We start from the raw sequence: 57,671 nt of genomic DNA, 5'->3' as shown, positions 1-57,671 counted from the left end.
TTACCTTGTTTAGCTAACAAATCAGCTAATATTTGATGATTATTTTGTTGATGTTGCAAAACAGTGAGTGATTGCTTAGCTCGTGTCAGAGCCACATATAAAGGTCTAACCGTATCTTGACTATTTTCGTGATTTTGCTTGTAGCTACCTATTTGGTCAATGACATAAATATGGTCAAATTCCATGCCCTTAGCACTATGGTAACTGAGCAAGTAAACCGCTTTTTCACTATCATATTGGGTTATTTCAAGCCGTTGTAATACTTGTTCATAGGTAACATCAGCTAAGTCTTCGACATTACCTAAGATAGCTTGCCACGCCTTATCTAAAGCGGTTAAATGTTGTTGTTGTCGCCAATTTTCTAAAAACGTGGTCACTTGTCCATCAATTATCGTCAGGCGTTCATTATCCAAAAACTGGTACAAAGCCTGTCCGATAAAGCTATTTAATGGAATTAACTGCTCGCTTTCATTATAGCGTTGGCTGTTAATGCCTAAAATTTCTAGATAATGCTGTATTGCATCAAAGTCTCGCCATTGTGGGGCTAAAATGGCGATGCTAGGTTTATGCTCTAAACTTTCGAATTCAGCCAGTTTGGCTTGAATATCTTGAGCAACCCAACTCGCCATATCAATACCTTTTGGCTGATGAAATGTGCCATAGCGAATCGGCGAATCTGGGTGAATATGAGTAGGCTTGATGCTATTATCAGCATCTTTTAACCGTTCTTCATTGGGTAGTGACTGGCTGATAAAGTTATTGGCAAGATTGACGATATTATCGGCACTGCGATAATTATTGAGCAGATAATATTTCTGTGAAACGTCAATATGATAGTTTTGTTCAAACTGCTGAATAAACTTGATACTTGCCCCACGAAAAGCATATAAATTCTGGTCATCATCACCCACAACCATTAGATAACCACGTTGTTCATAGTTGCCTGACGATTGATTGTCAGTGGTATCTTCTTCGGTTTCCGCTTCTTGCAAGTCAGCTAATAACCCAATCAACTCGTATTGATACTCATCAATATCTTGGAATTCATCGACCATGATGTACTGAAAATACTGGGGGGATTCTTTAAGCTGGGCAATCGCTTGCTCAATCAGCCATTGGTAGCGGGTATTGTTCCGGCGTTTATCGTCATTTTTTTCTTCATTTAGATGAGCAATCCGAGAACAAATTTCAACCAATTGTTCATTGGTGGCATCTTTTTCTGACAGTCCTGTGATTTGTCTAGCCAAAGCATGGAAAGTCAAAATCGTCACGCCATTAGCATTATTTCCTACTAGAGCTTTTAGGCGGTCTCGTAATTCACACACTGCTAAACGGTTATAAGCCAAAATCAGAATTTTCTCAGGCTTAATCTCTTCAATCATCAACAAATGGGCAACCCGATGTACAACCACTGTGGTTTTTCCTGAACCAGGTCCTGCCAAAATCATCGATGCACGGCTTTTATCTTCAATGATTTGTTTTTGTATATCACTTAAATGGTTGGGTAAAATCAGTTTTTTATAATCTTTGAGGTAAGGGCGAGTGACATCGGTTTCTTTGGGGATATATTGCTCAATCACGTCGGTTAATGGCTTTCTAAAGTAGTCTTCCATCAGTGAGCGTTTAGTGTCTATGTCGCTACCCAGCCAATGATTTAACACATGAATCCGCATACAACGGTCTTCATAATGTTGTTGTAAGTAGCGATAAGCGACGGCGTTATATGGCTTTTTGGTTTTATTCGCACCAATAAAGAAAATCGCATTGGCATCATCGTCAAGCCGTGATAGCTCAATAATGCCCAGTTTTTGAAGTTGTTCAAGTTGGTGCAAAATAATTATTGGTGAAAGGTTAAACTGCTCGGCAATATCGTCCAACGAGAAATTTTCGCCGACTTCTTTCCCCTTCCCATCAAGTTTGGCAAAAATATACTCATCCAGCAATGGGGCAAGCTGATTCAGTTGCTGTTCAGCAAGAGTTAGCCAATTGTGCCAGTTATCACTAAGTTGCTCAATCCCTAGTTGCTCTTTGGTTTCGGCGGTCGAGCTGACAGTAAAATACTGGCGTGAATGATGGCGTGTAGCAATGATATTTAGCGCTCGCAACATTGGGAAAATTTCTTTAGCCGTGCGGAACTGATACTGATGAGACACAAGCCAATTATCTAGGGCTCTGCTATCAAAACGCTCAAACCCATCCACACTATCCATCTCTTGATAATGTGTTTGAAAAAAATTGCTAGCAATAAAAGCTTTTAAGGCATCAAGCATACGCTTTTTTTTATTAAACTCACTTTTTAGATGTCTGACCGTATAGTTTAAGCGAATATTGACCACGATTTCCCATTGAGCAAATCCCAGTTTGACCAATTGACGAAGTAGGTTAAGTAACTGCTTGACCGAATAGCCTAACGCTACCGCAAGCTCGGGTAGATGATAACGAGTGGGCTGTTTTTCAGTGATTTTATAAATACTGGTTTGGGTCGGTAGGTTATCGTTAATTTGCTGTAATTGATTGTACAGTTTAAGCAGTTTACCATTATGCTCCTCTGTGGGACTTTGCAATAGTTTAATCGTAATGAAAGCAGGTTGTTGTTCTTTTTCAATCAACAAGCCATAGCGCTCTAAAGCCAATAGAGCTACACGAATTTGGGTATTAAGCTGCTCCGCATCATCGTCAATGCCCAAAATCGGCAACAGTAAATTGCCTGCAAACCATTGGTCACTAGGCTGTCTGCTCAGAATTGGTCTGATTTGTTCCCAACAGTTTTTTAAGGTGTCGGTATTGGGGATACGAGAATTACGTTCTTGTTGGAATTGATTTTCGATGTCGCTATTGTCCCACAGCATAAAAGCGTGGGCGTGTTCATGGGATTTTCTTGCCCCACGCCCGATTTCTTGCACATAGGATTCAAGATTGTTTGGCACACCACTATGGATGACGGTATGAATCCCTGCTTTATCAATACCCATACCAAAAGCATTGGTACAAACAACCACGTCCAATTCATTATTTTTAAACTGTTGTAAGATTTGCTTTTTCTGCGATTCATCAAGTTTGCCATGATAAGCAACTGCTTTGAGATTTTGTTCGGCAAAGTGTTTGGCGTACTCTTCGCAGGCTTTGCGGTTTCTCAGGTATACAAGGGCAATACCTTGCTCTGGATGTTCAGGATGGTTTTGTTCATAACAGGCATGACGTTCACGCAAGATTTGATAAATTCTCGTCATGCGGTTTTCTTTTGGCACTTGTTCAAAGTGTGGCGTGATATTCTCTCGCCAAATTTTTAGGCTTTCAACAGGTGTACCATACTGCACCAAAGGCTTATTATCGGTTAAAGCTATCAGTTTATTGACCAATTCTTTATCCAAATCTTCTTTGACACGGCTCGATGCAGTAGCGGTCACTAGGCTGACTTTTGGGGCAATGAAATCATAATCTCTAGCAGGCTCATCAACGGTTTTGGGCGTATCTTCTGCCAGCAAATCAAATTGACTGTCATGTTTACTAGGCTTTTTCGCTATTGCTTCAATGCTTGACTTTACTTTTTGAGCGATATCTGGGCTATAACAAGCGATAATATGGTCAGCAATGCGCAAAAAGTCAGGGCGAAAATCGGTGCCCCATTGGCTTAAGGTATGAGCTTCATCCAGTACCCAAAATGCAGGCGGGCGATTTTTAAGCAATTGACGAATACTATGAGTTCGCAAGCGTTCTGGGCTTAAATACAGGATGTCAATATCGCCTTGCCATACCCCTGTGATAATGCTTTTTTGCGTTTCGGGGGTTTGTCCTGATGTTAGGTAAGCGATACGACTTTCATAGTTGGGCAGTTGGGTATGTAGATTAATGACTTGATCTTCGATTAAGGCTTTAAGCGGTGAAATAACAACCGTAAGTTGGCGTTGATACTTACTAAAAATCAATGCAGGTAATTGGAAAGTTAAACTCTTTCCGCCTCCTGTTGGTAAAATTCCCAGTGGGATATCTTGATTGGCAAGGGTAGCTTTGACAATTTGCATTTGACCATCACGCAATTTATCAAAGCCAAAAAACGCTTTGCATTGGCTGTTAATCCAATCTTCATTAGGCTCATGAATTTGCCAAAAAATTGATTCGGCCTGCTGAAAGCTGACTTTATACAAAGGGTGTTTGCTAATCCATACAGGACGGCGAGCTTGCGGTTTGGCAAAATAGCGAAGCCAGTTAACAAAACACGCTAAACCCAGATATTGCCAAGGATTGGTGTTCTCTTTCGGTGTGATTTTTTGCTGTTTGAGTGTATCATAAGCTTGCTTTAGCAAGGCAATAAGCTCATATTGATTGCCTTCGGGCATTTCGCTCGTGATTTTATCCCAGTCAAAGATACAGTCATTATCGACATAAAAATACGATTTACTGGATAATTGCTCAAGATTGGGCAATAGTTGATGGTATAAAAACTGGCTATCCAAGGATAAATTATCCCATGCTGTTAGACACAGCTGAAATATTATCCGACTTTCGATACAGTCGAGCACAGGATTGTTATAAGCGGTATTGGCTTTATAGAGTTTGGCTAACGCATGGGTCGGCTGATGTGGAATCAACAGGCAACTAAGGATAAGCGTATCCCATGTTTTGGCTTGCCAATCAGCCAACGTGTCATCAGCAATATTCAACTGCTCAATACCGCTAAAAAAGTCTACTAATCTTGGCAAATCAAACTCAATTAAATTATGCCCGCCTAAATAGTGAGCCGTCTGAAAAATCTCAAAAAGCTGGCTTGCATTGTTATTAAACAACGTTTTATCAAATTGCCAATATAAACCATTAGCGATAACTGCTCCGTCAAGCAGTTTTTGAGTATCTGGGTCAATTTCTAAGTCAAGCCACATGATAGTATCTGGCTTTAACTTAACTTGGTCTAAAATCGCTTGGATGTCGTCTACTGCGGTTAGGCTTTCAAAATAGTCGCTCAGATTGGATTGTAGGTATTCACCTAGCCCTGCAATGGGATTAGGTTCTTTAGGGGGTTGTGAAATAGGTTCGATAAATTCTAAATCAGTCGTCATGGGCTTCATTTATTTGAAGTATTGAATATTAAACTTATATCTGCTATTTATAGCATAGCAGATATAATGCTAGATATTTTAATAATTATTGGTTGTAATGAATTGTTATTGATAACTTTTTAATTATTGGTCATAAGGAAATATCATGAAGTTTGTGTTGCATGAAGCACATGGCCCATTATCTGATATGGAAGAGATGAGAGCGTTATATGAAAATCTGGTTTATTCTGACTTTCTACTCTATCAGTATCGAGAAGGCAACTTTACGCTTGATACACTTATAGACATGATAGCTCTACCAAATATAGCAATCACGGAAGAAGCGATTGACCAATTTAGTAAAAATAGTATTCAGGTAAACAATCTATTTAAAAATTGGTTTTTACAACTTGGCTTTTTTGAAGATGAAAAACTTTATCAACGAATTAATAGTCTCGATAAAATCATATTAAGTGCTAAGTATGGTAAGCCTTTTGCTTATCGCTATGAAAGCCTTGTACCAATTGAAAATTTGGTGCTTAATAGTAAAAGAAATTTTTGGCAACATTTTTACGGCATTGTCGGGTCATATCATCATAAAGAAAGCTTGGAGCGAAGAGATCATACTAAGAGAAAATTGGTTGAAGAAAAACGAGCTGAAGCCAAAGAAATTGAGCCAATTCACTCATATAACAAATTTATTGAGTTTCTCTGTCCTGAATTGAATGGACGGATTTTATTTTGGGGAGAATATAATAAGGCTCTTCACAACGCTGAACCCGAAGAACTAGCTACTTTTTTTAATTGGATAAATTTCTATCGAGAATTCATAAGCAATTCTCCAAAAATAGACTTTGAAAATATTGCTCAACATGAAAAATTGGTTTTAGCTTTATTAAAAGAATACGCTCAATCCTACTTTTCACTTTTATCATCCAAGCATTGGAAAGTTATTCTTGAATTCTTAAGAAAATATTCATCAAATGAAAGAAAGATTATCGAAATTGCAGGAGTATTTCAGAATGAGACTAAAAATAATGAAGCAGTCAGAGATTTTGAACGACTGGCTATGTTTTTCGATGCCGATAAATATATGCTTTATACCACATATAATGGTCACTTATCTTATGATTTGAGCGTTGTGCACAGAAGAACATATGAGAAATGGGAATTGGAGAATGATAACTATTTAGATTATTTCGCAAAAGTCATAGCTTTGGCTGAAGAATCTCGTAATACCCATAAGGTTATAAATATTAAGACTTTAGAAAATACTTTCTCTGAAAGGTTACGCCATAATTTTTATCCTGTAAGCAAAAGCCTGGTCGATGAATGGATTGAAAAAAGATTGAATTACGAGCGTTACCTAAATGCAGAATATATAATCAAGGAAATTTCTCAATTTATCTTTGACAATGAGAGTTTCCTAAAAACTCATTCAGATAACATATAATCACTATTAATGTTATTAAATATTATAAGAGTTATCAGCAGGCTTTGTGCATTGAGAATACTTGCTTTAGAGCCTAGTAAATGTACAACTTGTTGAAGTTAGATGTACAAATTATTGAAAATAGATGTACGGATTATTGAATTAAGATGTACAGATTATTGGTATAGATGTACAAATTATTGAATTGAAAACTTGGTTAACTTTTGTAACCGATGTCACTTAAGGTCACTTACGATTTCATGCTTTTTTTGTCCATTCTTATAATTAAGCGAAATGCTTAATAACGAGTGGTATGATGGCAGAGGCAAATTTTTACTGTAAAAGTAGTGATACAATCATGATTACCAAATCCAATACCTTAGTCGAAGCTGGCTATGACTTGACGATGGCAGAACATGATTTAATGACGCTTGCTATCAACAAAATCCATAAACTACAATCGGGTGGTAAGCAAGTGATGATTACTGCCAAGGAGTTCGCTGCCGCTAATCAAGTCAGTGACATTTACGCTTATAAAACGCTTAAAGATACCGCAAAAACACTGGGTGAAAAAAAACTAAAATTCACGCTTTATCGTGACCTTTCAATCATATCTGACAAAGAAGAAGATAAATTATCAGTGCTTAAACCGCCTCATAATAACTTTACAACACTTCGTGCGGAGTACAATTGGCTACAGGGTATCTCCTACCAAGACCAACAGGGATATCTGTTACTGCATTTTTCTGACCCATTGGCGTTTTTGATTGAACATACGGGTAAAGCATACACCAAATATGACTATGTCAAAACCGTAGCTTTCACAGGAGCAAGTAGTAAAAGAATATATGAGTTAATCACCAAATGGCAAAAACTGGGTAGTACCCCTGAGATGTCCATCTTTGAGTGGAAAGATTTATTTGGCGTGGCTGACAAGTACCCGAAGGTCGCTGAATTCAGACGGCGAGTACTAGACCCTGCTATTGAGCAAATTAACAAGCAAGGTGATTTTAAACTTGAGATCGCCCCAATCAAGGCAGGTCGCAACATCACTCACTTTCGTATCGATATTAGCGTTAAAAAGAAAACCGATACAGCGGAAATTAGCGAGTCGAGTGTCAAAATGCTTCATCTTCTAACAGCTTCACAAGCCAGTACCTTTGCAGTCAAGCTTGCCAATGATACAAATTTTGGCAGTAAATTTGCTCGATCTGGCGAAGCGATGACGGCATTTATTAGTCGAGTTTCTCATGAGTTACAACGTGACCATGACAAGGTGACGTTATACATGCCGTACTTGTCAAAGCTTGGATTTAAATGCTAACCCATGTTTTAAACTTTACTTTGAAGCCTGTTCATCAGGCATGTATTCAAAAATTTCCCCCATTGTCACGCCCAAAAAATCACACAATTTATCTATCGTATCAAAATCAATTTGTGTTGATTCGTCTTTATAAATCTTATGCAACGTGGTTTTGCTAATGCCCGTTTGCCTTACCACATCTGCTACACGCAATTTTCTTTCAGCCAATAATAACGGCAAGCGATTATTTATCATCATGCACCTCTGGCTCTTTTAGAGCATCTTCTGCGTCATTCGGAATATGGTCAAACAGTTCATCAACAGTCACTTCTAAAAACGCACATAGCTTATCAATCGTCTCAAATTCTATTCGCGTTGATTGTTCATTATAAATTTTATGCAAGGTCGTTTTGCTAATGCCTGTTTCTCGGACAGCATCTGCGACTTTAAGCCTTCTTTCAGCTAATAAAAGTGGTAATTTACATTTAATCATAAAAAAGTACCATAAGAGTTGTAAAAAGTACTTGCTCAATTATAAAATTGTGGTAAAGTATATCTCAGATAGAAAAAGTCCTATCTCAATTATACTTTTTACAAGGAGTCTATTATGACAACACAAACGTATCTTACCACAGAAGAGCTTGCTGAGCGTATCAAATACAATCCCCGCACGATTCGTACTCGCTTAAAAGACAGTGTACTTATCGAAAATATTCACTACATCCGCCCCTTTGGTGGTCGCAAAATTCTATATGTTTGGGAGCGGATTGAAGAAGATATGTGCAAACCTGCCATGAGCCTAATCAACGGCATGGCACTACAATAAGGAGTGATGAAATGGCATCAATAAGAGCTAGACATGGCGTGTTGGTTGTGGATTTTCGCTACCACAATATTCGCTGCCGTGAAAAAACCAACTTAACCGATACCCCTGCCAACCGCAAAGCCTTGGCAAAGATCGTCGAAAAAATGGAAGCAGAAATCACCTTGGGGATTTTTGATTATGGGGCATACTTTCCCAAAAGTGACAAAATTGAGCAAATGAAACAGCTTGATGACCGAGTCGAAACGTGTGTCAGTCGCAAACCCATGTTTGGACAGTTTAGCCAGACTTGGTTTGATGAAAAGCAAGTCGAATGGCGACAAAGCTATCAACAGAAAATGCGAATTATGCTGGATAACTACCTTTTGCCATATTTTAAAACAAAGCCATTACATACCATTAAAAAGGCAGACTTGCTTGATTTCCGTAGCTCCCTGGCCAAAGTTCGTTACGGTAAAGACAATCAAACAAGTCTGTCGGTAGCACGAATTAATCAAATTATGATACCTCTGCGTATGATACTACAGGAAGCCAGTGACCGCTATGGCTTTGAAACACCTTTTAAAAATATCAAAAATTTAAAAGAAGAAAAGCCTGATGTTCATCCATTTACGCTCAGTGAAGTATGGCTTTTTCTAAATAAAGTGCGAGCCGATTACAAACCCTATTATACCACTCGTTTTTTTACAGGTATGCGAAGCAGTGAGATAGATGGTTTGAAATGGGAGAATGTCGATTTTGACCGCCGAGAAATTAAAATTCGTTCTGCGATTGTTGACGGCATTGAAGGTCCGACCAAGACTTACGGCTCAAACCGTGAAATTGCCATGTCACAGCTTGTATATGACGCATTAATAGAGCAAAGATACCATACTTATGGAAAATCAGACTATGTGTTCTGCAATTCACAAGGTAAGCCATTGGAGCATCGCAACGTCAATCGACGTATTTGGACACCCACGTTAAAGCTATTGGGGCTCAAACATCGCAGAGCGTATCAGACTCGGCATACCGCTGCTACCCTTTGGCTTGCAGCAGGGGAAAATCCTGAATGGATCGCCAAGCAAATGGGACATAGTAGTACCGAAATGTTATTTCGTGTGTACAGCCGTTATGTGCCTGATATGACTCGTCAAGATGGCTCAGCAATGGACAGCCTGCTATTGGCAAGCAAACAACTCGCTTCTGAAAGAAACAACAATCAACAAGATAATGCTAAAAAGGACAATAACTAATGAACAATACAAATCAACTATTGCAGCAACTACTTGGACAAAAAAATGATTATGTGAGTGCTGAAGCATTACAGCTAGGAAATGAATTGATCAAAGAGTTCGATATCATGCCAACCAAAGAGTTAGCAGAGTTTTTGGAGATTGAGTTAGATGTAAATGACCAAAAGGCGGTGCGCATTTGGACACAGCGTCAATTACATCGCATTGACCCAGATGAAACGGATAATGAGCGTTATCGGCAGTTACGCTATCTTTTTGATAAGCAGTTTCCAGAGTCAATGTTAGGAGGCTATGATGAGTAATAGAGAGCTAACAAGCTACAACATAATCTACGATTCAATATTGACGCCAGAGCAGGTTAAGGCGTGTAATTTTTACCTTACTCCAAATTTCGATGAGGAAAGCAAACCCACTCACATCGTTTTTATGAATATGGCCTGTGAGATTTATGGCATGACTTCTGATGAGTTGGCTTGGGCATTGAGTAAATTGCGGTTATATAGCAACGATATTTTATGTATTCACTGTGGTATAAAATATCTGCTGAATGAGCCGATACAATATCATCAAATGCCTAGCGATTGGGAAAATTGGGAATGCGATACGTGTCTTGCATTTTTAGGGCAATCCATGCAATTTAACCAAATGATTGATTTATACCCTGTCAATAATAATGATTGGGAACGAGATGATGATAGTGACGATGTGCCACCTTTCTAAAGATCCACTAAATGACACCGACCTGACAAAAAAGCCACTAAGTTTTTAGTGGCTTTTTTTCTGTAACATCGCATGTTAACCCCTATAAGCTTACCTAGAATAATTTCAGCTAAAATATAGGTCGGGGTATGCTATAGTAAATCAAAAGCCTACCGCATGGATGTCACATGAATTTTGTCGATGTTGAACCCACCTTAGAAAACTACTGGCGAGCCATTATCTTATTTGGCAAAAATACCGCGTCTTATAAATTTGCCCTTGCTAAAAGTTTGATTGATGTCAGCCTTGAGCGGCAATCAGATTTAATCACCCTTGATGATTTAGCCTTGCCATATGCCTTGCACCTTGCTGAGCATCTTAAACACAGCCCTAAACAAAGCACAGGTAGAATGGGTCAATTTATTCAAGCCTGTCAAGACTATAACGTTGGCAAAATCGATGAAGATAGGCTGATTCAAATCACCAAAAAAGAAGGCTTTAAATATGTGCTCGATGCCTTTCATGTGGTTAATACCAAAGCCGTGACTGAGCGATTTTATGATGTGGTGAATGAAGAGTTTTTTATCGATGAGCGTAGATACAACAAAGGCATTCGCTTAACGGATAATCTGTTTAAATTGTTTTATATTTATGACAACTCAGCCAAAGACTTAAACCAAGAAACCGAGTCGCGGTGGAATTTGGTCGAAAAAGCCTGGGAATTGAACATCAATAAAAATCTCATAGCGGTGGAATTTGACCAAGAAACCAAGCAACTTTTTACCCATGATAGTAAACACCGCAGAACCAATATTACTACCTCTCGTGGTGCGTTAAATGGTTATCAAAAGAGCCGTTGTTTTTACTGTTTTAAAGAAATTAGTATTTCATCAGATGACGATTTGCTAGCTGACGTTGACCATTTTTTTCCACATTTATTAAAGCCAGACGTTGCCAACGCTGGGTGTTGTCGTCCTGTCAATGTCGATGGCGTTTGGAATTTGGTATTGTCATGTGCCGAATGCAATCGCGGTGAGAGTGGCAAATTTGCCCAAGTGCCAAGTATTGAGCTACTAGAACGCTTGCACACTCGCAATGAGTATCTGATAGGCAGTCATCATCCACTGCGTGAAACGCTGATTATGCAAACAGGCTCAAGCGAGCGCGACCGCAAATACTTTTTAGATAAATCCTATCGTTTTTCCAAGGAACGCCTTATTCATAACTGGCAACCCAGACCACAGGGGTTGAGCATCTTTTAATGACTACCTTAGATTACTATCAAACCCATGCTAAAGATTTTTTTAGCCAAACCAAACAGATTGATATGCAAAATGTGTATCAGCCATTTTTAGAACATTTGCCAAACGGTAAGCAAAAAATTCTGGACGTTGGCTGCGGCTCAGGGCGAGATAGTGTATTTTTTGCTAATCAGGGATTTGAAGTTGTCGCCATTGATGGCTCACAAAATTTAATTGATTTGGCCAAGCAAACTGATACGCGTATTGACTGGCAATGTATGACATTTGATGAGATAGCCACACAAAGCTGGAAAAATCAATTTACCGGTATTTGGGCATGTGCATCATTGCTTCATGTGCCTTTTGATGATTTATCCAAAATTTTAAATGAATTAATCACTTGCCTAAAGCCCAATGGTGTTTTATATGCGTCCTTCAAATACGGCGATAGTGAACGAGAAAAAGGCGGGCGCTTTTTTTGTGATATGAATGAAGGCAGATGGGAAATTATTGAAGGTCAACTGGAATCTGCCAAAGCCTTAAAGATTTGGCAGACGATTGATAATCGGGTGGATAGACAGGAGATTTGGTGGAATATTATTTTACTTAAACTATCAAATTTAGGATGACTTCTTAGAAAATTTTTAATTTCAATTGGTTTTGCTTAATTCTTTTCCCAACCCATGATTAACAGCCAATGTACGATATGTTTTATCATTACTGAATTGGGCTGTTTTTTGGTAGGCTTGCCTTTATCATTTGGCCGTATCATACTGAGGCTGAACCCGCTATAAATCGGCTTTTGGGTAATATCTCCGTTAAATTCAGCAAATTTTTCATTAAATTTTTTGATAGCGTGTCTCGTTTCTTTGTTATCAATCGGCATACTAAAAGATTTTTTACCTGTTACCTCATTAACTACTGTGGTCGGTGTGTATTTACAAATATTGATACGCCAATACTCGCTTGGGAGTATTTTTAATGCTGTTTCAAGATAGCCATAGAACTGCTTGGTTTCTTTGAATGGAAACCGAATTTCTGGTTTTGAAGGTATGGTTTTTTCATAAAAAATTTGTACAAATTCAGCCAATTCGCGTTTACCTGCTTTAGACTGGCACAATTTTTCAATATTATCAAAGCAAAGGTTTGCTAGGGCAACCTCTTGGTGATAGTGCAATGGCGTTGGCGTAATAATGGGATGAGATGACAGTTGCTGACGTTTTTGACTGACAAATTTATAATTGGGTGAGCCGTTTTCATGGGTAATTAGTTTTAGGGCATTTTGATAAATTTGCATCGCGTCGTTAAAGTCAATATTAAGTTGACAGGCACTCGATAAATCTATGCCTGATTCGATATCACTCAGCATTTTCTCAATGACCAGACGTTTGTATTGACCAAAAATCAAAGATGATGGCGGATCTTGTAATGTTGTTAGAAGAGGCGTCTCAACAGCATCCGCTTTTATAGATTGCTTGGCATTAGGCTGTAATTTTTGCGTTGAAAGTGCATTGTTCATAAAGCTGCGAATATGCCAAAGATTAACGACTTTATTATCAAAATCTACTGCATCCTTGTGATATTGGTTAAAGCTACGCCTTGCTTTACCTGATAATTTGATGACAGTGGCTAATGGTAATTGAATTTTGGCTTTTGACAGTTGATGATGGGCGATAATATCCGCGGTATGAACGTAAGAACTAAACGTGGTGTTCAAATCAGCATGCCCGGCAAAATCTTCCAATACTTGCCAAAAATTTGGGCTGACTGTCCTTTTTGAACCCAATGCAGCATGGCGAATGGCTTGTACCTGTTCACGGCTATAATCGGTAAAATACTCAATAACACTATAATCACAGCGTAATATTAGCGCCATATTTGAGATGGCATTGTGACGAAAACTGTGCATACTGATGTCATGATAGCGGTTTTGTAAAATCGGGTCAGTTAAAATCCCGCGAAAGGGTAGCTCGACACTGTTTCTATCGATTGGTTGAGCATGGTGTGGTAGGGTAAATAAATAATGAGCGTTCTGTCGTAATTTCTGATGGAAATATTTTGTGAATGCAGCCAGTTCAGTAGGTTGCAACAGCACATTGAGCATAAAACGGCGGGTGGCATCATCAGATTTTAAATCGCGTTGTGCATGTGGTCTTAAGACAATATTGTAATCAATAAACCCCTGATTATCATACTCAATATCTGAAAGCCTAATTGATAGCACTTCCATAAATCGCATCCCTGTGCGATACAATAGAATCAGTATCAGTTTTAGCACATCTCTTAGCTTGTCATTAATAGACGGATGGTTCTCGAGTTGCGTGAGCATATGCTGATATAGCGCGACAGGAATTAGACAGCTATTAACGACTAAGGGGTCCTTATCTCGATTTAATCTCAGATATGGGGCGTTAAATTCTCTGACCAGTACGTCATGTAAGGATGCTAGCACAGTTTGGGTATAGCCCATTTTTAAGGTGTTTTTTGTACTTATAATTTTGTCATAAATAAATTTATATTCAAAATCTTGCCAACCAATAAAATCTGCATCACGAGTTTCTGCCAAAAAATCATTGCCAATCTCTGATAAATAGCGTTGTAACGTGCTAGGTTTATTGCCTTTTTTAGCTAAATCTATGAGCCATTTCACCAGGCGTTGCTGGCTAGCTAATAACGGGCTTTCAACGTAAAACCGCTCTAATTGACTGACAATTTGACTTTTCTGACCATTTAAAATGTTGCGAATGACTTTAACAATATCATCCTTAAAATCGCCTTCTAGATCAGGTGTTTTAGCGCTGCTGTTTGAGGTTGTAAGCTGATCAATCGCTATAGTTGGCTCGTTGCTAGTGATGGTGAGCGAAGCTTTGGTACGTGCATCGATTTTTATGGGGCTAAAATAGCGCAGCAGTTGCTCAAAGGTGATAGCAGTATGGCGTTGTCGACCGACCAGGGTTTCAACCATTTGCTGGTCAATCTTTACATTGGGTAGGGTTTGCCAAAAGATATTGATATGATTGAGGAAATTGGAATTTGCAAAGTTATCGGCGTTAAACTTTTCGCCAACCAGGTCGCTCAGTCTGCGAATACATTCTGCATAACTGGGAAATTTGCTGCTTTCAGTAAAATGCGTATTGAGATACACCAGCCAGAGCCGACTGACATCATTTAAAAACACCCATCTTGAATAATATAATTGAACCTCATCAGGGTTTTCATTATCCAACCTTACAATACGATTGGCATACTCGGTTGATGTTAATTCAATCGGTAGTAGTAGCTGTTCTTTACCGACGTGATAAATGGTTGTTTTGTCTTTTAATGCTTGATATACCGCTTTTATGATCAGCGCTTCGTTATAACCGCCAAAGACGATCTGGGAAAATAATAACCAAGTCACACTATCGAGTAGGGTAAAGCTATTCTTAACTTGCCAAATTTGTAGGGCATTATTAACGATTTGCTCGGCTGTTTCTAAATATAAAAAATTGTCTAGATCATTGGTGTTAGCGGGACGTTTAGGGATATTGGCTATAACAGGGGTTGGAAACGGTTTTAGATTTGCCTTACTACGTTGTTTATTGATATTGTTGAAAAACTTTAAGCGGTGAGCCATTGCAGCAGGTAGTTGAGTAGCCTTAAGCTGCTCATTGAATTGTTTTAAGATCCTTTCATACAATTTATCAATAAGTTCATCTTTTACTTGAATTTTATAGCCTTCAGCACTGTCAACTTTCATTTCATTTAGAAAGCTTTGCCATTCGCTTTCACAAACTTGTTGGCTAATTTCAATCGCGTGTCTATTGTCAACTTTTCGAGCGCTTTTAAGCGCTTGTTGTCGACGTTCATAACCAAATAAATCAGAATTGGGCATGCGTTGGTTTCCCATGTTTTTTAAAATCGCTAGTATTTTGGGGAAGCAAATGAATCGCTTGTAACTTGTGAATTGTCCATTCACATTTCTGGATAATACCTGTAAGGATATACATGATCCTGCTTGTCCAGTGTTCCTCGATGTTACATTTCAATTTTTACCTATCAGCTTGATATGTCGATGGTGTAAACACATTATGACGGATATGTCGATTTTCATGCTAAAAATCGACATATCGTATTTTAGTGTCGATCCTATCGACATGAAAACTGCTTATGTCGATTTCCTGATGGGATTTCGACATATATTCGAGCGTTATTGCTGATGGAGATGGTCTATCACCTAAATTCGACTAAACTCGCTTACCACATACCTTAATTCTTCCAATGAGCTATCATGCAATCTGCTGTAATTGGAGTTTTTGAGCTAAATCATCGTAGACGTGTCGAACCACGATGATATCACCCACACTCATTGACGAATGTTTTTGCCAAGTTTCTTGTCCAAACATCTCATGCGCAAATATGGCCAAAATAATGGCTTCATCAACTTGCTGCTCTAGCAAAAAACGTTGCCCAACATGACGTGTCCAATCCGCTTTAAACTTAAAATTTTCTGCTAATTGTTTTTGAATAATCGCAGGTCGCATACTTGCCATATTGCCCTTGGTATCTAACCAATTAATTAAAGGACGTTTAGATTGTAGAATTTGCTCAATCTGCTGAGCTAATGCAGGATTTAATCGTCCAAACTTGGCAGAAAATTTTGACAAAAATTCCAAGTAATCTTGTATTGCTTTAACCAGAAAATCACAGATTGGTACAAGGCGTTGGGCATTGGTGGTGAAACGTTCTTCTTTGTCTTGAATCCAAGCGATTTTTCGGCTTAGATTAAATTGCTTCAAAAAGCCAGGTGCGCCTTCCACCGCACGAACAGAAGTTAGAATTAGCGACACATGCCAGAGCCATAAGCTATAAGCATTAAACTTATCAATGTAATGCGTCTGGGTAATAAGCTGTTTGTGTAAATGCTCAAAGAAGCGTCTTACCAATAAATATTCAGGCGTATTTTGGCTACCGATATGAAAATCAGCATCTGGCTTAGTGCTGAAATAACTTAAATCTAAACAACTACGTTGATTCAGCAGTGCAATCGCTTGTTGATAAACCTCGAAAATTTGTATTTGTTTAAGAGAGGTATACGATAGGTCAGCACGTTTGCGAGCATTTCTGCCTGTAATAATACTAGCAATCTGTGTGGTCGTAATTTTCTGAATAAGCAAGGTATAAAGTGACTTTTCGATACGGGCTAAGCTCAGGTATGGTAGATCCAATTCGTGACGTAAATCACCAATGACCGATTCAATCCATTGTGCCATCGGCTCACCTTTATATGCCAAAAAACTCGCTAACTCAGGAGGTAGCGGTAATTTTATTGATGACAAGCGATTTGCTAGAACATTCTCAATACCTACCTGCCGAATACGCAATGGGGTAATATCAAGCTTTATAAAAAAATCAAATTGTTGAGTTCGATTACTAACATCAACAATTTTTTTCTCATTATTATTAATATCGACGGATAACTGTTGTATCGAATAACCGGTGTGTAACGAAAGCAGTAAATAAGCCACAGCGCGCTTTTTATCTCTCTTGATGTCTGCTTGATGAAAATATTGCCACAGCTTACTACAGACATTTTGTATCACGAAAGGCGGTAAATGACGAATGTTGATCAGACTAAATAGCTCATTGCGGTTAGCATGGGAAACTTTCGCCTTGGTTCGAAGCTGAATTTGTTTTGGGGAGAATTTTTCGGTTGCTTTTAGGCTACGTTGCTCAAGAACGACGTAAGTAGGCAAATTATTATCAAGACGCTCGCGCAACGCATCAATATCATTCTGCGTTGATTCAATCTCTCTAACCTCTACCAATTCATCAGTATCATCATCAATATCATTGACAGCCAACGTTTGGGTATAGCTCTCGTCAATTTTTGGTTTTGCTCGGCTCTTTCTACCTTGAGCCTTTCGAGTAATGGGTTGGCGATGATGATAAGCGAATTCAAGCGTACGATAAATTGACTGTAGTTTTGATAAATTTGGGTGATTAGCGTTTTCAAAAATTTCTAGTTGTTGATGAACATTTCGATAGGTTTGTTCTAGTGTATCTGCCTGCCAAGTGGTATAACAACTTTGCCAAAGCGATTGATAACTAGACTTGGGTGTAAGCCACTTTCTTGCTTCAACGCTGGTTTCGCTAATACGCCGAGTCAACTTGTTATTAGCAAAATATAGTAAAAGGTGGCAAAGCTTAGATATCCATTGCCACTCCAATGATGGATTTTTTATATCAAATGGTGTGAGAACATAGCTACTAGCAAGAAATGCTTTAACTTCATAACTCTCCTTCGTAGTTTTGCCTTTGTAACTTTCAAAAATCACTTTTAACTGTTTAGGTTCCAATATGACATTCGATTTATCCGTAATATCAAAACCGACAAATGAAGAATCAGTAATAGATGTAACCGTCAGAAAAAAGTCTCGTAACGACTGCACATACTCGTCATCGTGCTTTGGCAATAGGACAGCAATTAATTTATCAATATCCATCTAGAGCCTCTTGAATTAATTGGGAAAATAATGGAAAAGTATATTGCCGATGCTCTCGTTGTAACTTGGCTTGATAATCATAATGATGACGTTCTAACTGCAAATCATCTAAAATTTTTTCAATTGTCATATTGCCCCCAAATAGTTCCTCAGCAATTTTTTTTGGCATATATTGCTTAAGCTCATTAAAAATTTTGGGATTGATAGGCTTAAGTGCATAAAAGTCACCTTTTAAAGATGCCCAAGCCCTTCTTTCAATGTCGATATTTGACAAAGGAAGTGGTCTAATTGTTACATTGTTGGCATCATTGACTAGCACCACTTCAGCAAAGTTATCAAAAAAGTAAAATCTGTCATCATCTTTTATGACGTCAAATATCAAGGGCTTATGCGAATTTTGGTGAGCAGAAGGAGTAGGGAAGTTTTCACAGTAAATTTGAAAGGCTTTAACTACCGAAGGATGGACAACAAAATTTTCAGTCGTTACAGACAGAGTTTTGGTGGTGATTCTGTGAGTTATTTTCGATGTGTTTTTTGCCATTTATCTGTCTCAGCTAGAAACCCAACTTTCATTTAGATGACTTCAAATCCAACTTCTAAGCTTTTTTCATCAAACTCAACGCCAATCTCATAAATTTTCTTACCCAATCCTTGATACTTTTGAGCATACTTTTTATCTTGAATTTGAGCAAGTGCTGACCCTTTGTCACTAGACTGACGAATCACTTTAAACTCAAAAATATAGATACAGTCAGCAAAAAGCACTGTCATATCCATACGCCCATTGCTGGTAGGCTCTTCGACATTGATGTGCAAGCCAATACTGGCAAAATACGCATAAAAAACGCTTGCCCAATAGCCTTCAAAATGGGCGATATCGTTATTGCTATGCCAATTATAGGGAATGCCTGCAAAAAAACTTTGAATGGTGGCAAACATTCCTGCCAAATCATCATCCACAAGATTTTGATACAATTGACTTTGAATGCGGATGATTTGAGGAGCTTGTGTCGGTAGGAACTTATAGATAACTGCTTGATTGAAGCTTTGTTGCACTTCAATATTAGGAAATTTGAACGTATAACGCACGCCAAAGGGTAGCTGTAAAACCTTATCAACCGTCAAATAGCCTGTTTGAAACATCAGAGCAATTGGACTGATATTACCTACTTCAAACTGTGATAAGACTTGCTCGCTGCTATCAATCCCTTGTAAGCTAGTAATATCAATATGTTTATGTAATAACATATCCATCAAAAATGTTGGTGAACCCGTTTCAAACCAATAAGCCTTGAACATTTTTCTGCTATTAGACAAGAACAACAAAATATCATAAGGGTTGTAAACGGATTCGCCTGTCCAGTTATAACCGTTATACCAATGTTTGACCTTGGCTAAATCAATACCTTCAAGTTCAGGAGCAAATACGGTTTCAAGCTCAGCCTGGGTATAACCACACAATGCAGAAAATTCTTCTAGCAAGGTAATATCCGTTAAATTGTTTAGCCCTGAAAACAGGTTAATTTTGCTAAACCTTGACACACCTGTCAGCATACTAAACCGAATATAATTATCGCTGGCTTTGATTGAACCATAAAAATCACGCAAAACATCTCTGACTAACACAGCTTGCTGTTCATCCGTGATGCTATCTAATATGGGCTTGTCATATTCATCAATCAGCACCACCACCTGACTTTGATACTGCTCAGAAATTCTTTTTAACAAATAGCCAAACCGACCACTATAAGTCTCATAAATTCGCTCAATCCCAAACTCACGCTCGATTTCACTAATTTGCTCATGCAGTATTTTGGTTAAATACTCGTAATTAAGACTGGTATTAAGTCCAAAGTCGATACGAATAATAGGATAAGTTTTCTGCCAATTCCAATGATTCTCGGCATATAGTCCTTTAAACAAGGTTTTATTGCCTGAAAAAAGTTCAGCAATCGTATCAAGTGTTAAGCTTTTACCGAATCGACGGGGGCGAGATAAGAATACAAATTTTTCTTTGAGTAGTTCAATAATGTAGGATGTTTTATCAACATAATAGTAATTACCCTTGCGTATATCAGCAAAAGTTTGTATTCCTTTTGGAAATAGCTTCTTCATAGTTAACTCAATATGATTAAAGACAAGTACAATTATTTTAGCATTATTTAATCAATTTAAAGCATCCATATAACTTTATAATTTTTTATTATATTTAAAAAATTAATTTATAATATATTACCAATTATTTATTATATTAAGTAAATTTAATATTAAATATAAATAAATAAAAAGATTTAAGATTTTTTTAGAAATAGGGTGGGGCAGATATAGGTCGGTGTCACTTTTGATTTTATACAGCAAAATTAACGTGACCGAAAACTATCTAATATACCTAAATATACACTAAAATTTTGAAATAATAAAGATAATAAAAAAGCTGAAGACCTTTTAGATGAAGGAATTCAGCTTAATGTAAATTTAAGTATTTTAGGTGTACGTCATTGCCAAGGTCGGGGTCGCGAGTTCGAATCTCGTTTCCCGCTCCAAATTCAAGAAAGCCACTTTATAGCAAAGTGGCTTTTTTATTGCTTTAAAATCAGCAAGTTAGATAATCTATTTTATTTAATTAGTACTCATTTGCTGTGACCCCGTTTTGTCACTAAGGCACATAAAAAAATCTTTGTGCCATAATTGTGCCTTAAATGTGCCATGGTTATTTCTCGACCAATCCGAAATCTGACTACAACCTTGATTTTTTTATTTAGATTGGCTTAACAGGGTTGCTTTCTGATAAATAAACTATGAGCTCATTGGTCATGCTTTTCAAACTTATCTCCAAGATAAATTAAGGCATGTCCCTAATTCACTTGAGCTTGGATTATTAAGCAAGCAAGGTAAATCATCGACTTAAAATTACGAGCTAATTTCTCATATTTCGTGGCCATACTACGAAACTGCTTTAACCTTGTAAACGTATTTTCTACTAAATGTCTGAGCTTGTATAAATAACTATCCAAATTGGGATTTGGCTGTTTGGCATTCTTGCATGTTGGTACGACAGTTGTCATAAATGGATTTTTGTAGTTCGTCCACCATGGCCTTGTCCAATTGGTTTATCAAAGCCCGCCCTAGCTCCACTTGCATGCTGATGACACCGTATGTAGCTTCCGTCACGGTACGAGTGTTTGTAGTGATGTAACACCCATTCTACGTCAAGGTATGCTCTACCTGCTCCCATAGTTCATCTGTCAGTGCGATTCATGCCATTTTTTCCTATACTAAATCCTATGAATCTAGGTGTATTTGGCACTTTTTATTTGCTTTTTGAAGTGAGGATATAGCCTAGTGAAAAATAAAATTATTTACCGTAAAGCTTTAAATCAGCGTTTTAGCTACATTGGAAAGAATAATTACCTGTCGTATGTGTTTCAATTGGCTCGTATTCATGATTCGGTTGAGGAGAAAAGGCAAGTGAGTGGGAATTGGAATAATATGAGTAATTATCTAAATGAGCGCCAGTTATAAACTTATATAATTTAGAAACACGACATTAAATTTGTTTGAATTTTATATTGACTTACACCCTAAAACCTTAATAAGCTCAATAAAATCCAATTAAATAAACTCAGATTATTTATGAAACTTATCGATAACATCAATAGCACTTTGGGAATAGATATTGGCAAGAATCTTAATAATCAATCTAAACTCAAAATTGCTGCTTCCTATTTTTCAATTTACGCTTATGCGGCCTTAAAACAAGAATTAGAAAAAGTTGATTCCCTTCAATTTGTATTTACATCACCCACATTTATTACGGAAGATGTAACCGAAAAACTCAAAAAGGAAAAACGAGAGTTTATTATTCCAAAAATTGATCGTGAAAGTAGCCTATATGGTACCGAGTTTGAAATTCATCTAAAAAACCAATTATCACAAAAGGCAATCGCTAAAGAATGTGCTGATTGGATAAGACGAAAAGCGATATTTAAATCAAACACTAGTAGTGCACCTATGCAGGAATTTATTAGTATTCAACAGCCCGAGACATCTCTGACATACATGCCAATTCAAGGTTTTACCCCAACAGGTTTGGGCTTTGAAAAGGGCAATGCCATATCTAACATGGTTAATTGCTTTGATGAGCAATCTACGACACAAACTTTTATCCAGCTTTTCAATCGGATTTGGCATGATCCGACCAAAGTAGAAGACGTTACTAGCCAAATCGTGCAGCATATCGAGTCTGTATATCAGGAGAATCCACCTGAACGGATTTATTTCTTAATGCTCTATAATATCTTCAAGGATTTTTTGGAGGATATCAGCACGGATGTCATACCCAATGACTTAACTGGCTACCAAGATACGGTAGTATGGAATAAGTTATTCAATTTTCAAAAAGATGCCGCTTTTGGAATTATCAATAAATTAGAAACTTATAATGGCTGTATTTTGGCAGACAGTGTCGGTCTGGGTAAAACATTCACCGCATTGGCTGTGATTAAATATTATGAGCTACGTAATAAAAGCGTATTGGTACTTTGCCCTAAGAAATTGGGGGCAAACTGGACCAACTATAATGCCAACTTAGTCACCAATATTTTTGCCAACGATCGCTTTAGTTATGATGTCCTTTATCATACTGACCTATCTCGAAACAATGGTGAAACGTTAGGGATTGATTTGGCGAAAATTAATTGGTGTAACTACGACTTAATCGTTATCGATGAATCGCATAATTTTCGTAACCGTGGTGCGTATAAGGAACGAGAATCGCGTTATGATCGTTTAATGAACAAGGTCATTCGTCAAGGAGTAAAAACCAAGGTGTTGATGTTATCAGCGACGCCTGTAAATAATCATTTTACGGATCTCAAAAATCAGCTAGCCCTGGCATACGAAGGCAATGCAGACTTTATAGAAAGTAAACTTGACACTGAGCGCGATATTGAGACTATCTTTCGTAGGGCACAAGCAAGTTTCAATACTTGGGCAAAGCTAGAACCTGAAGAACGTACAACCCAAGCAATCCTAAACTTGCTTGATTTTGACTTTTTTAAACTGCTTGATAGTGTGACAATTGCTAGATCGCGCAAACATATCCAGACATTCTATGACACTACAGCTATTGGACAGTTTCCTACGCGTCTTAAACCCCTTTCATATCGCACTCCCTTATCCAATGATAAACAGGCTGTAACGCTCAACCGAATTTATGCAGAGCTGTCATTAATTAAAATGGCGGTCTATGCGCCTGTCACGTATATTTTCCCTAGCGCCTTGCGTAAATATGAGGAGATTTTTGATACTTTGGTTGAAGGAAAAGGGCGACTGAAGCAGGTTGATCGTGAGCGTAGTCTGCAAGCATTAATGACGGTCAATCTGCTTAAGCGTCTTGAAAGCTCAATCCATGCATTTAGATTAACGCTAACTTTTCTAGAGAAAAGTATCAGCAATGTGATTGCGAAAATTGATGATTTTGACGCACGTGCGACAGATGACGAAGTAAGTATTGCGCCTTTGATGGGCTATGATCAAGATGAGAACGGCGAACTGCTTAATCCAGAAGACTTAATTGGCAATAAGTTGAAAATTCATTTGGCGGATATGGATCGCTTATCTTGGCGAATGGATCTTGATGGTGATCGAGAAATCATCAAAGGGTTGTTACGGATGATTGCTACGATTGACACTAAGAATGATGCTAAGCTACAACACGTTAAAAGTCATATCATTGAGAAACTACAGCATCCCATTAATCCCGGTAATCACAAAGTAATTATATTTACCGCCTTTGCGGATACCGCTAATTATCTATATGAAAACATTGCTCCTTTTTTATTGGAGAACTATGGATTGCATAGTGCCAAAATTACAGGCAACGATAATACGTCTACCATCAAAACCCGCGTTAAGAGTCGACAGAGCTATGATATGCAGGGCTTATTAACTTTGTTCTCACCAAAATCGAAACAAAAACAAGATATTTTTCCAGAAGAATCTCGGGAGATTGATATTCTGATTGCGACTGACTGTATTTCAGAAGGTCAGAACTTACAAGATTGTGATTATCTCATTAACTTTGATATTCACTGGAACCCGGTACGTATTATCCAGCGTTTTGGACGGGTAGACCGCATTGGTTCATCAAACAGTGTGATTCAATTGGTAAATTATTGGCCAGATATCAGTCTTGACGATTATATCAATCTAAGAGAGCGGGTGGAAAATCGCATGGTTATTGTCGATATGACCAGTACAGGGGATGATAATGTCTTAAGTGCCCAAGCTAACGATATGGCATATCGACGTGAGCAGCTGCAAAAGCTACAAAATGAGGTGCTAGACCTAGAAGACGCCAATACAGGTGTGTCTATTACAGACTTGGGGCTTAATGATTTTCGTATGGATTTATTAGGGTATTTAGAAGTGCATGAGGAACTAAAACGTCTACCGAATGGGCTGCATACCGTAGTACCCGCACAGCCAGAAATTGGCTTAGAAGCAGGCGTTATATTTACATTAAGAGCAAGAAACCCCCAGATGGCAGGTAATCAAGCCAATCGTTTGTATCCGTATTACTTGGTGTATATCAATCAAAGTGGCGATGTGGTATATGATTACACCCAAGCCAAATATTTGCTAGATGTCGCTCGTAAAGCGTGTCGTGGCATAGACCAACCCATACCAAAAGCGTATGAGTCTTTTAACCGCAAAACCGATGATGGACGAAACATGGGACAGTATTCGGCATTATTGGATATTGTGATTCATTCGATTCGGCTGCTAAAAGATGAGAAAGATATTGATAGCTTATTTTCAGGGTTGTCAACGACTGCCTTGGTGGATGTAGTATCTGGGCTTAATGACTTTGAACTGATTAGCTTTATTGTGATTGAAGACAATTAGACAACGATGGTTTCTTACTTACGACATTAGTGGTAGGGAACAGTTGGCTATTTGAGTATAAGAAGTCGTACTGAATGAATTTCTTTATAGAGTATTTACAGAAGTTTTCGATCTAACCAAGGGAGTGAAACATGTTGTATCGCTATCCACCAACCGCTAAAGTGGATAAAATTATTCCAAAAAATAAGTTCTACCAACGAGGCAGTGCCAATCACCGTATCGAACGCTTGTTTGTGGAGCAAGTGGAAAGTATCCGATGGGCGTATAAGCTCTCACCGCATACAATTAATCTAAACGATAGCGAGACAATTAAAGAAATCCAAATTTTTAGTATCGTCAGTCGTGTTGAAAGGCTAGATACGGAAGTTTTGCAGTTTATCGATAAATTGATACCATCACCGATTATCTTTGAGATTCTCTTTGAAGATAAAATCAAAGTCATCGCAACTTATAAGCGTCAAAGCCAAGCAGACAGCCAAAAATTCGTCCTAGGCAAATACTACGCAACTGATTGGCAGGACCTAACACAGCGTGAAGATTTACCGATTGTATTTGGAATCGCGGATTTGTATGAGTATTTTATTGAGCAGCTACTTATTCATACCAACAAAACGACAAATAAAACGTCTTCGAATGTCTTTTTGTCGCCAAACGTCGGAGCTAACCTATCTACAACGCATCAAAAGATTGCTAGTATTGAAGAAAAGATTGCCCATGCCGAAAAAGTTGCACTGCTTACCAAACAAATCAATGAGTTACAAAAACGCATTTATAAAGAAAAACAGTTTAATCGCCAAGTAGAGATGAACTTGCAGTTACAAACGCTACAAAAGCAGCTCAAAGATTTAACCCGTTAAAAGGTCAATGAATGATTTCAAATAATGATTGTGAAACGGTACTACGTCTTCAACAATTAATTGCTGAAGAAGAAATGTTATGGTTAAAGCAGTTTGATAGTTTGACAGATACAGAAGCCGAAGTGTTAATCCTTGCCAAGAAAATGGGACAAATTACCAATAAAGATATTCGAGAGAATATTGGATTAGATACACTTCAAGCGAGTAGCATTTTACGAAAATTTTGTAAAAACAACTATTTACTACAACATGGTAAAAGTAGTAATAGCTATTACCTTTTAAATAGTTGCTATACTGATAACTGCGACAGCCTAGCAGGTAATGACCAAGCCTTGACAGGTGCAAGCACTGGTAATAACGTTTCTAGCTACCTTAATAATGACCTAAGCACTGGGATTAACGAGCCGAGCACTGGGATTAACGAGGCGAACACTGGGATTAACGAGCCGAGCACTGGGATTAATGATGTCATTATCATCAAGGAAGTAGGGGATTTAAGTAATGATATGCTACTAAATCTACAATCCATTGTAGCGTCCGCAAGGGCTAAAGGCAGATTCACCCCTGAGCAATCAAAAAGCATCGTATTACAAATTTGTCAAAAGCAATTTATGAGCAGTAGTATTTTAAAACATTTTCTCAATCGAGAGATTGATACGATACGCAGAAAGTATTTATCACCCTTGCTTAAGGAAGGGTTACTTGAACTTGCTTATCCTAAAACATTACAGCATCCAAGCCAAGCCTATCGCACAACCGACAAAGGGCTAGCGTATCTACAAACGCTAGATGATAACCCACAGCAAGACTTGCTTATTTAATCCAAATAATTCATTCAAACTCTCAAGGACTTCCCCATGACCACGCTAAAAATGCACACCCCAAACCTAGTCGATAGCAATATTGAGCGTCTTGCCGAGGTGTTCCCCAACTGTGTCACCGAGAAGCCAAAAACCGATGAGCAAGGCAAGGTTATCCGTGATATGAACGGTGAAGTAGTGCTTGAGCGGGGCATTGATTTTGAATTACTTAAGCAAGAATTATCGCATTCGGTCATTGATGGGTCGCAAGAGCGTTATCGCCTTGACTGGGTGGGCAAGCGTGAGGCGATTGTGACGGCGAACAGTCCGATAGCCAAAACGTTACGCCCGTGTCGTGATGAGAGTGTGGATTTTGATACGACGCAGAATTTGTTTATTGAGGGGGATAATCTTGAGGCGTTAAAGCTGTTGCAAGAAAGCTACTTGGGCAAGGTGAAGATGATTTATATCGACCCGCCGTACAATACGGGGAATGATTTTATTTATAACGATGATTTTGCGGCGGATACGGCTGAGTTTTTTGAGCGGTCGGGGCAGGTGGATGGCGATGGCAATCGCTTGGTGGCGAATACGGAGAGTAATGGGCGGTTTCATAGTGATTGGTTGTCGATGATGTATAGTCGGCTTAAATTGGCTCGTAATCTGTTGGCTGATGATGGTGTGATTTTTATTTCGATTGATGACAATGAAGTTGATAATTTAAAAAAAATTTCTGATGAAACGTTTGGTTCAAATAATTTTATAGCTCAGTGCATTCATAAAAACAATTCAAGTAAAAACCAAGCAAAATTTATTGGAGTCAGTACAGAATATCTTTTTGTATATGCGAAAGATATTGAGTTTTTAAAAGCTAAGAGTGCTAATTGGCGTATTAAAAAGGAAGGTACAAAAGACATTGCTTTAAAATTTAATCAACTAAAATCAATGGGTTTAAGTATAGAAGAGATTGATAATGAAATTAAGGAAATGTACAAACGCCCTAAGTATGCACATTTAAGCCGTTGGAATAAGGTTGATGAAAAAGGGGTGTTCAAAGATGCAGATTTATCACGTCAGGGTGGTAGAAAAGATTATACGATTATCAATCCAGAGACTGGGAAACCTTGTGTTATTCCAGAGCGTGGCTGGGACAAATCGTATGAAGATTTGCTAAAGCTCCAAGAAAATAATTTGATTTGGTATGGAGATGAAAATACGCCACCAGGTGTTAAATCATATATTTCAGAAGATGATTATTCAGTTGCGGATAATTTTTGGTATTTTGACAGCTCACCTGATACTAAATTTATTAAGCAAATATTTGGTGAGTTGATTTTTGAAAATCCTAAACCATTAAATATGATAAAACGAGTTATTGAATTAGGAGCAGATAAAAATTCTATAGTTCTTGATTTTTTTGCAGGTTCATCAACTACTGCTCATGCTGTTATGCAACTTAATATGGAGGATAACGGAAAGCGTAGGTTTATCATGGTGCAAGTACCAGAAGTAATCGACCCAAATAAAGTTATTGGTGATTCAGCAAAAAAAACCGCTAAAAATGCAATTAAATTTTTAGAAAGTGTAAGTAAACCAAATACCATCGCCGAAATATCAAAAGAACGCATCCGCCGCGCAGGCGCAAAAATCCGCCAAGACAACGCCGACAAAGACCTAAGCCAACTTGACACAGGCTTTCGAGTCCTAAAAATCGACACCAGCAACATGAACGACATCTACTACCACCCCCAAGACTACAACCAAGACCTACTCGCCACACTCGAAAACAACATCAAACCCGACCGCAGCGACGAAGACTTACTATTTCAGTTTATGCTAGACACTGGCGTGCCGTTATCCCTACCTATCGAACGTACACAGCTTCCCAGCAAATCAGGCGGACACACCATCTACCAAGTGGGCGGTAACTCATTGATTGCCAGCCTAGACTACATCGACGCAAATATGGTCAATGACATCGCCGCACTCAATCCACTCAAATTCATCACCAGCGAACGCGCCATCGCCACCGACAGCGACAAAACCAACATCAAAGAACGCTTTAAACAACTATCACCGCATACCGATGTACGCTTTATCTAAGGGAAAAAGGAGAAAAACATGAAAATTACCTTTAAACCCTTAACCTACCAACTCGATGCCGTGCAAGCCGTCGTCGATGTGTTCCGTGGACAACAGCAGCTTATCGGGCAAACCCGCTATACACTCGATAGGGGCATACAGCCAACCCCCAAATGCGTGACACAACAGGCAGGGCTAGATTTTGGCGAAACTGATATATTGCAAAATTCTGCCTTACAAACCTATGATATGTTAGACGATGAAAATATCGGCTTTGCCAATACGCCATTATTTGACTTGAATGAAATTCTTAAAAACATCCAAACGGTGCAAGCCAATAGACAATTACCAAAATCCACCGAGCTTGTCACAGCTGACAACAAAAAAGGCGACAGCCTGACCCAAAGCCCGCTCAATCTCAACATCGAAATGGAAACAGGCACAGGCAAAACTTACACCTATTTACGCACCATATTTGAGATGAACAAACAATACGGCTGGTCAAAATTTATTATCGTCGTGCCCAGTATCGCCATTCGTGAAGGCGTGAACAAAAGCATTAGCATGATGGCGGATGACCTACTGGCAGAATATGGCAAAAAACCAAGAGCCTTTATCTACGACTCCAAAGCCTTGCACCACCTAGAGAGCTTTAGCTCAGATGGCGGTATCAATATCATGATTATTAATGTGCAAGCCTTTAACACCATCAAAGAAGGGGCGAACAACGAAGCATCACGCAAAATCTACGCCAGCCTAGATGAATTCGGCTCTCGCCGTCCCATTGACGTGATACGCCGTAACCGTCCTATTATCATCCTAGACGAACCGCAAAAAATGGGCGCGGACAAGACCTTACAAAGCCTTGCCAACTTTAACCCGTTATTTATCCTACGCTATTCCGCCACCCACAAGCGTGACTATAACCTAGTGTATCGCCTTGACGCACTGGATGCCTATAACCAAAAACTGGTCAAAAAAATCACCGTTAAAGGCATTGAAGTCAAAGGCTTGACGGGCACAAATGGCTATCTGTACTTACAAGATGTGATTGTCTCAAGCAAAGCGCCCGTTGCACGGCTAGAGCTAGAAATCAAATCAACCAAAGGCGAGTTTCGACGTGAAATCCGCAATATTGAGAAAGGTAGAGATTTATTCGATATTTCTGGTGAAGCCGAACAATACAAAGACCGCTATACCGTCACCCAAGTCACCGCCGATAGTATCGAATTTGCCAATGGTATTGTGCTACACGTTGGGCAGGGCAACAGTAATAAAGGCGATGGCGACGATAAAGACTTACGCCGTATCCAAATCCGAGAAACCATCCGCTCACATTTGGACATCGAACAGCGGTTATTTCATAAGGGCATTAAAGTCCTAAGTCTATTTTTTATCGATGAAGTCGCCAAATACCGCCAGTACGACAGCGACGGCAATGCGGTGAATGGTGAGTATGCTGATATCTTCGAACAAGCTTATACCGAAGAAGTGGATAAACGCATTGATTTAAACCTAACAAATGACCCATACCAAGACTACCTCAAAGCCATCGGTGCCGACAGCACCCACAACGGCTATTTTAGCCTTGATAAAAAACGCCACATGGTCGATCCCAATGTCAAAAGCGTTAAAGACGAAGAACTGGGCGAAAAAGTGCTGGTCGCTGATGATATCGATGCCTATGATTTGATTTTGAAGGATAAAGAATCCTTGCTTGCTTTCCCCGAACGGCTCGATAGTGACGAACAAATCGCTCGTAAAAATGTGCGTTTTATCTTTTCGCATTCTGCCTTGCGTGAAGGCTGGGACAACCCCAATGTCTTTGTCATCTGTACGCTCAAGCACTCGGACAACGTCATCTCTCGCCGTCAAGAAGTAGGGCGGGGATTACGTCTAGCCGTGGATAAACATGGCACACGCATGGACAGTGGCTATCTGCCACTCGGTGAAGTACATCGGCTCAATAACCTAACCGTGATTACCAACGAAAGCTATGTTGAATTTGTCGGTAATCTACAAAAAGAAATGCTCGAAAATCTTGCCACTCGCCCAAGCAAAGCCAATCCACAATATTTTACGGGTAAAACCTTGGTGAGTGAACTGGGTGGGCAAATGGTCGTTGATGCAGATACAGCTAATGAAATTTTCTTCTATTTACGTTCTCATGGTTACACGGATAAAGCAGGTAATCTGTCAGAAAGCTATCATCAAGATAAAGAAAACGGCAAATTGCCAAAACTGCCCGATGAGTTGCAACCCTTTGCCAATTCTATCCATAAACTCATTAGCAGCGTGGTGAATCCAAATGCCCTTGATGGCATGTTTAACGATGGCAATAGACCTAAAAATACCATCAACCCAGGCAATCTAAACCGTAAAGAATTCCAAGCCCTATGGCGACGCATCAACCAAAAATCGATTTATCAAATCCAGCTTGATAGCGAAAAATTAATTGCTGAGAGTATCAGCGAAATTGATAAAGTTAGCCGTGAGCGTAACAACAATTTTGTCCAGTCACTCACCTATACCGTCAAAACATCTGAGCAAAAAGATAGTCTAGATTACGACACACTCAGACAAGGTGACAGCTTTGGGCAAGTGCAGTCTAATCGTGAGCAATACAGTGTCAATGTACAAACGCCGATTCGCTATGACCTTATCGGGCAAGTGGCAAGCCGTACCAATCTGACCCGTCGTACTGTCGTTGCTGTATTGAGTAAAATAAACTCAGCGGTGTTTTCACAGTTTAAACACAACCCCGAAGCCTTTATCAGCGAAGTTAGCCGTCTCATCAATGAGCAACAGGCTAAACTGATCGTGCAAAATATCGCGTATGAATTGACATCTGAGCGGTATGACAGTAACGATATCTTTGTGAGTAATATTCCGTTGTCAGATACCGCCATTAAAGCCAATCGTCATGTCTGGGAGTATGTGGAAACAGACTCGGATGTTGAACGCAAATTCTTGGCAGAGCTAGAGCAGCACATCAATGAAGTCGTAGTGTATGCCAAACTGCCCAAAAACTTTGTCATCCCCACGCCATTTGGCGGTTATAACCCTGACTGGGCGATTGCCTTTAATCAAGACAAGGTGCGTCATGTCTATTTTGTCGCAGAGACCAAAGGCTCTACCAGCGAAATAGACTTGAGAGAGACCGAAAAACAAAAAATCGCCAGTGCCAAAGCGTTTTTTGCCAAACTGCAACAGACACAAGGTAACAATGGCGAACTTGAACAAGTGGATACCTTGGCGGCAGTTGAAAAAATGCCAGTTAGCTATGAAGTAGTTAATAGCTTTGACAGGTTAATGCAAATCGTAGGGATGAAATAGACAGAGGGCGTATCGCATAAGCCCAAACAACATAGACTAAAAAAGGCATCATCATGAGCTTTATGGCAAAATCGGCAAATTACCAACGTCACTTTCGAGAGTCGGCTGCATGGCGACTACTGCGAGCCGATAATGCCCCATTTATTTTAGCATTTATCCTCCTTTGCCGTAAAACCACCGACTTTAGGCGGTGGATATAAGGCAACTCCGTAATCATGCTTACGCACAGATGGTATTTAGTGAGGGGTATTTTGCTGTTCAATGTACTGGCGGATAATCTCGATTGGAGCACCGCCACAGCTACCTGCAAAATAGCTAGGCGACCACAACGCATCGCCCCATAACTGCTCTTTAATAGACGGATATTCTTTTTTACGCAATAGCCGACTAGACACGCCTTTCAAACTATTCACCAAACTAGAAATAGCCACTTTAGGCGGATAAACCACCAATAAATGCACATGGTCGCTTTCACCATCAAACTCTACCAATTGTGCCTCAAACTTTGAACAAACTTCCTCAAAGATAACCTGCATATCGTCTAAAATCTCTTTAGTAAATACTTTTCTGCGGTATTTAGCCAAAAAGACCAAATGCACATGAAGATTGTAAACAACGTGCCTACCACGTCTTAAATCGTTTGACATATAATTAGACCAACTGTAAAATAGAAAAATCCAATTATACTTAAACCTATGAAAACGCTCAAGCTACGCATACGAGATAAACACAAAGACCAACTAAACCGCCTAAGCGGTTCGGTCAATTTCGTATGGAACTACGTCAATGACTTGAGTTACAAGCATCTGCAAAAAACTGGGAAATTCTTTAGTGCTTATGACCTAAACGAATACACCAAAGGTAGCGGTGAACTGCTAGGCTTGCATAGTCAAACTATTCAAGCCATTAACGAAACCCACGCCAAAAGCCGTAAGCAATTTAAAAAAGCTAAACTCAACTGGCGAACCAACAACCCAAACTCTAAGCGTAAAAGCTTAGGTTGGCTACCGTTTAAACACTCCGCCATTAAACACATTGCTACCCACCAAACAGGCAAAAAAGGATTAAAATCAACCCTACAGCTTAGTTTAGCTAAAGGGCAAAAGCTAATCATTGACCTATGGGACAGCTACAACCTATCGCTATACCAAATTAACACCCTTGAGGTCGTCCAAGACAGCCGTAACCGATGGTATGCCTGCATCACCGTCAAACAATACCCAAAACAGCAATGTGGTACTGGTAGTGTAGGCATTGATTTAGGTTTAAAAGACAGTGCCACCGCCTCAAATGGCGATAAACTACAAATTAAGCAAACGCTAAAATATGCCAAAGATTTAGCCATTGCTCAACGTGCCAAAAACAAGCAACGTGTAAAAGCTATCCATGCCAAAATCAAAAACACACGCCAAGACCTCATACACAAATTCACCACAGGGCTAATCAAAAATAATGCCCTAATCGTGGTTGGCGATGTAAAAACCACCCAATTTAACAGTAAAAAAGGCAAACTAGCCAAATCGGTTTACGATGCAGGTTGGTTTGAACTGAAACGACAACTGACCTACAAATGCGAGAACGCAGGTTGCCGTTTTGAAATCGTAAATGAACGATACACCACCCAAACTTGTTCGTGCTGTGGCGATATGTCCAGTAGCTTGAGCGGTAGAGCAGGTTTGCGAATAAGAGAATGGACTTGTACTAAGTGTGGTACACGGCATGATAGAGATATCAATGCCAGTAAGAACATTCTTGCGGTCGGGCTTGACCGTCTTGCAGAAGAAATCCCCTCATTTTAAGGAGGGGAGGAAGTCAATATTCCTACCGATGACCTATCAAACCTATGCCAAAGCGTTTACCATGCCTGCCATCACTTGGTTGTGGGTGATGGGGCTCAGCCTAGTGGGTACCGTGATTCCGTTTTTCTTGTATATGTCAGCCCTGCACAAACTCCCTGCAACCAAAGCCTCGGTATTCACTGTGTTTGAGCCATTTACCGCGATTGTATTGTCGATTGTATTACTGCACCAATCGCTCAATGGCATGCAGTACTCAGGGATGGTATTAATCCTTTTAGCCACCCTCCTAAACTCTATCAAATTGCCCATGCAGCGGCATCGGCAACTGACAGAAGTCGATACTCAAGTCTAATAACAGCCCAAACCGTGTAAACATTCCTGATTTGGGCTTCACCATGTTGGTATCAATGCTCACTGCCGCAATGTGGCACAGCCCTTGCATCCTGTAAAACCATATATTTTTCATATAGTTAGATAGATATGGCTTGGCACTCAGTCCTTACCTTAGCTTTTGACACCCAACATGCGGGTGAGCATGCTCGCACCAATTTGGTACAACGCCATCACCAAGGCGCCTTGCGGGTACAAAAAGCCTTGTATCCTGAAAGCGGTGAACAGCAAGGTATTTGTCATGTCATCATGCTGTACCCCCCCGCGGGCATTGCGTTAGGCGATAAACTCGATATTGATATTGGCGTAAAACATCACGCCCACGCCGTGATTACCACGCCCGGGGCAAACAAATGGTACGGTAATTTACCAAGTTACACCGCTAACAAGCAAACCGATGATAGCCCATCAGTCAAAAAACCCCAAAAAAACCAAGAAACTCAAGAAAATTTAAATAGTTATGCCGCGCAAAATGTCACGGTGTATCTACAAGATGACAGCCGTTTTGAATGGCTACCGCAAGAAAACTGTTTTTATAACGCAAGTTTTGCCCATGCCACCAATCAGTTTTTTATCAGCCCAGCTGCCAGTGTTATCGCTTGGGAAATTAACCTGTTAGGGCGAGAGCATCATGGCGAGCGCTACAGTACAGGCGAGATGCGCTTATCAAACCTATTCTGGCGCGTAGATGAGCAGCCCAAATTGCTGCTTGCTGATACCTTATATCACTGTGCCGAACACGATTGGTATCGCTCACCCGTAGGTCTCAATAACCATAGCGTCTTTGCCAGCTTATGGGTTGTGCCAAGCGTTGCTGCCCAAAAACAGCTGATTGACTGGGTCAAGCAATTACGCTTATTTATCGACCACCATAGCTTGCCTGTCTCTTGCACCCAAACAGGGGAGGTGATGATTATTCGCTATTTGGGGGATGATGTCCGCCAATGTTTTGACAGTTTTGGTGCAGTTCGTGATGAAATTCGCACTTTAATGTGGCAACAAGACAGTCATTTGCCCCGAATTTGGGCAACCTAATGGCAGTGAAGGTCTAATTTTTAACACTGAAAAAATAATTGGAGTAACCCATGCATTTAACCCCCGCCGAAAAAGATAAATTACTCATTTTTACCGCAGGACTGGTTGCCGAGCGCCGCAAACAACGTGGCTTAAAACTTAACTATCCAGAAGCAATAGCCTATATCAGTATGTTGGTACTCGAAGGGGCAAGAGAGGGCAAAACAGTGGCACAGTTGATGGGAGAAGGCAGCACGTGGCTGACGGGCGAGGATGTGATGGATGGTATCGCCGAGATGATTGACGATGTACAAGTAGAAGCCACCTTTCCAGATGGTACCAAACTGGTGACTATTCACCAACCGATTGTGTAATTTAAACAGTATAAGGGGTAAACCATGAAAGTTGGCGAATATAAGCTAAAAGACCAAGCCATTATCCTGAATGAAGGGCGCTCCGTCCAAACTATTTTGGTCAAAAATACCGGCGACAGACCGATTCAAATCGGCTCTCACTACCATTTTGCCGAAGCCAATGACGCACTGGCGTTTGACCGTGACAAGGCGCTTGGGTTTCGCTTAAATATCTTATCGGGTACGGCAGTGCGCTTTGAGCCAGGGCAAGCGCGATCAGTCGAACTGGTCGAGTTTGGTGGCAATAAGGCGATTTTTGGGTTTGCTGGGCGGGTGATGGGGCAAGCCACCGCATCTGTGGATACCGCAAGTTTAGCAAAATCACAAAAATCCGTACCTCGCCAAATGTATGCCGAGCATTTTGGCTTAACCGTGGGCGATAAACTGCGTCTTGCTGATACCGAGCTGTGGCTCGAAGTGGAAAAAGACTTTACCAGCTATGGTGAAGAGGTCAAATTTGGTGGTGGCAAAGTGATTCGTGATGGCATGGGGCAAGGGCAGCGCCCGTTTGCTGAGGTGGCTGACACCGTGATTACCAACGCGCTTATCTTGGATTATACCGGGATTTATAAAGCCGATGTGGCGATAAAAGACAGCCGAATTTGGGCGATTGGCAAGGCGGGCAACCCCGATGTTCAATCCAATGTCACCATTGCTATTGGCGCAAGCACTGAGATTATTGCAGGTGAAGGCAAAATTTTGACCGCGGGCGGGATTGACACCCATATTCACTTTATCGCGCCACAGCAGGCGGAAGTTGCGTTGATGTCTGGGGTGACCACCATGATTGGCGGTGGTTCAGGGCCTGCCCAAGGCACGCTTGCCACCACATGCACCAACGGCAAATACCATATCGAAACCATGCTCAAAGCCCTTGATGACATTCCCATGAACATTGGGCTACTGGGCAAAGGCAATGTCAGCTTACCGCAGCCGATTGTCGAGCAAATCGAAGCGGGCGTGGTCGGGCTAAAACTGCATGAAGACTGGGGCACCACGCCGCAAGCGATTGACAACTGCTTGAGCGTTGCCGAAGAGTATGATGTGCAAGTGGCGATTCACACCGATACGCTCAACGAAAGTGGCTATCTAGAAAGCACGCTAAATGCCTTTAAAGACCGCTGTATTCACACCTTTCACACCGAAGGCGCAGGCGGCGGGCACGCCCCTGATATTTTGCGGGCGATTGGCGAGCCGCATGTGCTGCCGTCTTCGACCAACCCCACGCGACCGTTTACTATCAATACCATTGATGAGCATCTCGATATGCTGATGGTCTGCCACCATTTGAGCCCTGCGATTGCCGAAGATATCGCCTTTGCCGAGAGCCGTATTCGCCAAGAAACCATCGCCGCTGAAGATATTTTGCACGATTTGGGGGCAATCTCGATGATGAGTAGCGACTCGCAAGCGATGGGAAGGGTGGGCGAGGTGATTATCCGCACTTGGCAAACGGCGGATAAAATGAAGCGCCAACGCGGATTTTTAGCACCCGATACAGTAAGCCAAAATGCGTCTAACAGTAAGCTTCATGACATCGACCCAGTGACAGAAGATACAGTGACCGAAGATACAGTGACAGAAAATGACAATTTTCGCATCAAACGCTATATCGCCAAATACACCATTAATCCCGCCATTACCCACGGTATTGCTGATGAAGTCGGTTCGGTAGAAGTCGGTAAATGGGCGGATTTGGTGCTATGGTCGCCCAAATTCTTTGGGGTGAAACCTGACACGATTTTAAAAGGTGGTAGCATCGCCGCTTATCCGATGGGTGATATCAATGCCTCCATCCCAACCCCGCAGCCGGTGCATTATCGTCCAATGTTCGCAAGCCTTGGCAAAGCCACCCACCAAACCAGTATCACCTTTGTATCCAAAATCGCCTTTGACAACAATATCCAACACAAACTTGGTTTGCAAAAAGTGATTCGCCCTGTGCAGTGTATTCGTAACATTCGCAAAAAAGATATGCGGTTTAATAGCTATTGCCCTGAGATGTCGATTAACCCAGAAACCTATGAAGTGCGGGCGGATGGTGAGCTTCTCACTTGCGAGCCGTCAGCTGTGTTGCCAATGGCACAGCGTTATTTTTTATTTTAAAAGGCTACCAATGAAAATTTTTACCCAACGTCTCGAACAACCAACCGCTGAACAAACAGCGATATTGGCAACGCAACAACAAAACGGACAGTATTTACAACTCGATTTTGACACACGCCAGCGGTCACGCTTTCGGGCCACCCTGCAAAATGGTGAAGCCATTGGCATAGATTTGCCCCGTACTGGCACGTTAAAAGATGGTGATGTGGTACAAAATGCGTCAGGCGACATCATACAAATTTTTGCCAAACCGCAAACCCTCACCAAAGTCACCGCCGACAATGCCTTTGAACTGATGCGCGGGGCCTATCATTTGGGCAACCGTCATGTGCCTTTGATGTTGGTTCAGCATGACAATGATTACGCCCTGTACTTTGAGCCTGATTATGTGCTTGCCGATATGCTAGTGAAATTGGGCTTAACCGTGAGCGAAGTGGCGCACGCTTTTGAACCCGAAACAGGGGCATATGGGCATGGTGGGCATTCACATGGGCATGATAATCGGTTAAGCCATGCCGACACGCAAAGCACAATCGTCGGTGATTTAACCAAAGCCACGTTTTTTTCATGAAAACGATGACAGCAACGTCGCACCTCACACAGACGACACCGCCACAACAATTGCTTAAGCTAATGATGCTGGCGTCGAGCAATTTGCCGATTGGTAGTTATACCTATTCCCAAGGCGTGGAGTCTGCTATTGAGCAAGGTTTTATTCATGATGAAGCCAGTAGTTTGGCGTTTTTGCAGGCTTATCAACAAGAGGTCTTACTCAATTTTGAATTGCCGCTGATGGCAAGTATGATGCAGCTATCAGCGCAAACAACTCACCACAGCTTGGTGGATAGTCTAGCCAATTTTTATGGGGCAAGCCGTGATAGCCATGAGTTTCTATTAGAGAGTCAACAATTGGCGCAGGCATTTTGTGCCTGGCTTGATGGCGTGCTCGACCTTGCGATGCCACAAGATTGGATAGCGCAAGGCTATTTACCGTTATTTGCCCGCTTGGCGTATTTTTGGCAACTGCCCATAGCCGATAGCATGATGACCTATGCGTTTGCTCAAATGGAAAATCTGACCTTAGCGATTGTCAAAACCTTACCGCTGGGACAAATGGCAGGGCAGCGTATTATTTGGCAGTTGGGGCAAGCGATGGATGAACCGATTGCCAAGCTTTGCCAAACGCAAGCCAGCAAAGTCAAAACGGCATTGACAGCCATCCATCATCCGCAAGCGGTTGTGGCTAAGCTACAAGACATTGCGCCACAATTTTTACAGGCACAGCAGCATGCCCAAACATTACTAATTTTAATCAACCACTTGCAACTATCAGCGTCTGTACCGTCGTTGGCAGAATTATCCTGTCATCATGAACAACAATATAGTCGTCTGTTTCGTTCCTAAAACCCCTGTTTTTAATATCATTCACAAGGAAACCCCATGACTGGCTTTACCCAAAAAAACCCAACCCAACAACCTCGCTTATCCCCGTTACGCCTTGGCATTGGCGGGCCTGTTGGCTCTGGCAAAACCGCTTTGACCTTGAGTCTGTGTCGCCGTCTCAAAGATGTGTACAACATGGCGGTGATTACCAACGATATTTATACCAAAGAAGATTCGGAGTTTTTGACCCGCCATGATGCCATGCCCGCTGAGCGGATTATTGGGGTGGAAACGGGCGGCTGTCCGCACACGGCGATTCGTGAAGATGCGTCGATTAATCTTAATGCCGTGGCCACCTTGCAAAATCGCTTTGATGGTCTTGAGCTGATTATCATTGAGTCGGGCGGTGATAATTTGGCGGCGACCTTTAGTCCAGAGTTGTCGGATTTAACTATTTATGTGATTGATGTGAGTGCAGGCGACAAAATCCCCCGCAAAGGTGGACCCGGGATTACCAAATCAGATTTGCTGATTATCAATAAAACCGACCTTGCGCCACTCGTGGGCGCGGATTTGTCGATTATGGACAAAGACGCCAAAAAAATGCGCGGCGATAAGCCGTTTGTGTTTAGCAACATGAAAACTCAAGACGGTTTGGATGACATTATCAAATTTATCCAACAACAGGGCATGCTAAGAGCGCTAGAGATTCCGTCACAGCCGGTCCAACATTTACCAAGCTCAAGCGAAAATATGTAAAAAATGCGATAAAATCAAGGAGACATAATGAAAACTTTAACCCAAAAAACACCCCAAAAAATAGCGTTGGCAACCGCGCTTTTTAGCCTTTCAAGCTTGGCAGTGGCGCATGTTGGTCATGGTTTAAGCCATCATGCAGGTGCAAGTTCAGTAGATTTAATGGCTGCCGTCACCGCAGGGCTCATGCATCCTATCTCAGGTCTTGACCACGTGGTGCTTGCAGTTGGCATGGGCATGGTGTTTGCCCGTCACAAAAAACTGGGTTTAGGCTTATTGGTGACGAGCTTGCTGTTAGGCTTTGCTTTGGTGCAACTAGCTCATGTGGCGATTGGCTCATCGATTATTGAAGGTGCGATTTTGCTATCGGTGGTGTTGACAGCGGTCGCAGTTTTGGCGCAGCGTACCAAGATAGCACAAGCCAATCAAAAAAGCTTTTCGCTTATGATGGCAATGAGCTTATTTGGTTTGACGCTATTTCATGGGATGGCGCATGCCGTGGAGATGCCAGTCAGTAGCGTGAGTCAAGGCTTTGGCTTAGGCATGATAACCGCGATGTCCGCCTTGTTTGCTGTGGGTGCAGGGGTGATGAATTGGGTAAAATCACAATCCCATGCCCATCCCAAGCTGTCTTGGCTACCTTCAATCATGGCGGCATTGGGTATGGCACTGGTATTGGCTAACTAGTGATTAACTAGGGGTTAACAACATTTTTGATAAAAAGTGCAAGCTGTCTGGCTTGCACTTTTTTTATGCAACAAATTGGGTACTGTCATAAAGACACTGGCGATAAAGCATTGTTTAGCGTCAGTCAATGCTAGAGCAATGCCAAATAAATGACAGATGAATGGTAATAGTGCAAAAAACTATTCCAGTTCATCAGATTGGTGAAATCGCTAAGGCTGCCAAAGTTTACCCATTTTTTACCAAGGAGCAGCATTTAGCCAATGGGTGATTGTTTAAAATAAATGTTTTTAACTATACCAATTCAACCTTTTGATTTAATTGATAAAATTTTCAAAAATAGCTTTTAACATACAGATTGGCACACTAATTGAATTGTCACTATAGTCAGTTAAGACAACCCGCGACCGATAGCCAAAGCCTATCCGTTACGCCCTACCTTAAAACGGCAATCCATCTATTTTAGGAGTGACACATGTTAGACAAAAAAACCACCGAGCTAACCACGACTGAGCGTCAATTAAGCCGTCGTGCATTTGGCAGATCCTTGGTTGCCCTAGCGGTAACGGGCAGTATGATGTTGACAGGTTGTTCAAAACCGCAATCATCAAGTGACGCCAAACCAGCCAGTGGCACGTCAACCACTGCTGCCACCGGTAGTGCACCTGCCCCTAGCAATGGGGATACCATCAAAGTGGGTATCTTGCATTCACTCTCAGGTACCATGGCAATCTCTGAAACATCGCTCAAAAACACCGCATTGATGGCGATTGACGAAATCAATGCCAAAGGTGGGGTGATGGGCAAAAAACTTGAGCCTGTGGTTGTTGACCCTGCCTCAGACTGGCCATTGTTCGCCGAAAAAGCGCGCCAGCTGCTGACACAAGACAAAGTCGCGGTTATCTTTGGTTGCTGGACATCGGTTTCTCGTAAGTCTGTGTTGCCTGTGGTTGAAGAATTAAACGGCTTATTATTCTACCCTGTGCAGTACGAAGGACAAGAGCAGTCCAAAAACATCTTTTATACTGGCGCCGCGCCCAACCAACAAGCCATTCCTGCGGTTGAGTACTTGATGTCACCAGAAGGCGGCGGTGCCAAACGCTTCGTGCTATTGGGTACTGACTATGTGTATCCCCGTACCACCAATAAGATTTTATGGGCGTTCTTAAAGTCTAAAGGCGTGGCAGATAGCGACATCATGGAAGAATATACCCCATTTGGCTTTAACAACTACCAAACCATCGTGGGTAATATCAAAAAATTCTCAGCGGGTAAAAAGACCGCCGTTATCTCCACCATCAATGGTGACTCAAACGTCCCCTTCTACCGTGAGCTTGGTAACCAAGGCATCAAAGCGGCGGATATTCCTGTGATGGCATTCTCTGTGAGTGAAGAAGAACTTCGTGGTATCGACACCACGCCATTAGTCGGACACTTGGCAGCATGGAACTACTTTCAATCGGTCAAAAACCCTGTAAACATCAAGTTTGTGAATGCTTATAAAAAATACGCCATTGACCACAAATTGCCAAATGCCGATAAAGTAGTGACCAATGACCCCATGGAAGCCACCTATGTGGGTATCAATATGTGGAAACAAGCGGTTGAAAAAGCGGGCTCCACCGACGTGGATAAAGTCCGTGCCGCTATGGCAGGTCAAAGCTTTGCCGCGCCATCGGGCTACACGCTAACCATGGATGCCGAAAATCACCACTTACACAAACCTGTGATGATCGGGCAAATCCGTGCCGATGGTCAGTTTGATGTGGTTTACAAAACCAAAGATGCCATTAAAGCGGAACCTTGGAGTCCTTATATCCCAAAATAAGTATCCCAAAGTAAGTATGACTAAATAAGCCTTTCAAATAAGCTTGAATGAAGTTAACAATCGATGTTGTGACAGCCATACCGCTTATCAATACCCCAGCTGGTATGGCTTATTTTTTTGCCAAAATTTTACGATTTCACCTTTTATTGATTTAAACATGGATCCGTCACACCACCAAACAGATGACTAATCATACAAACTAAGGAGCAACCATCATGCTCAATGGTAATCATTCTCTCGGGCAGTTTTTGCAAAAAAGTAAAAAAATTGTGCTCGGCATGTCGCTAGCGACCACGATGGGCATTGCGTTGCCAAGCGTGAGTAATGCACAGGCAACTACCGCTTCGGCAACTACGATGACCCCTACAGCAGCCACAGCAGCCCCAACTACCGCAACCACAAACAACTTAACCACAAGCACTATAGCCAGCGCAGGCGATGATATTCAAAAATTCGTAGCCGCCGATTTTGCGGGGCGTCAAGCCATGCTCAACAACTGGACAGGCACGAGCCAATCCTATGACAAACTGGTCGAGCTGATTAACAAAGACGAGCTGTACCGTGATGATGCCGGCAATGTCTATACCCTAGAAAACACTGACCAACTTTACCGCTATCCTGCGCATACTTTGGTAAGCAATTGGCCAAGCGACCTAAACCAAGTCACACTCAATAACGCGCTGCGTTCGGCGTTGACCTTAGGGCAAACCAAAGCCAAACTCAAATCTGACGATGCCAGCGAACGCCTTAAAGCGGTGGATATCTTAGCCGACAACATCGCCACACTCGATAAAAAAACCGTTGCCGATATTTATGCCAATGAAAAAGACAGTACGGTAAAAGCAGCATTGGCACAACTGCAAGCGCGTATGGATTTGCAATCGGGCGATGAGATGACCCAGATTGCGGCATTAAAAACCTTGGCGTCCAGTAACAGCCCCGATGTGTTAGCCGATATCGAAGCGATGGCAAAACAAACCAGCCATTCACCCGAGCTCAAACAAGCCTTACAAACAACCCAAGACAAAGTCAAATCGCGTATCAAAGCCAGTGAGTGGACGGGACACGTGTTTTCTGGCTTGAGCACCGCCAGTATTTTGTTGTTGGCGGCGTTGGGACTTGCCATTACTTACGGTCTATTGGGTGTCATTAACATGGCGCATGGTGAGCTCATTATGATTGGTGCCTATACCACCTATGTGGTGCAAAGTTTTTTTAAGAGCCATTTAGCAGGCTATGTCGATTGGTACATGCTTGCCGCGATTCCGCTGGCGTTTTTGGTGAGCGCTGTCATTGGCATGATTATTGAGCGGGTAGTGATACGTCCGCTATATGGCAGACAGCTAGAAACCTTGCTTGCCACGTTTGGGGTGAGTTTGATTCTGATGCAGTTAGTTCGCATGATTTTTGGGGCACAAAACGTCGAAGTCTCCAATATTTCATGGCTAAGCGGTGCTGTTGCTTTGACCCCAAGCTTGATGTTGCCATACAACCGTATTGCCATTATCGGTTTTACCATTATCGTATTGTTATTACTGGTGTTTTTACTCAAATACACCCGCTTTGGTCTGTTTGTACGTGCTGTGACCCAAAACCGGCAAATGGCGCGTGCGGTGGGTATTCGCTCGGCGCGTGTCGATATGATGGCATTTGGGCTTGGCTCTGGCTTGGCAGGTTTGGCAGGCTGTGCTTTGGCGCAAGTGGGCAACGTCGGTCCTGATTTGGGGCAAAACTACATCATCGATGCTTTCTTGGTAGTAGTGGTCGGCGGTGTCGGTCAAATTTGGGGGGCAGTACTGGCGGCCTTGGGTCTAGGGGTGAGTGGCACCGTGCTTGAGATTGGCATGGGTGCGGTGATTGCCAAAATTATTTTGTTGGTGCTGGTGGTGCTATTTATCCAAAAACGCCCACAAGGTCTGTTTGCCCTTAAAGGTCGCTTTGTCGAGTAATCATTGGAGAGTTAAAAAATGCGTATTTTACAATTATTTGCAGATAAACCAGTGAGTCGCTTGGCAATTATGGGCTGTTTTGCGGTGTTGATGGTATTGCCTTGGTTGCACCTGCTGCCTGCCGATTCGGCGCTGCATTTATCCGCTTATTGGGTCACTTTGATTGGCAAAATCATGTGTTTGGCGATGGTTGCTTTGGCACTGGACTTGGTATGGGGCTATGCGGGGATTTTGAGCCTTGGGCATGGCTTGTACTTTGCCCTTGGCGGGTATGCGATGGGTATGTATCTGATGCGCCAAGCATCAGGCAACAGCTTGCCGGAGTTTATGCGGTTTTTGAGCTGGGATAACATGCCTTGGTTTTGGGCAGGCACAGACAACTTTGCTTGGGCGGCGATATTGGTGGTGCTGGTGCCGGCATTGGTGGCTTTTATATTTGGGTTTTTTGCCTTTCGCTCAAAAATCAAAGACGTGTATTTCTCGATTATCACCCAAGCCATGGTGTTTGCCGCATCACTCCTATTTTTCCGTAACGAAACTGGGTTTGGCGGTAACAACGGTTTTACCGGGTTTAAAACTATCTTGGGCATGGACATCGCTGCTCCCATGACGCGCACCTTGCTCTGTTTTGCCACAGCATTGGTGCTGATGCTTGCCTACCTGGGCTTGCGTTATTTGATGCACAAGCCGTATGGTCGCGTACTGGGCGCCGTGCGTGATAGCGAAAACCGTTTGCAATACCTTGGCTACCGTACCCTATGGTACAAACTATCTGCGTGGGTGTTATCGGCGATTATCGCAGGGATTGCTGGCGCGTTGTATGTGCCACAAGTGGGCATTATCAATCCCAGTGAGATGAACCCTGTCAACTCGATTGAAATGGCGGTCTGGGTCGCTACAGGTGGACGCGGCACGCTGATTGGGGCGATATTGGGCGCAGGTGTGGTCAATGCGGTGAAAACTTACTTTACCGTGGCATATCCCGAAGCTTGGCTATTGATTTTGGGCGGGTTGTTTGTGGTCGTCACCTTGTTTTTACCCAAAGGCATTATTGGTCTATTGGACAACATCACGCATGGCAAAAAAACGGTCGAGCCAAGCGTAAAAAATATGGAAACAGCCATGCAAACAAACATTGAAACAAACGCAGAAGCAAAAAAAGAATCTTAGGCGGCAGGGGCTTCAGGGTCGGCAGCGGCGTCAGGCTGACCGCCTGCAACCCAGTAGTTAGTTTGATTATACCCGATGACTAATAGCCCATAAACACCCCATTAATAACACATCAAAGAGTCTGTTATGAATACAAACGATAATAATATCAATGACTTTGCTGAGAGCAACTACGGACGGCTAAAGTCACCAGAAGCGGATTTTAGCAAAGGCATTGCCCTATATATGGAAGATGTCAGCGTGTGGTTTGATAAATTCCGCGCCTTAAACAACTTATCCTTGTACATCAAAGAAGGCGAGCTGCGTTGTATCATCGGACCTAACGGTGCGGGTAAAACCACGCTGATGGACGTGATTACCGGTAAAACTCGCCCTACTGAAGGGTCAGTGTATTTTGGACAAACCCACAATCTTGCCAGCATGACCACCGAGCAAATTGCCGAAGCTGGCATTGGGCGAAAATTTCAAAAACCCACGGTGTTTGAAAATTTTACCGTCATGGAGAACTTACTGCTTGCCGCACCCAAAGACAAGCGGGTCAAAAAAAGCCTGTTTAGCAAGCTTGACCCAGATGCGCAAAATGCCCTTGATCAGACTTTAGCGACGATTCGCTTGGGTGAGTTTGTTAATAAACCTGCAGGATTGTTGTCGCATGGGCAAAAACAATGGCTGGAGATTGGGATGCTATTGATGCAGCGTCCCAAGCTGATTTTGCTCGATGAGCCAGTGGCAGGCATGACCGATGCCGAAACCGAACGCACTGCCGAGCTATGTTTGGAGCTCAAAAAAGACCATACCTTGGTGGTGGTTGAGCATGACATGAGCTTTATTGACACCATCAGCGAGCAAGTGACGGTATTGGCGCAAGGGGCGATTTTGGCAGAAGGGACGCTTGCTGAAGTACAAGCCAACGACGATGTCATCGAAAAATATCTAGGGCGATAGGGGATAGCGATGTTAGAAGTAAACACAATCAATCAATATTATGGCGGTAGTCATATTCTGCGCGATGTCAGTTTGACCGCGCCTGTGGGTGAGTGTTCTGTGGTACTCGGTCGCAATGGCGTGGGTAAAACCACACTGTTAAAGTGCCTGATGGGGGTTTTACCGATTAAATCGGGTCAAATTTTGCTGGAGGGCAAAGACATCAGCAAATTATCGCCCGAAAACCGCGTGCGCGCAGGCATGGCATATGTGCCACAAGGGCGAGATATTTTCTCAACCTTAACCGTAGAAGAAAATATCTTGATTGGCATGGCAAAGTTTAAAGGCAGCAAAGCCAAGAAAGTCCCGAGCCATTTGTACGAGATTTTTCCTGTGCTCGATGAGATGAGCCAGCGCCGGGGCGGTGACTTGTCAGGCGGTCAGCAACAACAATTAGCGATAGCCAGGGCGCTCGCTTCTGAGCCACGGGTGCTGATTTTGGACGAGCCGACAGAAGGGATTCAGCCATCGATTATTAAAGATATCGGGCGGGTGATTCGTCGCTTGGCTGACCAAGGCGATATGGCGATTATTTTGGTCGAGCAGTTTTATGACTTTGCTGAAGAACTTGCCGATAACTATACGGTTATGGCACGGGGGCAAGTCATTGCCCAAGGCATGGGTGGTGATATGCCAGAAAAAGGCATCAGAGAGCTAGTGGCGATTTAGTAAATAGCCAACGATGCGAGCGTTAGCTTTTAGCCAGAAGGTTGTCATCTGGCTAAAAATTTGCTGATAAAAATTGATTTATCAAACAATGGGATTATGCCCCATCAACGCTTATATCACTTTGGACTAGTCATGGCTTCAGGTTTGACCCATTCATCAAATTGGGCGTCAGTCAATAAACCCAGTTCAACGGCAACTTGTTTTAAGGTTTTATTTTCTTTATAAGCAGTCTTGGCAATTTTTGCTGCATTTTCATAGCCGACATGGCGATTGAGTGCGGTGACTAACATCAATGAGTTGTGTAGGAAATAATCAATTTTTTCTGTCACAGGCTCGATGCCTACCGCGCAATGGTCATTGAAGCTGTCACAAGTATCGGCAAGTAAGCGAATCGATTGTAGTAGGTTGTAGCCGATGACTGGCATAAACACATTGAGTTCAAAATTACCCGAAGCCCCCGCCATATTGATGGTGACATCGTTACCCATCACTTGCGCGACGACCATCGTCATGGCTTCAGACTGGGTCGGATTGACTTTACCTGGCATGATGGATGAGCCTGGCTCATTTTCAGGGATTTTAAGCTCACCAATCCCACATCTAGGACCTGAAGCCAGCCAGCGCACATCATTGGCAATTTTATTAAGGCTCGCTGCCAAAGTTTTTAGGGCACCTGAGGCAAAAACCTCAGCGTCTCTGGCCGCTAACGCTTCAAATTTATTGGGCGCCGTGACAAACGGCACATCGGTCAACGCAGCTAAGGTTTGCGCGACCTGCTCGGCATAATCGGGGTGAGCGTTTAATCCTGTACCGACTGCAGTACCGCCTAAAGGCAGTTCATACAGACCTTGTAGCGCGGCATCCAGACGAATGAGCGCATGATCTAACTGACTGACATAGCCGCTAAACTCTTGTCCTAGCGTCAAAGGGGTGGCATCTTGCAGATGGGTGCGTCCGATTTTTACAATGCCAGCAAACTGCTCAGATTTGCTTGCTAAGGTGTCCCGCAGTTTTTGCACCGCGGGGATAAGCAGATAGACAATCTGACGCGCCGCCGCTACCCGAATCGCGGTGGGAAAGCTGTCATTGGTAGACTGAGCATGATTGACATCGTCATTGGGATGAATCGGCTGATAACGACCTTTGCTTTGACCGGCAAGTTCATTGGCGCGGTTGGCAAGCACTTCATTCATGTTCATGTTTGACTGGGTGCCAGAGCCTGTCTGCCAAACCACCAAAGGAAATTGGTCACGCAGTGCCCCGTTGATGATTTCATCGGCGGCCTGCACGATAAGGTCACGTTTATCATCACTGATACGCCCTAATTTGGCATTGGTGATGGCGGCGGCTTTTTTGACCAGTGCCATGGCTTCAATCAGCGGCTGTGGCAAGGTTTCGCCACCGATTTTAAAGTTATTGCGGCTACGCTCGGTTTGCGCGCCCCAGTAGGCATCTATAGGGACGTTGACGGCGCCCATAGTGTCTTTTTCGCTGCGAAATTGCTGGGTATCGGTTTGGTTGTCGGTTGTCATTATTGTTCTCTTTTTTAGTGAATTTTTTGATTCTGTCATTATCAAAGCGGCTGGTTATCGCCACTTATGCACCAAAGCACATATGCACCAAGGCACAGGGTAAAGTTTAACAGAGTTATCGATCATAAAAGTTTGACAATATGTGTCGTTTGTTATCTTTGTTAAAGTAAGCGGTAAAATGACGGCTGATACCGAAAGATAGCAAGCCAAATCTGATAACTACCAAAAGTGATGGCTACCCAATCTGTTGGCTAAGAGGCGCTTTTTTTCCAACCGGGTAAACGATAATTAAACGCCAGCGCGGCAATACGCAGCCCTGTGGTAGTGACGGTACTGATAAACATAATCACCCAAGCGGCAAGCGAGCTGTACACCGCCAAAATCGCATACACCCAGCCGCCAACCAACGCACACATGGCATACGGACGATGGTCAAAAAACGCGGTGGGCATCTCACCACAGGCAATATCACGCATCACTCCGCCAAATACCCCAGTGATAATCCCCATAATGACTGATACCGCCATCGGCATACCGCTTGCCAGTGAGGCTTGTACCCCAGAGGCGACGAACAAGCCCAACCCTAACGCATCTGCCAATTGAATCGCTGCAGGTGTGATACGAAACGGGCGGCGGCTATTGACTAGCATTACCACAATACAAAGCGCAAACACCAGCCATAACATCAGCTCTTGGGACACCCAAAAAAACGGCCGCCGCTCTAGCAAAATATCACGCAGCGTACCACCCCCATACGCCGATAAAAATCCCAGCACCGCTACCCCAAACATATCCATACGTTTGCGCACGCCTGCCAAGATACCTGACAAGGCAAAAGCAATGGTGCCAATGACTTCTACGGCGATTCTGAGTGATTCACCCCAAGGTGCCAAATCAGTTAGCTGCATAGCATAAAAACCAAACAATTATAAAAAATCACATCATACCATACCCACCAAAATAACCGCCTAGCAAAAACCCAAGGTATTTGCATTATCTATGGCAAGGCAATTGAACTATAGTAAAGCAATTGCCTAGGACTGGTCGATATAGACAGTAGCGCATTATGTTTCAAGCGCGGTATATGCCAAAAATGGTATAACCAAAAGCGCGGTATAACCAAAAGCACGATATAAATGGACAGGGGATGACACAGTGAAGAACCTGCTAGATGGTTTGACGTGGGTTGATTTTTAACTGTATGACAGTTGCTATTGCCAATAGCTCACCGGTGAGTCTTCAAGTTCATTTAGAATTTTTCTTAGCCCATCTGACCAATGTTGGCGGATGCTAGCAAAGTATTCATCGTTTTCATCAATGCGATACCCTTGTGGCATCTGTAGGCTGTCATTGTGATAGACCAACACATCAATGGGCATACCGACGGATAAGTTAGAGCGGATGGTTGAATCAAAAGAAATCAAAATGGCTCGCATCGCTGATTTGAGTGATGCGTCATAATTCATGGAGCGGTCTAAAATAGGTTTGCCGTATTTACTTTCCCCTAACTGGAAAAAAGGCGTATCGGTTGTTGCTCTGATGCAGTTGCCTTCAGGGTAGATAAAATAAATTTCCGGGGATTGTCCTTTGATTTGTCCACCCAAAATAAAACTGCTTCTAAACTTGGTATCCGTTTCTTGTGCGATGGTTTGGGCATGGATGGTAGTTTCTCGCAGGCACTCACCCACCAATTGCGCGGCATCATACAGGGTAGGGACGGTATGCAGATTACGCTCTTGCGCAAGTTTGATGGCATTATCTAATTTGGTAAATACCGCTTGTGACGTAGCCAAGTTCCCCGCGGTTTGTAGCACCAAAAACCGCTCGCCTTCAATGCCGTATTGATACATTTTGCGAAACATCGATATTTGGTCGACGCCCGCGTTGGTGCGAGTATCACTGGCGAAAATCATCCCGTCTTTGAGTCGGATACCCACACAATAGGTCATGGTTGTTCCTTTTTTAGCAAATACTGGTGAATCAATAGTGGCAAATTACTGCTGCGCTGCAAACTGCGCGTTAAGCTGCGGTATGTACTGGGGGCTTGTAGATACCATGACTTGACTATAAAGTCGCTCGTCACCGCCCCCTGTTCTCACCCCGCGCACTGGCGCCGCATCGGCATAGTCACGCCCAAAGGCGATATAGACATGGGAGTTGGGGGTAAAATGTTGGTTAGAGATATCAAAGGTGTACCAATTACCCGCAAGCCAGACCTCTGCCCAGGCATGGCTTGCCATATGCGCTTGGGTTGCTTCATAAATATAACCCGATACATAGCGCGCTGCAATGCCTTTATCCCGTAGCAGTGCCAAAAATACATGGGTATGGTCTTGGCACACCCCAGCCGCCATCGCAAACGCTTGCTCTGCTGTGGTGCCGACATGGGTCACGCTTTTGGTATAGGGCATTTTATTGAGCAAGTCTTTTGCCAATGATTTGAGGATGGCTAACTGCGTATCGATGTCCTCACTTTGTAAAAACTGCTCAAGCGCGTCATGGGCAAATTCACGCATGGCTTCGGAGCATTGGGTCAGCTTGGTGGGTACGGCAAAAATCTGATACGGCACTTGCTGATTGTCAGGGATAAATAAGGTATCAGCGTTAATTTCTACTTCGCCAAAGGCTTGAATTTGCAAGTTGTTATGCGGTTCGTGACGGCTTAGGGTAAGCCATTGGTTGCCAAAGCCGTCCGTTTGCATTTGTGCAACTTTAGGCAGCATCACTTGCCAGTTATGGATGGTTTGGTGGGGTAGGGTCATCGGCGTCATGCGGATGTATTGCACACTGCGTAAGGCAAGTTGTTCATAAAAATAATTGGTTTGGTGGCTGATTATAAGTCTCATTGTGCTCTCACTAACTGCTTATTTTTGTCAAAATGATGGTAGTCATCTAATAGATTTGGCTTACACACCTTGCTGTAAAATATTTGAAAACGCGCCCGATAGTGACTGAAAATCTTTGGGTTGATTAGACTTTAACAGTTGATTGACCAATCGATCCAGCTCACGCCAGCGGGTGTTTTCTGGCAAGGTATTAACAACCTCTTTAAGTTTTTGCACGCACTCACGGCAATCTTTTTTCATCAATATATGACAGTCCAGCGATTCAAAACATTGTCCGAGCTGCCAAAACGTGACCACAATCGGGTTTTCTTGCTGCATCGACGCATTGCAGGCATAGAGCTGTAGGCTGGCAGCGCGGTAGGCTCCCGTATTGGCTAACCGTTTGATGAGGTTATAGAGTTCAGCCGTATCTTTGCCAATAACGCCTTTGACGTCTTGGACATTTTGCTCGATAAAGCCAATGGTTTCAGGCACCTTTTTGTTGGCAAGATAGTCATATAGGGCATCGGCATCGGCTGAAATCGGCAAGCCAAGATTGTGCACGATGGCATCGACGTCTGTTTGGCTGCACTGGTCATTTGACAGGCGTGTAATGATTTGTGCATAGTAGCGTAAGCGCTCACTGTATCGACCTAGCCACACTAAGTAGCTCGCTGTTGATAACAGCAAAATTAAGCGATTATGGTTGATATTTTCATACGCCAATAAAGTCGATGATTGCGATTTTCGTTCATGGTTGGTTTGAATAGTACCTAAATGAGCGGTGCCTTGTTTGCCGCTGAGTTTGCCATTGACGGTATCAACCACCCAAGTGTCTTTTACCCCACCGCCTTGGGATGAATTGACCACCAATGAGCCTTCGGTCATTGCCACCCGTGTCAATCCGCCTGGTACAATATCCACTGTACCATCACCATGTGACAACACAAAAGGGCGCAAATCAATATGGCGCGGTGCGATGCCACTGGCAACCGCGGTTGGGTTGGTGGACAAGCTAATGGTCGGCTGGGCGATAAATCCTGCTGGATTGTCTAGTAAGCGTTTGCGGTAAGCGGCAATTTGCTCTTTACTTGACGTCGGTCCTATTAGCATCCCATATCCCCCCGAGCCCTGCGTTTCTTTAATCACCAACTCTGGCATATGGTCGAGCACATATGCCAACTCATCGGCATCACTGCATTGATAAGTTTGCACATTGGGTAAAATCGGTTTTTCACCCAAATAATACTCAATCATCTTGGGTACAAACGGATACAGGCTTTTATCGTCAGCAATGCCTGTGCCTGGGGCATTAGTTATCACCACATTGCCTGCGCGATACGCACTCATCAGCCCTGACACCCCCAAGATTGAATCGGGTAAAAACGCCAATGGATCCAAAAATGGGTCGTCAATACGGCGATAAATCACATCCACTTGTACCTTGCCACGCACCCCTTGGATGTAGACATGGTTGTTTTCTACAATCAAATCATAGCCATGCACCAAGGGCACATTCATCTCACGCGCCAAAAACGCATGTTCGTAGTACGCACTGTTAAAACGTCCCGGGGTGAGTACCACGATTTGTGGGTCGTATTTGTTGGTGGTGCTCGATAGACACGCCTTTAACCGTTTTGGATAGTCCGCCACCGGCAACACTGACTGAGATTGGTAGAGTTTGCTTAGTAGGGTTTGCGACACGTTGCGGCTCTCGAGCATATAAGAGACGCCAGAAGGGGTGCGCAAGTTGTCCTCGAGCACACAATATTGTCCGTGCTGGTCGCGAATCAAATCAATGCCGCTAATATGGGCATAGACGGGTTTATCCAAGTTAATACCCAGCATCCACGGCTCGTAGCCACTGTTTTTAAACACAAACTCGCTTGGCACAATGCCTTCTTTGACAATCGTCTGTTCGTGATAAATATCATGGATAAATTGATTGAGCGCGCGAATACGTTGTTGGCAGCCTTTTTCCATCACTTGCCATTCTTGAATGTCAATGATGCGCGGGATGATATCAAAGGGTATCATGCGCTCAATGTTGCTGGCATCGCTATACACAGTGAAGGTCACGCCGCGGCGATAAAAAATATCCGATGCTTGGTTATTCAAACTAATTAACGTGTCTGAATTCATCTCTTGAAGCCAAGCACCCACCTGTTGTGCCGAATGTCTATATTGCCCATCGGCGAGTTGCAGTTCATCAAATGCTTTGGCAATTGGCATTATTGGCTCCTTATGTATGACAAAAGATGGAATAGTTTTTGCCTCACGATGGCAGACATTTTCTTGACAGATTATTCTATAAATAACTTATTAAATAATTCATCAAGTTTCATGCCAAAAAAAACAAAGCAAAAGGCATAAATAGTTGAAAAATAGATTAAAAATCGCTCAATTTTGCACCAAAATTAATCGGATTATTGAAGTTGGTGCAGTGTAAAACAAAAAATCTATGCCATAGGCGCATAACAATCATGACATGAACCAAATTGATGCAAAAGAAATATTTTGGTGAAAAATTAAACCAATATTTTTCTACTAAATTGTTGTTATATTAAAATTATTTTTATTAAAAATTATTGCAATATATCATCAGATAATGCGCATACTAGTGGCAATAGTCAATACCCAACTTGTACAATGTGCGTTTTAACAGCCAACAGATTGAGCCGCAAGCCAAAAGCTTTAAATCCTGGATAATAGATCAGCTAAAAGCCAATGACAAAACGATGTTTGATTGGCAGGCGCATAGCTTGGCGCGCCAAAATCACCCAACGCCCGAGCATTTATTGCCCGTATTTTTTGCCCGAGGGGCAGGGGATGTGATGTCGGTGGTGCATGAAAGCTTTGCTCACTACAATCTGGGTATGGATATTTATCGGTTTGATTAGTGGATAAAAAAAGGCAAATTAACCGCAGTAAATTTGCCTTGTTATTTTTATCCCTCTCTTGAGGGAGGAAATCAACGTTACCATCAATCAATGAATTAATGCATACGATTTCAAATATTATGGCAGTAAGGTCACACCTGCTTTGGTAACCACGGATTTATGAGAGTAGTCTGCGCGGTTTGGTAGGGTTAATGTGCCTGTTTTTTTGATGTAATCAACCAAAGATTGGGTATAAAGTAGCTTAGTGTCTTCGACACGGTTTGCGTCGGCAAAGATAGGCGCAAGCGTCAAATAACCATCTTTACCGCTAGCGATATAATCATTGGTCACCATTACATAGGTTTTGGTAGGATCAATCGGCGACCAAACACCTGTATTGCGGTCACGCACTTCAACATTGACGACACGTTGCCCATAGTCTTGATTAAGACGTAAGTCCCAACGCAAGCCATCGGCATAAGGGTGCGCACCTGTTGATGGTGCTTGACCGTCAATACCAAAACTCGCATTTTTAACCGCGTCTTCTAGGGCAGCGACGACTTCGCGTCCTGTGATATTCAGATTCACTAAGGTATTGCTAAATGGCAAGATGGTATAAGCGGTTTGGTTGGTCACATCGCCTTTCATCAACGCCTCACGCACACCACCTGCGTTTTGTAATGAAAAATCAGCCCGTAAGCTGGCATTTAAGAAAGCTTTTGCTACCAGTTGTGCTGCATCACTACCTTTGGCGTATTTGGCGCTGTATTCACAGCCGACTTTGGTGGCTGAATTACTGGTACCTGGGACACGAACCAAACAGAAGGTATCATTGGCGACGCCAATTTTTTCTGCCAATTTGGTTGACAGTTGGGTTTTATAACCATTGATGATGTTTTGTGTCGTCGGATTCGGCGTGACTGGCAACAGTACATCTTGCTTTAACAAATATGCTTTATTATTTGCTAACTGAGCGACGACTGATTGGTTAGTGGCTTCTGCCATTGCTTCATATTTACCAGTGGCGGTATTAAGCTTTTGCAGGGTATTGCTGATTGGCAAGATGGTTGAGCCTGTACAGCTTGCGACACTGCCTTTGTCATTAAAACTAATGTTCATCAAGCCGACCGCTTTGCTGTATTCCCAGGCTTGCCCAATACAGACAGTTTCACCGTTTTTGTTGGTGGTGATGGTTGGGTATTTACCTTGCGAGCCAAAATTATTGGTCGCATATGAGTTATAACTACCCAATAAGGTATGCGAATCGCCACCGATAATGACATCCACGCCGGTGAGATTCTTGGCGATTTTGATATCGTTGTCATAGCCAAGATGACTCAATAACACAATATGTTCAATACCTTGATTTTTCAGCTCATCAATATATTTTTGGGCGGTTGCTTGTTCTTCTAGGATTTGGGTGGTGCTCAGTGGACGAGAAGAATTTTGGGTTTTACCTTTGATATTAACGCCAATAATCCCGATTTTAACGCCTTCTTTCGTCTGCTTGATGGTATAAGGCTTGAGGTAATCAGTCGATGTTTTTGGCGCAAGCGGTGTACCAACTTTTGCCACGACATTGGCAGCGAGTACAGGCGTCTGACAGCTGCCAGTATGTAGGCGATCGATAAAGCCTTTCAAAGTTGCATCACCATCATCAAATTCATGATTGCCCAATTCAAACGCATCAAAACAAATACTGTTCATGGCATCGGCATCGGCTGCGCCTTGATAAAAACTATAGTAGCTAGTACCCGTCAAAGCATCACCCGCATGCAGTTTTAGGAAGTTCTGGTTGACATATTGCTGTGCTAAATCTGCAAAAACTTGCGCGACTCGAGAGAAACCACCGAGTTCTGCTTGGTATGACTCGCCATTGAAATTAAAAGTTTGGCTGGTGTCTGCCTCTAAATGGGAATGATGGTCATTGATGTGAGCGATATTAATGGTAACAGGTGTATAAGTAACGTTGTCGGTTTCGCTATTACAGCCTGTAACACTCAATAACATACTCGTGGCTAATGCCGATAGTTTCAAAGATTTTTTCATGGGGAAGCCTAATTGAGTTAAAAAGAAAATTGAGTTAAAAGGATTCGTTGCAAAAAAGAAAGAAATCTTAATAATTTTTAACATATAGTTATGACATTTTGGTGAATCGGTGTATAGATTTTTAAGGTGATGGTTCAAACTTTCAACAGGGTTTCTTAGTCGATTGGTATCGATAGTCTGCGCGCAAAATGGATAAACTTTATCATCAATTTATCGTCAAAGCGTCATATAAATGTCATTTATGTTGCCTATGCTTTTAGCGTTTTTATCGAAACGCCTTATCTGTTTTGCGGTATTTTCATATTCAAAATCACAAATTTGAGACTTCGCCATGTCTAATGCCATCCCCGCTTTTACTTTAAAAACTCTAGGTAGCCTAAAAAATCTAGGTGGTATTGCCTGTATTACGATCATCAGTATGACTATCAGTGCTTGTAACAATGACAATGACAATGACAGTTCAAGTGCTGACCCTAAATCCACGATTCAGCAAAACACCAAGCTGACAGTAGCCCTACTTGAGACCACTGACTTACACACTAATTTGCTCAGCTATGATTATTTTAAGCTAGCTGAAGACAAATCAATCGGGCTTGAGCGTACTGCCACGCTGATTAATGATGCGCGTAAAGAATATCCAAACAATGTGCTACTCGATAACGGCGATACCATTCAAGGTACAGCCTTGGCGGATTATCAAGCGCAAATCAAACGCATTAGCTGTGACCAAACGCTTGCAACATATAAAGTGCTAAATCAATTAAAAGTGGATGCCGGTACCATTGGCAACCATGAATTCAATTATGGTCTAAATTTCTTGAATCAAGTGACGGGTAGTCAGCTCAAAGTGGATGGGGTAACGACAACCACGGCTTGTAAAGGTCCTAACTTCCCATTGGTGCTTGCCAACGTATTTAGTAACAAAACTAAAGAGCCGCTATTTAAGCCCTATCAAATCATCACCAAAACCTTTACCGCAACAGCGCCGGATGGTAAAACCGTACAA

The 57,671-nt window shown here is 42.1% G+C and carries 44 protein-coding genes and 2 pseudogenes (2 of these 46 cut by a window edge); 30 read left to right on the top strand and 16 right to left on the bottom strand.

Translation table 11 applies throughout. The annotated features are described in order from the left end of the window. Positions 1-5,054, bottom strand: the 5' portion of a protein-coding gene (locus ACAM37_RS10185) for a UvrD-helicase domain-containing protein (protein ID WP_369626157.1). Its footprint begins 424 nt before the window's first position; the window shows 5,054 of its 5,478 coding nt (coding positions 1-5,054); it begins with the start codon at positions 5,052-5,054; its stop codon lies off the left edge, out of view. Positions 5,055-5,199: 145 nt separating this feature from the next. Between ACAM37_RS10185 and ACAM37_RS10180 the strand changes: the two genes are divergently transcribed. Beyond that, on the top strand, positions 5,200-6,486 hold the full coding sequence (locus tag ACAM37_RS10180; RefSeq protein WP_369626156.1) for a hypothetical protein: 1,287 nt from the start codon (positions 5,200-5,202) through the stop codon (positions 6,484-6,486). 337 nt (positions 6,487-6,823) lie between these two features. Beyond that, the gene (locus ACAM37_RS10175; RefSeq protein WP_219332342.1) at positions 6,824-7,789 is read left to right on the top strand and encodes a RepB family plasmid replication initiator protein; all 966 of its coding nucleotides are present in this window, start codon (positions 6,824-6,826) and stop codon (positions 7,787-7,789) included. 15 nt (positions 7,790-7,804) lie between these two features. Here the strand turns inward: ACAM37_RS10175 and ACAM37_RS10170 are convergent, their stop codons facing one another. Both ACAM37_RS10170 and ACAM37_RS10165 read right to left on the bottom strand, forming a co-directional pair. Beyond that, a complete protein-coding gene (locus tag ACAM37_RS10170) occupies positions 7,805-8,023 on the bottom strand; it encodes a helix-turn-helix domain-containing protein (RefSeq protein WP_219332343.1) in 219 nt (72 codons plus the stop codon). Continuing rightward, on the bottom strand, positions 8,013-8,261 hold the full coding sequence (locus ACAM37_RS10165; RefSeq protein WP_369626155.1) for a helix-turn-helix domain-containing protein: 249 nt from the start codon (positions 8,259-8,261) through the stop codon (positions 8,013-8,015). The genes ACAM37_RS10170 and ACAM37_RS10165 overlap by 11 nt, the downstream gene beginning before the upstream one ends. Before the next feature lie 114 nt (positions 8,262-8,375). Between ACAM37_RS10165 and ACAM37_RS10160 the strand changes: the two genes are divergently transcribed. The 6 genes from ACAM37_RS10160 (at position 8,376) to ACAM37_RS10135 (ending at position 12,395) form a co-directional block, all read left to right on the top strand. Further along, complete coding sequence (locus ACAM37_RS10160; RefSeq protein ID WP_369626154.1) at positions 8,376-8,594, top strand: hypothetical protein; 219 nt, start codon at positions 8,376-8,378, stop codon at positions 8,592-8,594. 11 nt (positions 8,595-8,605) lie between these two features. After that, positions 8,606-9,826: a tyrosine-type recombinase/integrase gene (locus ACAM37_RS10155; protein WP_219332345.1), complete on the top strand. Its 1,221-nt coding sequence runs from the start codon at positions 8,606-8,608 to the stop codon at positions 9,824-9,826. Beyond that, positions 9,826-10,128 carry a hypothetical protein gene (locus ACAM37_RS10150; RefSeq protein ID WP_219332346.1) on the top strand — a complete coding sequence of 101 codons (303 nt, stop codon included), beginning with the start codon at positions 9,826-9,828 and terminating at the stop codon, positions 10,126-10,128. The genes ACAM37_RS10155 and ACAM37_RS10150 overlap by 1 nt, the downstream gene beginning before the upstream one ends. Beyond that, positions 10,118-10,546 (top strand): hypothetical protein, encoded by a 429-nt coding sequence (locus ACAM37_RS10145; protein WP_369626153.1) that lies wholly within the window; start codon positions 10,118-10,120, stop codon positions 10,544-10,546. The genes ACAM37_RS10150 and ACAM37_RS10145 overlap by 11 nt, the downstream gene beginning before the upstream one ends. A gap of 167 nt (positions 10,547-10,713) precedes the next feature. Then, the gene (locus ACAM37_RS10140; RefSeq protein ID WP_219332348.1) at positions 10,714-11,787 is read left to right on the top strand and encodes an HNH endonuclease family protein; all 1,074 of its coding nucleotides are present in this window, start codon (positions 10,714-10,716) and stop codon (positions 11,785-11,787) included. Then, on the top strand, positions 11,787-12,395 hold the full coding sequence (locus ACAM37_RS10135) for a class I SAM-dependent methyltransferase (protein WP_219332349.1): 609 nt from the start codon (positions 11,787-11,789) through the stop codon (positions 12,393-12,395). The genes ACAM37_RS10140 and ACAM37_RS10135 overlap by 1 nt, the downstream gene beginning before the upstream one ends. Before the next feature lie 35 nt (positions 12,396-12,430). On the opposite strand, the gene ACAM37_RS10130 is transcribed toward ACAM37_RS10135, so the two are convergent. From ACAM37_RS10130 to ACAM37_RS12230, 6 genes and pseudogenes are all read right to left on the bottom strand, one after another. Next, a complete protein-coding gene (locus ACAM37_RS10130) occupies positions 12,431-15,640 on the bottom strand; it encodes a tyrosine-type recombinase/integrase (protein WP_369626152.1) in 3,210 nt (1,069 codons plus the stop codon). 394 nt (positions 15,641-16,034) lie between these two features. Beyond that, positions 16,035-18,251 carry a hypothetical protein gene (locus ACAM37_RS10125; RefSeq protein WP_369626151.1) on the bottom strand — a complete coding sequence of 739 codons (2,217 nt, stop codon included), beginning with the start codon at positions 18,249-18,251 and terminating at the stop codon, positions 16,035-16,037. Then, positions 18,241-18,792, bottom strand: coding sequence for a hypothetical protein (locus tag ACAM37_RS10120; protein ID WP_138018175.1), 552 nt, complete (start codon positions 18,790-18,792; stop codon positions 18,241-18,243). Before ACAM37_RS10120 ends, ACAM37_RS10125 begins: the two co-directional genes overlap by 11 nt. A 32-nt stretch (positions 18,793-18,824) precedes the next feature. Further along, on the bottom strand, positions 18,825-20,366 hold the full coding sequence (locus ACAM37_RS10115; protein ID WP_050325912.1) for an ATP-binding protein: 1,542 nt from the start codon (positions 20,364-20,366) through the stop codon (positions 18,825-18,827). 740 nt (positions 20,367-21,106) lie between these two features. Then, positions 21,107-21,265 (bottom strand): annotated as a pseudogene (locus tag ACAM37_RS12235) (transposase); the annotation flags it as partial. Then, the gene (locus tag ACAM37_RS12230) at positions 21,258-21,422 is read right to left on the bottom strand and encodes a hypothetical protein (RefSeq protein ID WP_409034785.1); all 165 of its coding nucleotides are present in this window, start codon (positions 21,420-21,422) and stop codon (positions 21,258-21,260) included. The gene ACAM37_RS12230 and the pseudogene ACAM37_RS12235, both read right to left, overlap by 8 nt. Before the next feature lie 462 nt (positions 21,423-21,884). Here ACAM37_RS12230 and ACAM37_RS10105 point away from each other — a divergent pair, with 462 nt between their 5' ends. From ACAM37_RS10105 to ACAM37_RS10080, 6 genes are all read left to right on the top strand, one after another. Next, positions 21,885-25,160 carry a helicase-related protein gene (locus ACAM37_RS10105; RefSeq protein WP_369626150.1) on the top strand — a complete coding sequence of 1,092 codons (3,276 nt, stop codon included), beginning with the start codon at positions 21,885-21,887 and terminating at the stop codon, positions 25,158-25,160. Between the two features lie 131 nt (positions 25,161-25,291). After that, positions 25,292-26,017 (top strand): DUF4391 domain-containing protein, encoded by a 726-nt coding sequence (locus tag ACAM37_RS10100; RefSeq protein WP_369626149.1) that lies wholly within the window; start codon positions 25,292-25,294, stop codon positions 26,015-26,017. Positions 26,018-26,028: 11 nt separating this feature from the next. After that, positions 26,029-26,838: a hypothetical protein gene (locus ACAM37_RS10095; RefSeq protein WP_369626148.1), complete on the top strand. Its 810-nt coding sequence runs from the start codon at positions 26,029-26,031 to the stop codon at positions 26,836-26,838. A 36-nt stretch (positions 26,839-26,874) separates the two neighbouring features. Beyond that, on the top strand, positions 26,875-28,920 hold the full coding sequence (locus tag ACAM37_RS10090) for a site-specific DNA-methyltransferase (protein ID WP_369626147.1): 2,046 nt from the start codon (positions 26,875-26,877) through the stop codon (positions 28,918-28,920). An 18-nt stretch (positions 28,921-28,938) separates the two neighbouring features. Beyond that, positions 28,939-32,235 carry a type III restriction-modification system endonuclease gene (locus tag ACAM37_RS10085; RefSeq protein ID WP_369626146.1) on the top strand — a complete coding sequence of 1,099 codons (3,297 nt, stop codon included), beginning with the start codon at positions 28,939-28,941 and terminating at the stop codon, positions 32,233-32,235. Between the two features lie 53 nt (positions 32,236-32,288). Next, positions 32,289-32,435: a hypothetical protein gene (locus ACAM37_RS10080; protein WP_201665332.1), complete on the top strand. Its 147-nt coding sequence runs from the start codon at positions 32,289-32,291 to the stop codon at positions 32,433-32,435. Between the two features lie 36 nt (positions 32,436-32,471). Here ACAM37_RS10080 and tnpA read toward each other — a convergent pair whose 3' ends face one another. Next, positions 32,472-32,882 (bottom strand): IS200/IS605 family transposase, encoded by a 411-nt coding sequence (gene tnpA, locus ACAM37_RS10075; protein ID WP_201665334.1) that lies wholly within the window; start codon positions 32,880-32,882, stop codon positions 32,472-32,474. Between the two features lie 48 nt (positions 32,883-32,930). Here tnpA and ACAM37_RS10070 point away from each other — a divergent pair, with 48 nt between their 5' ends. The 14 genes and pseudogenes from ACAM37_RS10070 to urtE all read left to right on the top strand — a co-directional run bounded on the left by ACAM37_RS10070 (position 32,931) and on the right by urtE (position 47,380). Next, positions 32,931-34,034, top strand: a complete 1,104-nt coding sequence (locus ACAM37_RS10070) for an RNA-guided endonuclease InsQ/TnpB family protein (protein ID WP_369626145.1) — start codon at positions 32,931-32,933, stop codon at positions 34,032-34,034. Between the two features lie 28 nt (positions 34,035-34,062). Beyond that, positions 34,063-34,386, top strand: a complete 324-nt coding sequence (locus tag ACAM37_RS10065) for an EamA family transporter (RefSeq protein ID WP_369626144.1) — start codon at positions 34,063-34,065, stop codon at positions 34,384-34,386. A 128-nt stretch (positions 34,387-34,514) separates the two neighbouring features. Further along, on the top strand, positions 34,515-35,459 hold the full coding sequence (locus ACAM37_RS10060; RefSeq protein ID WP_369626143.1) for an urease accessory protein UreD: 945 nt from the start codon (positions 34,515-34,517) through the stop codon (positions 35,457-35,459). Positions 35,460-35,509: 50 nt separating this feature from the next. Continuing rightward, complete coding sequence (locus ACAM37_RS10055; RefSeq protein WP_313014292.1) at positions 35,510-35,812, top strand: urease subunit gamma; 303 nt, start codon at positions 35,510-35,512, stop codon at positions 35,810-35,812. A gap of 24 nt (positions 35,813-35,836) precedes the next feature. Continuing rightward, positions 35,837-37,957 (top strand): urease subunit alpha, encoded by a 2,121-nt coding sequence (gene ureC, locus ACAM37_RS10050; protein ID WP_369626142.1) that lies wholly within the window; start codon positions 35,837-35,839, stop codon positions 37,955-37,957. A gap of 10 nt (positions 37,958-37,967) precedes the next feature. Further along, a complete protein-coding gene (ureE, locus tag ACAM37_RS10045) occupies positions 37,968-38,528 on the top strand; it encodes an urease accessory protein UreE (protein WP_369626141.1) in 561 nt (186 codons plus the stop codon). Next, a complete protein-coding gene (locus tag ACAM37_RS10040) occupies positions 38,525-39,361 on the top strand; it encodes an urease accessory protein UreF (protein ID WP_369626140.1) in 837 nt (278 codons plus the stop codon). Before ureE ends, ACAM37_RS10040 begins: the two co-directional genes overlap by 4 nt. A 36-nt stretch (positions 39,362-39,397) precedes the next feature. Further along, positions 39,398-40,099, top strand: coding sequence for an urease accessory protein UreG (gene ureG / locus ACAM37_RS10035; RefSeq protein WP_050325604.1), 702 nt, complete (start codon positions 39,398-39,400; stop codon positions 40,097-40,099). A gap of 27 nt (positions 40,100-40,126) precedes the next feature. Then, positions 40,127-40,783 carry a HupE/UreJ family protein gene (locus ACAM37_RS10030; RefSeq protein WP_369626139.1) on the top strand — a complete coding sequence of 219 codons (657 nt, stop codon included), beginning with the start codon at positions 40,127-40,129 and terminating at the stop codon, positions 40,781-40,783. 571 nt (positions 40,784-41,354) lie between these two features. Beyond that, on the top strand, positions 41,355-42,608 hold the full coding sequence (gene urtA, locus ACAM37_RS10025; protein ID WP_369626863.1) for an urea ABC transporter substrate-binding protein: 1,254 nt from the start codon (positions 41,355-41,357) through the stop codon (positions 42,606-42,608). A gap of 356 nt (positions 42,609-42,964) precedes the next feature. Continuing rightward, positions 42,965-44,557: an urea ABC transporter permease subunit UrtB gene (gene urtB, locus ACAM37_RS10020; RefSeq protein ID WP_369626862.1), complete on the top strand. Its 1,593-nt coding sequence runs from the start codon at positions 42,965-42,967 to the stop codon at positions 44,555-44,557. Between the two features lie 18 nt (positions 44,558-44,575). Further along, positions 44,576-45,622 (top strand): annotated as a pseudogene (urtC, locus tag ACAM37_RS10015) (urea ABC transporter permease subunit UrtC); the annotation flags it as partial. A 231-nt stretch (positions 45,623-45,853) separates the two neighbouring features. Continuing rightward, positions 45,854-46,672: an urea ABC transporter ATP-binding protein UrtD gene (gene urtD, locus ACAM37_RS10010; protein ID WP_076774723.1), complete on the top strand. Its 819-nt coding sequence runs from the start codon at positions 45,854-45,856 to the stop codon at positions 46,670-46,672. A gap of 9 nt (positions 46,673-46,681) precedes the next feature. Then, positions 46,682-47,380, top strand: a complete 699-nt coding sequence (gene urtE, locus ACAM37_RS10005; RefSeq protein WP_369626138.1) for an urea ABC transporter ATP-binding subunit UrtE — start codon at positions 46,682-46,684, stop codon at positions 47,378-47,380. Between the two features lie 116 nt (positions 47,381-47,496). On the opposite strand, the gene fumC is transcribed toward urtE, so the two are convergent. The 5 genes from fumC to ACAM37_RS09980 all read right to left on the bottom strand — a co-directional run bounded on the left by fumC (position 47,497) and on the right by ACAM37_RS09980 (position 53,969). After that, the gene (gene fumC, locus ACAM37_RS10000) at positions 47,497-48,912 is read right to left on the bottom strand and encodes a class II fumarate hydratase (protein ID WP_007116003.1); all 1,416 of its coding nucleotides are present in this window, start codon (positions 48,910-48,912) and stop codon (positions 47,497-47,499) included. Positions 48,913-49,163: 251 nt separating this feature from the next. Then, complete coding sequence (locus ACAM37_RS09995) at positions 49,164-49,820, bottom strand: trimeric intracellular cation channel family protein (RefSeq protein ID WP_060995987.1); 657 nt, start codon at positions 49,818-49,820, stop codon at positions 49,164-49,166. A 303-nt stretch (positions 49,821-50,123) separates the two neighbouring features. Continuing rightward, complete coding sequence (locus tag ACAM37_RS09990; RefSeq protein WP_128681594.1) at positions 50,124-50,861, bottom strand: proteasome-type protease; 738 nt, start codon at positions 50,859-50,861, stop codon at positions 50,124-50,126. A gap of 45 nt (positions 50,862-50,906) precedes the next feature. Beyond that, the gene (locus ACAM37_RS09985; protein WP_369626137.1) at positions 50,907-51,758 is read right to left on the bottom strand and encodes a transglutaminase family protein; all 852 of its coding nucleotides are present in this window, start codon (positions 51,756-51,758) and stop codon (positions 50,907-50,909) included. A gap of 60 nt (positions 51,759-51,818) precedes the next feature. Then, on the bottom strand, positions 51,819-53,969 hold the full coding sequence (locus ACAM37_RS09980; protein WP_369626136.1) for a circularly permuted type 2 ATP-grasp protein: 2,151 nt from the start codon (positions 53,967-53,969) through the stop codon (positions 51,819-51,821). Positions 53,970-54,388: 419 nt separating this feature from the next. Here ACAM37_RS09980 and ACAM37_RS09975 point away from each other — a divergent pair, with 419 nt between their 5' ends. Next, a complete protein-coding gene (locus tag ACAM37_RS09975) occupies positions 54,389-54,637 on the top strand; it encodes a class III extradiol ring-cleavage dioxygenase family protein (protein WP_248147575.1) in 249 nt (82 codons plus the stop codon). Between the two features lie 117 nt (positions 54,638-54,754). Here the strand turns inward: ACAM37_RS09975 and ACAM37_RS09970 are convergent, their stop codons facing one another. After that, positions 54,755-56,665: a bifunctional metallophosphatase/5'-nucleotidase gene (locus ACAM37_RS09970; RefSeq protein ID WP_076774731.1), complete on the bottom strand. Its 1,911-nt coding sequence runs from the start codon at positions 56,663-56,665 to the stop codon at positions 54,755-54,757. A gap of 331 nt (positions 56,666-56,996) precedes the next feature. Between ACAM37_RS09970 and ACAM37_RS09965 the strand changes: the two genes are divergently transcribed. Continuing rightward, positions 56,997-57,671: the 5' end (the start) of a bifunctional 2',3'-cyclic-nucleotide 2'-phosphodiesterase/3'-nucleotidase gene (locus ACAM37_RS09965; RefSeq protein ID WP_083710750.1), read on the top strand. It continues 1,404 nt past the right edge of the window; 675 of the gene's 2,079 nt are visible here — the first part of the coding sequence; it begins with the start codon at positions 56,997-56,999; the stop codon falls past the right edge of the window.

The sequence above is a fragment of the Moraxella sp. K23 genome, from assembly GCF_041154765.1.
Lineage (GTDB): Bacteria > Pseudomonadota > Gammaproteobacteria > Pseudomonadales > Moraxellaceae > Faucicola > Faucicola tetraodonis.
Note: the sequence above shows the minus strand (reverse complement) of the source record. Positions and strands in the feature narration are given on the sequence as shown.

Coding starts and splice junctions, on each gene's coding strand:
- urtD (WP_076774723.1), top strand. CDS start 45,854: ATGAATACAAACGATAATAATATCAATGACTTTGCTGAGAGCAACTAC.
- ACAM37_RS10140 (WP_219332348.1), top strand. CDS start 10,714: ATGAATTTTGTCGATGTTGAACCCACCTTAGAAAACTACTGGCGAGCC.
- ACAM37_RS10115 (WP_050325912.1), bottom strand. CDS start 20,366: ATGAAGAAGCTATTTCCAAAAGGAATACAAACTTTTGCTGATATACGC.
- ACAM37_RS10030 (WP_369626139.1), top strand. CDS start 40,127: ATGAAAACTTTAACCCAAAAAACACCCCAAAAAATAGCGTTGGCAACC.
- ACAM37_RS09995 (WP_060995987.1), bottom strand. CDS start 49,820: ATGCAGCTAACTGATTTGGCACCTTGGGGTGAATCACTCAGAATCGCC.
- ACAM37_RS10090 (WP_369626147.1), top strand. CDS start 26,875: ATGACCACGCTAAAAATGCACACCCCAAACCTAGTCGATAGCAATATT.
- ACAM37_RS10145 (WP_369626153.1), top strand. CDS start 10,118: ATGATGAGTAATAGAGAGCTAACAAGCTACAACATAATCTACGATTCA.
- ACAM37_RS10160 (WP_369626154.1), top strand. CDS start 8,376: ATGACAACACAAACGTATCTTACCACAGAAGAGCTTGCTGAGCGTATC.
- urtE (WP_369626138.1), top strand. CDS start 46,682: ATGTTAGAAGTAAACACAATCAATCAATATTATGGCGGTAGTCATATT.
- ACAM37_RS10170 (WP_219332343.1), bottom strand. CDS start 8,023: ATGATAAATAATCGCTTGCCGTTATTATTGGCTGAAAGAAAATTGCGT.
- fumC (WP_007116003.1), bottom strand. CDS start 48,912: ATGACAACCGACAACCAAACCGATACCCAGCAATTTCGCAGCGAAAAA.
- ACAM37_RS09970 (WP_076774731.1), bottom strand. CDS start 56,665: ATGAAAAAATCTTTGAAACTATCGGCATTAGCCACGAGTATGTTATTG.
- ACAM37_RS10120 (WP_138018175.1), bottom strand. CDS start 18,792: ATGGCAAAAAACACATCGAAAATAACTCACAGAATCACCACCAAAACT.
- ACAM37_RS10165 (WP_369626155.1), bottom strand. CDS start 8,261: ATGATTAAATGTAAATTACCACTTTTATTAGCTGAAAGAAGGCTTAAA.
- ACAM37_RS10155 (WP_219332345.1), top strand. CDS start 8,606: ATGGCATCAATAAGAGCTAGACATGGCGTGTTGGTTGTGGATTTTCGC.
- ACAM37_RS09980 (WP_369626136.1), bottom strand. CDS start 53,969: ATGCCAATTGCCAAAGCATTTGATGAACTGCAACTCGCCGATGGGCAA.
- ACAM37_RS10180 (WP_369626156.1), top strand. CDS start 5,200: ATGAAGTTTGTGTTGCATGAAGCACATGGCCCATTATCTGATATGGAA.
- ACAM37_RS09990 (WP_128681594.1), bottom strand. CDS start 50,861: ATGACCTATTGTGTGGGTATCCGACTCAAAGACGGGATGATTTTCGCC.
- ACAM37_RS10175 (WP_219332342.1), top strand. CDS start 6,824: ATGATTACCAAATCCAATACCTTAGTCGAAGCTGGCTATGACTTGACG.
- ACAM37_RS10060 (WP_369626143.1), top strand. CDS start 34,515: ATGGCTTGGCACTCAGTCCTTACCTTAGCTTTTGACACCCAACATGCG.
- ACAM37_RS10130 (WP_369626152.1), bottom strand. CDS start 15,640: ATGCCCAATTCTGATTTATTTGGTTATGAACGTCGACAACAAGCGCTT.
- urtA (WP_369626863.1), top strand. CDS start 41,355: ATGATGTTGACAGGTTGTTCAAAACCGCAATCATCAAGTGACGCCAAA.
- ACAM37_RS10070 (WP_369626145.1), top strand. CDS start 32,931: ATGAAAACGCTCAAGCTACGCATACGAGATAAACACAAAGACCAACTA.
- ureE (WP_369626141.1), top strand. CDS start 37,968: ATGAAAATTTTTACCCAACGTCTCGAACAACCAACCGCTGAACAAACA.
- ACAM37_RS10085 (WP_369626146.1), top strand. CDS start 28,939: ATGAAAATTACCTTTAAACCCTTAACCTACCAACTCGATGCCGTGCAA.
- ACAM37_RS10095 (WP_369626148.1), top strand. CDS start 26,029: ATGATTTCAAATAATGATTGTGAAACGGTACTACGTCTTCAACAATTA.
- ACAM37_RS10135 (WP_219332349.1), top strand. CDS start 11,787: ATGACTACCTTAGATTACTATCAAACCCATGCTAAAGATTTTTTTAGC.
- ACAM37_RS10105 (WP_369626150.1), top strand. CDS start 21,885: ATGAAACTTATCGATAACATCAATAGCACTTTGGGAATAGATATTGGC.
- ACAM37_RS09985 (WP_369626137.1), bottom strand. CDS start 51,758: ATGAGACTTATAATCAGCCACCAAACCAATTATTTTTATGAACAACTT.
- ACAM37_RS10100 (WP_369626149.1), top strand. CDS start 25,292: ATGTTGTATCGCTATCCACCAACCGCTAAAGTGGATAAAATTATTCCA.
- tnpA (WP_201665334.1), bottom strand. CDS start 32,882: ATGTCAAACGATTTAAGACGTGGTAGGCACGTTGTTTACAATCTTCAT.
- ACAM37_RS10055 (WP_313014292.1), top strand. CDS start 35,510: ATGCATTTAACCCCCGCCGAAAAAGATAAATTACTCATTTTTACCGCA.
- urtB (WP_369626862.1), top strand. CDS start 42,965: ATGACCCCTACAGCAGCCACAGCAGCCCCAACTACCGCAACCACAAAC.
- ACAM37_RS10040 (WP_369626140.1), top strand. CDS start 38,525: ATGAAAACGATGACAGCAACGTCGCACCTCACACAGACGACACCGCCA.
- ACAM37_RS10080 (WP_201665332.1), top strand. CDS start 32,289: ATGAGCTTTATGGCAAAATCGGCAAATTACCAACGTCACTTTCGAGAG.
- ACAM37_RS10150 (WP_219332346.1), top strand. CDS start 9,826: ATGAACAATACAAATCAACTATTGCAGCAACTACTTGGACAAAAAAAT.
- ACAM37_RS10125 (WP_369626151.1), bottom strand. CDS start 18,251: ATGGATATTGATAAATTAATTGCTGTCCTATTGCCAAAGCACGATGAC.
- ACAM37_RS10065 (WP_369626144.1), top strand. CDS start 34,063: ATGACCTATCAAACCTATGCCAAAGCGTTTACCATGCCTGCCATCACT.
- ureC (WP_369626142.1), top strand. CDS start 35,837: ATGAAAGTTGGCGAATATAAGCTAAAAGACCAAGCCATTATCCTGAAT.
- ureG (WP_050325604.1), top strand. CDS start 39,398: ATGACTGGCTTTACCCAAAAAAACCCAACCCAACAACCTCGCTTATCC.